We start from the raw sequence: 54,836 nt of genomic DNA, 5'->3' as shown, positions 1-54,836 counted from the left end.
AGCGGCAGCACATCCATCGCCAGCAGCGTCGCGGGCACCAATCCCAGCACCCCGAAGGCCATGCCCGAGCCGAGCGAGACCAGCAGCGCGCCGCCGACGATCTGCCACAGGATCGCCCATGTTTCGGGCGAAGCCCCAAAGGCGATTGGCGCATCGCCAAGGGTCAGGTGTTCGGCCAGATAGGCGAAACTGCCGACGCGGTAGGAGAGCATTCCAACCACGGTCCAGACCACCCCCAGCGCGCCCCAGAGACCGCCCATCACCCAGATTTCGGCCCAGAGGAATGCGCCCGCCAGCGCGATCAGGCCAAGCCCGACGAACAGATGCTTCATCGCCGGATAAAGCTCTTGCCAGCGCCCACCCTGGTGGAATGCCGCATCTCCATACCAGCTGCGATCCGCCTTGTATTTCTCAAGGTAGAACGTCATCCGCGGCCACAAAAGGCCCAGTGAGGCGAGCGTCAGCGCCCAATGCACCATCGCCCGCCAGACATAACCCCACGCACCCGGCAGCACGCCGAACCGCACGCCGCGCCAGCGGGTGCGCCCCATCTTGTAGCGGCGCGCGCGGTACTGCGCGAAAAACACTAACGGCAGGACCGCCAGCGACGTGATACCCAGTGCGCCGAATTGCAAGAAGGCCTGCGCAGGTGTCTCGGCCGCGCCGAAAAGTGTCAGCCCGAAATAGAACAGGATCATCTGCACCACGCCCAGATAGAGCGCCAGCACGACGATCGCGGCCAGAAAGCCGAGGAATTTTTCCATCCCTGTTCCGGAATATTCGAACATGTCGCCATCGGCCCCGGTCGCGGACCAAATATGCCGCCGGATCCGCGTCTTGGCCCAGAACCGATAGACGCCCAGCGTCAGCGCGGTCAGCATCGCGGTGCGCACTGCCAACCAAAAAAGCGGCCCCGCCGTGCCGAGATACTGGCCTTTCAGCGCCCCGCTCATATGTCCGCCCTTCCGCTGTCGGCCTGCCCCCCGCGCATTATCGCGAGCGCAGAGCACCTGTCCAGTGCGCGCGGTGATACACTTGACCATCCTGCGCAGCTTTGACGAGGCTGGAGCATGAAGCGCAGACTTGGGGGCTTTGACCGGATGACGATCGTCGACCCGTTCAGGAAACTACCTGATTATCTCTGCCGTTAAAGAGGGTTGAGCACCATAGCTCAGGTAAACTTGTTGTCGCGCGGGAATCCGCGGGGTGCCATGCGGCCGCTGCCCGCGCGCTTGCCCGTCCACTCGTCCAGTGCGGTTTCGGTGCGAGTGCGCCCCGCCGGATCGAACCAGCTGAGACCCGCCTCAAGATCGAAGGTGGTGGCATCGCTCAGCCCGCCATCCTTGTACTTTTGCAACCTTACGCCCTTGCCTCTCCCCATTTCGGGCAGTTCGGACAGTGCAAAAACCAACACTTTGCGGTTTTCACCCACGACGGCGACATGGTCGCCCGTCACCGGCTTGCACACCACTGCGCGGGCGGGCGCGCGGACGTTCAGCACCTGTTTGCCGCCGCGCGTCTGGGCCAGAACCTCGTCCTCGGGCACGACGAACCCGTTACCCGCGGAGGAGGCGACAAGCAGCTTGCGGCCCGGCTTATGGATCAGGATGTCGATGATCTCGGCCTCGTTGGGCAGATCGACCATGAGGCGCAACGGCTCACCCATGCCGCGCCCGCCAGGCAGGTTCGCGGCGGGCACCGTGTAAAAGCGCCCGTTGCTGGCAAAGACCAGCAAGCGGTCAGTCGTCTCGGCGTGGAAAAGGAAGCGCGGCCCATCGCCATCCTTGAATTTCAGCTCGCGGGTCAGGTCGATATGGCCCGTCATGGCACGGATCCAGCCCATCTGGCTACAGACCACGGTGATCGGCTCGCGGTCGATCATCGCCTCCAGCGGCACATCCTCGACCTCGCCCGCCACGGCAAACTGGGTGCGGCGCGCGCCGCCCTCATAGCTTTTGCCGAACGCTTTCTTGACCTCGCGCAGCTGATCCGCGATCGCGTCCCATTGCAGCTCGGGATGCTCCAGCAGGTCTTCGAGCTTTGCACGCTCTTCCATCAGCGCGCTTTGCTCTTTCAGCAGCTCGATTTCTTCCAGCCGGCGCAAACTGCGCAGGCGCATGTTGAGGATCGCCTCGGCCTGCAGATCGGTCAGCCCGTCCGCCTCCCCCTCGGCGGGCGCGACGTAATCCGACTCGTCCGTCGCGCGGGTGAACTCCCTGCCCCAATCCTCGCGCATCAGCGCAGCCTTGGGCGCCTCGTCATAGCGGATGATGTCGATCACACGGTCAAGGTTCAGGAAGGCGACGATCAGGCCCTCCAGCACCTCCAGACGGTGGTCGATCTTCTCCATCCGGTGCAGCGAGCGACGCTGAAGCACCTCGCGGCGGAAGTCGAGGAAGGCACGCAGCACCTCCTTCATTGAGCAGACTTTTGGTGTAACTCCGTCGATCAAGACGTTCATGTTCAACGAAAAACGCACTTCGAGATCCGAGTTGCGATACATCATGCCCATGAGTACCTCGGGCGCGACATTCTTGCTGCGCGGCTCAAGGATCAGGCGCACGTCATCCGCGCTCTCGTCCCGCACATCGGCGAGGATCGGGATCTTCTTGAGCTGGATGACCTCGGCGATCTTCTCGATCAGTTTGGATTTCTGCACCTGATACGGGATCTCGGTGACGACGATCTGCCACTGCCCGCGGCCCAGATCCTCGACCTCCCATTTGCAGCGCAGACGGAAAGCGCCGCGTCCGGTGCGATATGCCTGCGCGATATTCTCGGGCGGCTCGACGATCACGCCGCCGGTCGGAAAATCAGGGCCCGGCACGTAATTCAGCAGCGTATCGTCGCGCGCATCGGGGACCTTGATCAGATGCAGGCAGGCGTCAATCAGCTCGGCAATGTTATGGGGCGGGATGTTGGTGGCCATGCCCACTGCGATGCCCGACGAGCCGTTGGCCAGAAGGTTCGGAAAGCTGGCAGGCAGCACGACCGGCTCGGTCAGGGTGCCGTCGTAATTGTCCCGGAAATCAACGGCATTTTCGCTGAGACCCTCCAGCAGCGCCTCGGCCACGGCTGTCATGCGCGCCTCGGTATAGCGCGAGGCGGCGGGGTTATCGCCGTCGATATTGCCGAAATTGCCCTGCCCGTCGACCAGCGGATAGCGTACCGCGAAATCCTGCGCGAGGCGCGCCATCGCGTCGTAGATCGCCGCGTCGCCGTGCGGGTGGTAGTTACCCATCACATCGCCCGAGATCTTGGCCGACTTTCTGAAGCCCCCGGTGGAACTAAGCCGCAGCTCGCGCATTGCATAAAGAATGCGGCGATGGACGGGCTTCAGCCCGTCGCGCGCATCGGGAAGCGCGCGGTGCATGATCGTGCTTAGCGCATAGGTGAGGTAACGCTCGCCAATCGCGCGGCGCAGCGGCTCGGACAGCTGGGGAGGCACGTCGCCACCCGGCGCATCGGGGTCTTTGATGTCATCGCTCATACGCGCGGTGATAGCCGTGGCGTCTTTGCACGTAAAGCGCCTCTCGCGAGCGATTCGATACTTTTGCCGTTCTGGCAGGTGGCGAATCGTGTAAAGTGAATAATTAGAGATCGGCGGCTGCCTGCCGATCTGCAAGGGCCGGATGTTCAGGCCCGTCAGGTGCGCGGCAAGGCGCACAGAGGTGCAATGGGGGTTGCAGAGTTATGTGGCGTTTTATCCTGGTCAGTTTCGCGTTCCTTGGCCTCGCATTCTACGAGGCGAGCGGCGGCGCGGATTACACGCCTGCGCCCACCTCCTTGCAGGTCGCTATGAAGGGGAAACCTCTCTTTGCCACCCCTGTAGATTCCCCCGTGGCAATCGCCGATGCGGAGACGGTGCCCGAACCCAAGCTGGCCGAGGCGAGCGCGCCCAAGCCCGCCCCGTCCAAGCCGAAACGGGCGGAAGAGCCCGCGCCGCGGACATTCGCGGGCCTCTCCGGCATCCCGGAGAATGAGCGCGGAGGCTTCGAGATCACGCTTGCCTCCGCATCGCAGCCCCTCAGTGGCGGTGACGCAATGGAGCCTCGCGCCATCGACGCGGTCGGCACCTTTAACGCCGACAGCCTGGTGGCCGATGTGCGCTCCACCCCGATTGAGCAGGCGGTCGTCTCGACCAGTGGGCGCGCGGATATCCGCAGCATCGCAGGCGACATTGCCAACATGCGCAGTGGGCCTGGCACGAATTTCGACAAGGTCGATCAACTGACCCGCGGCACCGATGTCGAAGTGCTGGGACGGCGCGGCGCATGGGTCGAGCTGCGCGATCTGGATACCGGCCAGACCGGCTGGATGGCCGATTGGCTGGTTACGGCGGCTAATTGATTTGACCTCTGGCACGGCTGGCGCGGCGCGCACGATCCTCATCACCGGATGTTCCTCCGGCATCGGCTATGACGCGGCCCACGGGCTCAAAGCGCGTGGCTGGACGGTTTTCGCGGCCTGCCGCAAGGCCGAAGATTGCGCGCGGCTTCAAAGCGAGGGTTTCAACAGCCCTCTGATCGACTACGCGGATGAAAACACCATCGCGGCCGGTCTGGCCGAGGTTCTGGACGCATCGCACGGGCGGCTCGATGCGCTCTTCAACAATGGCGCCTTCGCCTGCCCCGGCCTTGTCGAGGATCTGCCCACCGGCGCGCTGCGCGAGATATTCGAGACCAACCTCTTTGGCTGGCACGACCTGACGCGCCGCGTAATCCCGGTGATGCGCGCCCAGGGCGCAGGGCGGATCGTGCAATGCTCCTCTGTGCTGGGCCTAGTCACGCTGCCTTGGCGGGGCGCTTATAATGCCACGAAATTTGCGGTGGAGGGCCTGACCGATACGATGCGAATTGAATTGCGCGGCACGGGCATCAGCGTCAGCCTGATCGAGCCAGGACCGGTCACCTCGCTCATTCGCCAGAACTCGATCCCGCATTTCGAGCGTTGGATCGATTGGGAAAATTCCGCGCGCGAGGCCGATTATCGCGCAGGTCTGCAAAAGCGGCTCTACACGTCTAACGGCCCGGACACGTTCGAATTGCCGCCCTCTGCGGTGACGAAAAAACTGGTGCACGCGGTCGAGGCGCGCCGTCCCCGCGCGCGTTATCCCGTCACCGTGCCGACCCATGCGATGGGCGTGGCCCGCCGCATCCTGCCCACCCGCGCGCTCGACTGGATTTTGTCGCGCGCCTGACAGAGCATTGCGCGCGCATGGCCCCCACGCCTGAATTTCCCCTTCGCCTTTGGGCTCATAAGGTCTACATCCGGGCCAGACCCATCTTCGGAGGCTCCCATGCTCAAAGATCCGCTCTTCCTGCTTGTCGCTGCTGCCTGCATTGGTGTTGCGATCATCCTCGCAATGGGGATCAGCACGTTCGGCAAGGAGGGTGCGGATAATGGCAAGCGGGCGAACAAGCTCATGCGCTGGCGCATCATCGCGCAATTCGTGGCTGTGCTGGTGATTCTCGCCTTCGTGACCCTTCACAAGCAATTCGGAGGCCAGTGATTATGGTCGTTCTCAACAAGATCTACACCCGCACCGGCGACAAGGGCGACACCGCCCTCGGCGATGGCAGCCGGGTGGCCAAACATTCGGCGCGACCCGCCGCCTACGGCACGGTCGACGAGGTCAACGCGACGCTTGGCATGGCGCGCCTGCATGCCACCGGCGAGACGGATGACGCATTGGCGCGCATTCAGAACGATCTTTTCGATCTGGGCGCGGATCTGTGCCGCCCCGGCATGGAGAAGGACGAAGAGGCCGAGTATCCGCCCCTGCGCGTCTCCGAAAGCCAAGTGGACCGCCTCGAAGCGGAAATCGACGTGATGAACGAAGTTCTCGAGCCGCTGCGCAGCTTCATCCTTCCGGGCGGGTCCAACCTTGCGGCCTATCTGCACCTTTGCCGCACCGTCTGCCGCCGCGCCGAGCGTCTGGCGACCGAGCTTGCCGAGGTCGAGACGGTGAACCCGGCGGCAGTGAAATATCTCAATCGCCTCAGTGATTGGTTCTTTGTCGCCGGCCGCATGGCCAATGACGGCGGCAAGAGCGACGTGCTCTGGGTTCCGGGCGCGAACCGCTGAAAGCGGCTGGCGGGGTCGCCGATGATATGGCAGGCTCGCACCGCTCCGGCGTGCCGGATGACGTGACCAGAACGGAGCCCCGCCCATGACTCTTCCCACCATCGCCATGTTCTGGGAGGGCCCGCCCCCCGGCTTTGTCGAGCGGCTGTGCATGACATCCTTCAGGGATGCCGGGCACCGCGTGGTGGTCTTTTCCTACGGGGGTCTCGAAGGTCTGCCGCAGGGCGTGGAGCAGGCATCGGCCAGTGATGTGCTGCCCCTTCCAGACACCATCGTGCGCCACGAACGCACCGGCAGCCCCGCCGTTCACTCGGACAAGTTCCGCTATCACCTGCTGGCCGGGAATGATGGCATCATATGGTCCGATACCGATGCCTACTGCCTGCGTCCGTTCGAGCCGACGCAGGGCTATTTCTTTGGCCGCGAGACCGACAAGATCGTGGCGAGCGGCGTGATGGCGCTTCCGGCCGGGTCGCCCACACTGCGGTCCCTCATCGAGTTTTGCGAGGATGAGTATGCCATTCCGCCCTGGATGATGCCGCGTCATCGCCGCGTGATGAAGGAACGCGCCGCAAACGGCGATCCGATGCATGTCTCCGAGATGCCTTGGGGCGCATGGGGGCCAAAGGCGCTGTCCCATTTCCTGCGGGCGCATGACGAGTTTCGCTTCGCGCTGGAGCCGCATGTTCTCTATCCCGTCCCGTTCGAGGACCGGCGGGATTATTTCCGTGATGCCGCCAAGACGTGGAAGCGCGTGCGCGATGACACCGTATCGATCCATTTCTATGGACGGCGCGTGCGCGCACGCCTGCACAATCGGTTCGCGGGTACCCCGCCCGAGGGATCGATCCTGGCTGAATTGGCTCTAAAACACGGCGTCAGCCCCTGACGCCGCCGCCACGACACTGCGCAAAACCGCCGACTGCCCCAAAAAGAAGGCGCGCCCGACCCCGCGTGTGACGCTTTTTCCCTGTTTTCCGTATTGCCGTTTCTATATCAACGCCGAGGAGAGCGTTTCTGGAGAGTCGCCGCGCGGCTCTTCGCCAATCTGAGGAGATTATGCCAATGAAGGTGATCGTGCCTGTCAAACGCGTGATTGACTACAACGTGAAGGTCCGCGTCAAGGCGGACGGGAGCGGTGTCGATCTTGCCAACGTCAAAATGTCGATGAACCCGTTCGACGAAATCGCCGTCGAGCAGGCCATCCGCCTCAAGGAGGCCGGCAAGGCAGAGGAAGTCATCGCCGTCTCCATCGGTGTGAAACAGGCGCAGGAAACGCTGCGCACGGCACTGGCGATGGGCGCGGATCGCGCCATCCTCGTCGTCGCCTCCGACGACGTGAACACCGATATCGAGCCGCTGGCCGTCGCCAAGATCCTCAAGGCGATCATCGACGAAGAGCAGCCCGGCCTTGTCATCGCGGGCAAGCAGGCGATCGACAACGACATGAATGCCACCGGCCAGATGCTGTCGGCGCTTCTGGGCTGGAGCCAGGGCACCTTTGCCAGCGGCCTTGACATCGAAGGCGATCACGCGCTGGTCACCCGCGAGGTAGATGGCGGCCTGCAGACGATCAAGGTCACGATGCCCTCGATCATCACGGTCGATCTGCGCCTGAACGAGCCGCGCTACGCGTCGCTGCCGAACATCATGAAGGCCAAGAAAAAGCCGCTGGATGAAAAAACGGCGGATGATTACGGCGTCGACGTCACGCCCCGCCTGCAGGTCACCGGCACCGCCGAGCCTGAGGCGCGCAAGGCTGGCGAAATGGTCGGCTCGGTGGACGAGCTGGTAGCGAAACTCAAAGAAGCGGGGGCTGTGTAATGGCTGTTCTTCTCCTTGCCGAAGTGACCGATGGCGAACTGGCGATGGATGCCACCGCCAAGGCCGTGACCGCGGCGACCAAGCTGGGTGACGTAACCGCGCTCTGCTGCGGCGCCTCTGCCGCCGCCGCCGGTGAAGCGGCCTCCAAGATCAAGGGCATCTCCAAGGTGCTCGTGGCCGAGGACGCCTCGCTGGGTCACCGCCTGGCCGAGCCGACTGCGGCGCTGATCGTCAGCCTCGCCGGTGATTACGAGCATATCGTCGCCCCGGCCACCACCGATGCCAAGAACGTCCTGCCCCGCGTTGCGGCGCTTCTGGACGTGATGGTCATCTCGGACGTGTCCGGCATCGTCTCGGGCGATACGTTCGAGCGTCCGATCTATGCGGGCAACGCCATCCAGACCGTCAAATCATCGGATGGCAAGAAAGTCATCAGCATCCGCACCTCCACCTTCGACGCTGCCGAAGACGGTGGCTCGGCATCGGTCGAGACGATCTCGGCGACCGACAATCCCGGCCTTTCGGAATGGGTCGAGGACAAGGTTGCCGCATCTGACCGCCCCGAGCTGACCTCGGCGGGCGTTGTCGTCTCTGGCGGCCGCGGTGTCGGCAGCAAGGACGATTTCGCCATGATCGAGAAGCTGGCCGATGCCCTTGGCGCCGCCGTTGGCGCCAGCCGCGCGGCTGTCGATTCGGGCTACGCACCCAATGACTGGCAGGTCGGGCAGACCGGCAAGGTCGTGGCGCCGGATCTCTATGTCGCGGTCGGCATTTCAGGCGCGATTCAGCACCTTGCCGGCATGAAGGATTCGAAGATCATCGTCGCGATCAACAAGGACGAAGAGGCGCCGATCTTTCAGGTCGCCGATTACGGCCTTGTCGCGGATCTCTTCGACGCCGTGCCCGAGCTGACCTCAAAACTGAGCTAAGCCGCCTGCTGCGCTAACATTTCTGAGAGGCCCGCCTGCCGCGATGCAGGCGGGCCTTTTTCGTCAACAGAGATGGGCCCGCAGCGCAGGCAGGATGGCCCCGACCACATCCCGATGCGCAGTCGGTCCGGGCAATTCAGCCGCGGCGCTCGCCTCGAATTGCGAGAAGGCCATGCCGCGCGTGCCCTCTGCGCGCGCCACCGCGCTATAGGGGGCTTCGACCATCTCTACCTTCGGCCCCTGAACTGCCGCCAGCATCGCGCAGGTGACGAAGGCGGGATCATCTGCCAGATCGGGATCGTCCGCGCGGGCCTGCGGTGGGTGCGCCGACATCCACAGCAGGATAATCGGTCCATCGATTCGGCTCAGCAGCAACTTCATCCGGGCGACCCACGCATCCTGCAGCTCTCGCCGCACCGCCGCGAACCTCTCCGGGGCGATATGCGCCAGGCAGCCCAGCATGTGCCGCGTGAAATGAAACTCGGTAAAATCGACCTCGGGAAAAATCGCCCGCAAGAGCGGTGAGGCCTGTACGAACCGATCATTGCGGCGCGGATGCACAGTGTAATATCGGTTCGACATGTTTTGCGCGCCCAGAACCTGAAGCACCGTCACCTCGGCCCGCGAGGCGGCGCCGATGACATCCCCATCATGCAAAAGAACGTCCAGCCCCGCATTCGGCCAGCCGAAATTGACGCAAGGCACGCCCATCTTTGCCTCGACCAGCGCGGGATAGGGCCGCGGCACAAATTTGCCATAGGTCTCGGTACCCCCCAGAAAGGCGACATAGCGCCCCGTCAGGTCCCGCTTGGGTCCGCGAAACAGAAGTTTCGATGTGCCATAGCGGCACGGCATGTAATCCAGAGGCGTTGCCCCGAGCTTTTCATAAGCCATTTTTCCCACCAATAAAGTTCACCCAAGGATGAGAATCGCCCTAATCCCTTTAGAAATGGCTAAAGCGTTAATTCGTCTAAAGATGTGAGGGAATGTCAGCGCAGCGCAGCCCTTGCGGCGCCCCTGCCCGAGGGCCTATTGTGCGACAAACGGCAAGCGGGGCAGCATTATGGACATCCAGACTATCGGCGTGGTCGGCGCGGGGCAGATGGGCAACGGCATCGCGCATGTCATGGCCTTGGCAGGCTATGAGGTGCTGATGACGGATATCAGCCAGGACATGCTGGAGTCCGCGATGGAAACCATGCGCCGTAACCTCGAAAGACAGGTCAGCCGCGAAAAGATCGCGCAGGCAGACATGGACGGCGCATTGGCCCGCATCAGCACCACGCTGACATTGACCGACCTTGGCAAGACCGATCTGATCATCGAAGCCGCGACCGAGCGCGAGACGGTGAAGCAGGCGATCTTCGAGGATCTCGTTCCGCACCTGAAACCCGATACGATTCTGACCTCCAACACCTCCTCCATCTCGATCACGCGCCTTGCCAGCCGCACGGACCGGCCCGAGAAATTCATGGGCTTTCACTTCATGAATCCGGTCCCGGTGATGAGCCTGGTCGAGCTGATCCGCGGCATCGCCACAGATAGCGAAACCTATGACGCCTGCCTCAAGGTGGTCCAGAACCTCGGCAAAACCGCCGCCTCCGCCGAGGACTTCCCGGGCTTCATCGTCAACCGCATCCTCATGCCGATGATCAATGAGGCGGTCTACACCCTCTACGAAGGGGTCGGGAACGTGCGCTCGATCGACCAGTCGATGAAGCTGGGCGCAAACCATCCGATGGGCCCGCTGGAGCTCGCGGACTTTATTGGCCTCGATACCTGTCTTGCCATCATGAACGTGCTGCATGACGGGCTGGCCGATACGAAATACCGCCCCTGCCCGCTATTGACTAAGTATGTCGAGGCGGGATGGCTGGGCCGAAAGGCCGGGCGCGGCTTTTACGACTATCGCGGGGAAGAGCCTGTGCCCACCCGCTAAGGCTGCGCGTTTTTCGAGTATTTTTGACCAGATGAAGTCGGCTTTTAACTAGGCATTAACGTTAATGCGTGCCTGATGGCTCTGCGGTACAGGTTGGAGAGCCGATGACCGACCAAGGTGAAGCCCCGCCGTCCTTTCCGCCAAGCGAGTGTCGGGCGGCGGGGTGACTTCCACCCATTCATCTTGGCAAAAATACTCAAATCCTGCCCGCGATTGCAGGTGCCGCGCTTTTGGCCGGTGCCTGTCAGTCTTTCTCTTCCATGCCAAAGCCCAGATGCTTGGCCACGGTAAAGATATCTTTGTCGCCGCGCCCGCACATATTCATGATGATCACGTGATCCTTGGGCAGGTCGGGCGCGATCTTCATCACATGGGCCAAGGCGTGGCTCGGCTCGAGCGCGGGAATGATTCCTTCCATGGCGCAGCTCAGCTGGAACGCTTCCAGCGCCTCCTTGTCGGTGATCGAGACGTATTTGGCACGGCCGATATCGTGCAGCCAGCTATGCTCGGGCCCGATACCGGGATAGTCGAGCCCCGCAGAGATCGAGTAGCCTTCGAGGATCTGGCCATCGTCATCCTGCAACAGATACGTGCGATTGCCATGGAGCACGCCGGGGCGCCCCCCCGTCAACGAGGCGCAATGTTCCATCTTGGCATTGACGCCCTTACCGCCAGCCTCGACGCCGATGATGTTCACCTCCTTGTCGTCGAGGAAAGGGTAAAACAGGCCCATCGCATTCGAGCCGCCGCCGATCGCGGCGATGAGCGTATCCGGCAGGCGCCCTTCGGCGGCCTGCATCTGCTCCTTGGCTTCCTTGCCGATGATGCTCTGGAAATCGCGGACCATGGCCGGATAGGGATGTGGGCCGGCAACGGTGCCGATGCAGTAGAACGTGTCGCGCACATTGGTCACCCAATCGCGCAGCGCATCGTTCATCGCGTCCTTCAGCGTGCCGCGGCCGGAGGTCACCGGGATCACTTCGGCCCCAAGAAGGCGCATGCGGAAGACGTTGGGCTTTTGCCGCTCGACATCATGCGCGCCCATGTAGACCACACATTTCAGGCCGAACTTGGCGCAAACGGTTGCGGTCGCGACGCCGTGCTGGCCCGCGCCTGTCTCGGCGATGATGCGGCTCTTGCCCATGCGGCGCGCGAGGATGATCTGGCCCAGCACATTGTTGATCTTGTGCGCGCCAGTATGGTTCAGCTCGTCCCGCTTGAGATAGATCTTGGCACCGCCCAGATGCTGCGTCAGACGTTCGGCATAGTAGAGCGGGCTGGGGCGGCCGACATAATGCGTCCAGAGGTCATTCATCTCAGCCCAGAAGCTGTCATCCGTCTTGGCATGCTCGTACTGCTCTTCAAGCTCCAGGATCAGCGGCATCAGCGTCTCGCTGACAAAACGTCCACCGAAATCGCCAAACCGGCCTTTTTCATCGGGGCCGGTCATGAAGCTGTTGAAGAGGTCGTTCATTTGGCAAGCCTTTCCTGACACGTTTGCAGATGGATATGGGACGCTGCCGGAATTTTCCAGCGAAAAGGCCGCCGTTAGTCCAGAGCGTATTTGAAGCCGTGATGCGACGCGGTAAAGCCGAGCGATTCGTAGAACCGCTTGGCCTCGTGCCGCTGGGTGTTCATCGTCAACTGCACCAGGGCGCAGCTTTCGGCGCGCGCGCGGGCGAAGGCATCGCGGAACATCTCCCGGCCGATCCCCTGCCCTCGACATGCTGTGGCGACACGGACGCTTTCGATTTGCGCGCGGCGCGCAGCACGCAGGGAAAGTCCGCTGATGAAGGTGATCTGGTAGGTGGCGATCACCTCGCCATCCGGCGCTGTGCCCACGATCAGCAGATTGGCTCCTTCGACGGCCATTCGATCAAAGGCATCATAGTAGCGCGTCAGATCGTCGCCCTCGCGGGCGGCGCCCAGCACGTCATCGGTCAATAGGGCCACGACCGCTGGCACATCTTCGCGGCGGGCGAGGCGAAACGTGGTCATCCGCGCGCGGCTGCGGCAAAGGCGCGCATCAGCCCGGCATCCTTCACGCCCGGCGCGCTCTCGATCCCCGAGCTGACATCAAGCTGCTGCGCACCCGTCCGCTCGACCGCGATGGCGACATTCTCGGGCGTCAGTCCACCGGCCAGCATCCAGGGCAGGGTCCAGCGGCGACCGGCGATCAGCGACCAGTCGAAGGCAAGCGCATTGCCGCCGGGCAGCGCACTGCCCTTGGGCGGCTTGGCGTCGATCAGCAACTGGTCGGCGACCTGGCTGTAGGCGTCGATCTGCGGCAGGTCAGCCGCCTCAGCGATGCCCACTGCCTTCATCACCGGCAGACCGTAACGCGCCTTGATCTCGGCCACCCGCTTGGGCGTCTCGCGGCCATGCAGTTGCAGCATGTCCAGCGGCACAGCGCCCGTCAGTGAATCCAGTTCCGCGTCACTGGCATCAACCACCAGCGCAACCTTGGCGATGCCTTCGGGCGTGGCTATCGCAAGCGCCGTGGCGTCGGCTGCCGTCACGAATCTCGGTGAGCGCTGGAAAAAGACAAAGCCGACATAATGCGCCCCGGCATCGGCGGCCGCAGCGATATCGTCCGGCGTGCGCAGGCCGCACATCTTGATCCGGATGTCGCGCGGCCCTTTGCGCTCAGCGGCCATTGTCCAGAAGGGCCAGAACCTCGTCCTTGCCCTCGTGCTTTTCGGCCTTGAGGCGCTTGATCTCGGCGCGCAGGCGCTGCATTTCCCGCGCTTGCCGCGCCGCGGCGGCCCGCTCGCCCGCCTCACGGATCCACTCCCAAATGAAGCCAAGGATGAGGCCCGCAGCGATACCGCCGAAGATGATGACGTAAAGAGGCACCTCTGTCGCCGGATCGAGGGCGGTCATGCCCGACAGGTTCTCGGGCACCAGACGGATAGGGACCATAACCCGGTTGGCCAAGGCAATGAGGATCAGGGCCAGCGCGAAGATGGCTATCGAAGCGTAGCGAATGTAGCGCATGTATTACTTTCCGTTCAGCCGATCCCGCAAGAGCTTGCCGGTCTTGAAGAAGGGCACATGTTTCTCTTCGACAGGAACGGATTCGCCGGTGCGTGGGTTCCGGCCGATGCGCGCGTCACGCTTCTTGACCGAAAAGGCGCCGAAGCCGCGCAGTTCAACCCGGTTTCCTGCCGCCATGGCATCCGTGATCTCATTGAACACAGTGTTCACGATCCGCTCCACATCCCGTTGGTAAAGATGCGGATTTTCATCGGCGATCTTCTGAATCAGTTCCGATCGGATCATTGGTGCAGTCCCCCCGGTCGTTTGTAATATGCCCTTATCGGCCTTTGGGGCGAGTATAAGTAGAAACCCACAAAACAGAAATAGAAAGCGCCAATTTTCGTCTGAAATCCGCCAAATAGGCCGGGACGTCCCTCTTTCCACTGCCCCAGCGCCGATGGGGCGCCGCAAAATTCCGCCGTGGCGCAGCGCCTGGTGCCAGTCACCGCCGATTCGATTCGCGCTAGAGAGACATCAGCCCGCGCCGCAGCAGGTTCAGCCCGGCGATCAGCAATATCCAGAGGGTCAGCCGCTTGAAAAGCGTCTGGTCGATCCGGTCGTGGATCTGAAAGCCCGTCCAGATCCCGAGCAGAGCTGGCGGCACGAGGGCCAGCGACAGCGGCAGGGTCTGCGCATTCAGAACGCCCGAGCCGATATGCGCACCGGCCAGCGCCAGCGCGCCAAGGCCGTAAATCACACCCTGCACGCGCACCTGCTCGCGCTTTTCGGTCTCCATCGCGGTCAGCATCGCCACCGTGATCGGCCCCCAGACGCCCGAGAGGCCGCCGATAAACCCCGCAGCCCCGCCCATCGATGCCTCGACAGCGCGCCCTGGCCGGGGCGGCAGGCGGAGCGGGCGCCCCGCCAGCGATGTCGCGGCATAGATCACCAGCGGCACCGCAATGATCAGCAGAAGGACCGACGCGGGCAGAACCGGCACCAGTTGCGCACTGACGATCAGCGTCGCACCCCCGACCAGCAGGAAGAGCTGAAACCGCCGGATTGTACCAAGCGCCGCCCGCCAGCCTTGCCGCAGCGCCTGCCAGGCATTGGTCAGAAGCGTCGGCACGATCAGGCAGGCCAGCGCCAGATCCGGCGCGACAAAGCTGCTGAGCCCTGAGAGCAGGATCAGCGGCATCGCAAAGCCGACGACGCCCTTGATCACCCCTGCCCCCAAGGCGATCACATAGGCAAGCAGCCATAATTCAGGCGGACCGAAGGCGGCAAAGATATCCATCCGCATTGCATACGCGCGAAGGCGCGCGGTTGGAATGGGCGGAAACACGGTCCGGCACCAAAAACTGCGCCTAAATGACGCGCAAGATAAGAACAAAAACAATTCTTCATTTGTCTTATAGTTGCGCTGCACCTGCGAAAGGATTAGGAAGACCCCAGATATGAGAGGAACGCGATATGGCGCATGACGGACAAATCGACATGGCGGCTCAGACCGTCCTTCTGGATGACCTCACCGAGCTGACGCGCGCCGCACTGGGGCCCGTGGATGGCGTCGTGGCGGCGGCAAAATCGGCGCTGCGCAGTGAGGTGACCGCCGAAGGCCGCGTCTCTGGCGCGCTGGTCGACCGCAATCAATGCGCCGCGCATGGCCTGGCCTGGCTTGCCACCTATGCCGAGGCCTTGCGCCAGATGCAGGCCTGGGCCGATCGCCTGACAGAGACCGGCACATTCGGCGAGGTCGAGGCGCTGATCCACCAGATCGCCTTTGGCGAGTATCTCAATCAGATCATCGGCGGCATCCCGATGAGCCAGGGCGAAATCCTGCGCCTATGCGATTTGGGTCTCGGCCCGGCTGCAACCGAACCTCTGAGCGCCGAGGCCATCCAGACCCTCACCCGCCACGGTAACAGCCAAGCCGCCCGCACGCGCCTTGTCCAGCTGATGCAGGACCGCTCGGCCGAGATCACTGTCGGCCGCACCGGCCTCGATGACGAGCTCGAGATGATCCGCGAGCAATTTCGCCGCTACGCCGTCGAAAAGGTCGAGCCCTACGCCCATGACTGGCACCTCAAGGACGAGCTGATCCCGATGGAGATCATCGAGGAACTGGCGGAAATGGGCGTCTTCGGCCTGACCATCCCCGAGGAATTCGGCGGCCTCGGCCTCTCGAAGGCGTCGATGGTCGTCGTCTCCGAAGAGCTGAGCCGCGGCTATATCGGCGTCGGCAGCCTCGGCACCCGCAGCGAAATCGCGGCCGAGCTGATCATTTGCGGCGGCACCGACGCGCAGAAGGCGCATTGGCTCCCCAAGCTTGCCAGCGCCGAGATCCTGCCGACAGCCGTCTTTACCGAGCCGAACACCGGCTCGGACCTCGGGAGCCTGCGCACCCGCGCGTCGAAGGACGGCGATGACTACCGCATCACCGGCAACAAGACCTGGATCACCCATGCCGCGCGCACCCATGTGATGACCCTTCTCGCCCGCACCGACCCGGACAGCACCGACCACAAGGGCCTCAGCATGTTCCTGGCCGAGAAGACCCCCGGCACCGACGAGGCGCCCTTCCCGACCGAGGGAATGTCCGGCGGCGAGATCGAGGTGCTGGGCTATCGCGGCATGAAGGAATACGAGCTGGCCTTCGACAGTTTCCACGTCAAGGGGGAGAACCTGCTGGGCGGCGAGGAAGGCAAGGGCTTCAAGCAGCTGATGGAGACGTTCGAGAGCGCGCGTATCCAGACCGCTGCCCGCGCGGTTGGCGTCGCGCAATCGGCGCTAGATGTGTCCATGCAATACGCGCAGGATCGCAAGCAATTCGGCGGCCCGCTGATCGACTTCCCGCGCGTCTCGGGCAAGCTGGCCATGATGGCGGTCGAGATCATGGTCGCCCGACAGCTGACCTATTTCTCGGCTTGGGAAAAAGATCAGGGACGCCGCTGCGATGTCGAGGCCGGCATGGCCAAGCTGCTGGGCGCCCGCGTCGCTTGGGCCGCGGCCGACAATGGCCTGCAGATCCACGGCGGCAACGGATTCGCGCTGGAATACAAGATCAGCCGCATCCTCTGCGACGCGCGCATCCTCAATATCTTCGAGGGCGCCGCCGAAATCCAGGCGCAGGTCATCGCACGCCGCCTGCTCAGCCAAAGCAATTGAACGGAAATCGGCGCCCCTCCTTCGGGGCGCCGTCCTGCACCTTCATCTTGGCAAAAATACTCATACCCGGCCCGCAAACCGGCGCAATTTTCGCCTATTTCGCGATGGTCAGCGTGATCGGCTCCAGCCCGTCGATCGCTCCGCTCAGCGCGCTGCCCGGCACAACAGCGCCAACCCCAGCAGGCGTTCCGGTATAGATCAGATCCCCCGGCGCGAGACGGTAGTAGCGCGACAGATGCGCGATGATCTCGGGCACCGACCAGACCATTTCCGACAGTTTCGCCTCTTGCACGCGCTTGCCATCCAGATCGAGCGTGATGGCCTGATCGCCGGGCACACCGAAATCAGCTGCAGGCGTGATTGTACCCATCAATGCGGATTGCTCGAAATCCTTACCCAGATCCCAGGGCTTGCGCCCGTCCTTCGCCTGCCCCTGCAGATCGCGCCGTGTCAGGTCGATGCCGCAGGCATAGCCATAGACGGCATCCATTGCGTCCGCTTCGCTGACCTCATGGGCTTCAGCGCCGATGGCGATGACGAATTCCATCTCGTAATGGCAGTCGCGCGTGCCGGCCGGATAGGCGATTTCCGACCCGGAGGGAATCACCGCATGGGCGGATTTGGTAAAGTAGAACGGGGCGGCGCGGTCCACCTCGTTGCCCATCTCGGCGGCATGGGCGGCATAGTTGCGGCCCACGCAAAAAACGCGGCGGACGGGGAAGAGGCGATTACTGTCGGCAATGGCGACGGAGGGCGCGGGCGGGACATCAAAAAGGGGGGCGGCGGTCATTTAGGGTCAGTCTCCATTTGGATTACCGCGCCTTTATGCGGCGCGGCGCGGAGGCTGTCAAAGCGTCCCCTGCGCCTTGAACCGCTCGACGAAACGCGCACGCGCCTCGGGCAGCGGTTTGTTCCCTAGCTCGGGCGCCAGCCGATTATGCAGGAAATATCCCGTCAGATCAAAGCCTTGCGTGATCTGGTCATCCGGCGCGCCACCATATCCCAAAAGGCAACTTGGCAGGGGCAAAAGGCGATCGGCCCACTCACCCGCGCCTGCCCGCGACACCGCCCGACCCGTCCGCGGGGAGACATAGCTCAGGTCATTGGCCCGTGCGCCTTTGACCGCGCAGGCCGACAGGTCGAGGCCGAAGCCCATCTCTTCCAGCAGCGCCAATTCCCATTGCAGATAGGCCAGCGGCCAGACCTCGCGCTCGCCCATCAGATCCAGAAGCGCCTCGGTGCGTGCATAGAGCGGCGCATGCGCCTCGCGCTCGGGCAGACAAAAGAGCAGCAGGGACGTGACAGCGTTCAGCCCCGCCAGCGCGAGGCGATCGTTCATCACATGGCTGGCGCGGCTGCGCACAGGCTCGACCGTGAAGGTGCCGATGTGATCTTCGAGCCGCGCGCGCCACGCAAGGTCGAGCTGCGCGCCGGGCTGCAGGATGGGGGCCAGCTTGCGCGAGGCACCGCCGCGGACGACGCCCGCATGGCGCCCGCGCGAAGGCGTCAGCACCTCGATGATCGCGGCGCTTTCGCCATGCCGGCGCACCGACAAGAGTATCCCCTGATCGCGCCACTCCATTACCTTATCCCCTCTGCCTCGCCATCAGGCACGGGCAAGGCAGCTATGGCAAGCGCCTCAATCGGCAAGGCCGGGCTGATCCAGCAGGTGCCGCCCCGCGCGGTCCTCGACCTCGATCACCCAGAGGTCGGGGTCAAAGCCGCGCTGGCGGGCAATGGCGGCATCCACCTCTGCCTCGGGGCCCTGGGTGAGCAGGTCCCATTTGCGCGCGCCGGACATGAGGTCAAAGCTGCGCTGATAGGCGGCGGCATAGCCGTCAAGCGTATTGAGCTTGACCAGAACGGCGCCCGAGGTGTCGTCGCCATGGGCGGTGACGAAGGCGGGAATATCCAGACCGCGCAAACGCGCAAGATAGGCATGCACCCAGAAATCTGCCGTCAGGCGCGTCATGGTAGAGCGGGGATTTGAGTATTTTTGCCAAGATGAAGCAGTGCGGCGCGCATCAATTGCCATCCTTGAAGTCGAGTCCCATCTCGGAGTAGCGCTCGGCCTCTTCCAGCCAGTTGGGCCGCACCTTGATCTGCAGGAAAAGGTGAACACGGCGGCCGAGAAACTCCTCCAGCTCGGCGCGCGAGGCGGCGCCGACCTGCTTGATCGTCTCGCCCTTGCGGCCCAGCACGATGCCCTTGTGCCCGTCGCGCATGACATAGATCAGCTGATCGATCCGGGCCGAGCCGTCATCGCGCTCTTCCCAGTTTTCCGTCTCGACGGTCAGTTGGTAGGGCAGCTCCTGATGCAGGCGCAGTGTCAGCTTCTCACGGGTGATCTCGGCGGCGATCATACGCATGGGCAGATCGGCGATCTGGTCTTCGGGGTAGAGCCAAGGCCCCTCGGGCATCTCGCCTGCCAGCCACTGGCGCAGGGCATCAACCCCGTGACCCTTTTCGGCAGAGATCATGAACGTCTCATCAAAGGCGAACCGCTCATTCATCTCTTTGGTCAAGGCCAGCAGCTTGGGCGATTCGACGCGGTCGATCTTGTTTATGGCCAGCGCGACCTTGCGGCCCTTGGTGACGTTCGGCAGATTTTCTAGGATGCGCTCCACCCCCTCGGTGATGCCGCGATGCGCCTCGATCAGCAGGACGACCACATCGGCATCCGAGGCCCCGCCCCATGCGGCAGCGACCATCGCGCGGTCGAGCCGGCGGCGCGGCTGGAAAAGACCGGGCGTGTCGACAAAGATCAGCTGCGTCTCGCCCTCGATCGCGACGCCGCGGATGCGCGCGCGGGTCGTCTGCACCTTGTGCGTGACGATCGAGACCTTGGCGCCGACCATGCGGTTCAGGAGGGTCGACTTGCCTGCGTTCGGCTCACCGATCAGGGCTACGAATCCGGCGCGTGTGCTCATGGGGGATATATCCATTGGTTGCCAGCCATCCCCCTACCCGATCGGCGCGCGCTTGCCCAGAGGCTGCGCTGCGCCCGGCCGACGGGATGCGGCGCCCGGTCGCATGGGGGGCGGCAAGGCGGCGCCTATTTCAAGCCTACGAAGCAAAAAGGAGGAGTTCAATGTTCAAGGGTCTTGCACTGTCTATCGCACTCATCACGGCGGGTATGCTTGGGTTGCCCGCGATCATGGCCGCCGCGCTTTAGACGCGCATCCAGATGGCCATGCAGCGCCCCCGTGAGGATACCTCCGGGGGCGTTTTCGTGCCGAACTAAGTCTTGGCGCCGGACTCGAGTCGCGCCAGCAGAACCTGCGCCGCCGCCTGCTCGGCCTGACGTTTTGAGCCGGCCGAGGCCGCCTCGGACGCGCCGTTTTCGAGTTGAGCGGTGATGGTGAATTGGGGCGCATGGTCCGGCCCCGAGCGCGACGTCTGCACATAGCGCGGCGGAGCCATGCCGCGGGCCTGGGCCCATTCCTGCAGAGCCGTCTTGGCGTCGCGCGCATCCTCGGCCACGTCATCGATGCGCCCGGCCCAGAGGCGCGTGATCACGTCCCGCGCCGCATCGAAACCGGCGTCCAGATAGACGGCGGCGATCACCGCCTCCATCGCATCGCCCAAGAGCGCCTCCTTGCGGCGTCCGCCTGACAGCATCTCGGAGCGGCCAAGTTTCAGCACCTTGCCAAGGTCGATCTGCCGCGCGACATCGGCGCAGGCTTCCTTGCGCACAAGCGCGTTGAAACGGGGCGCCAACTGGCCCTCGGCGGCGTCGGGATCATGCGCCAGCAGCGCCTCAGCCATGACGAGGCCCAGCACCCGGTCGCCCAGAAATTCCAGCCGCTGATTGTCGGCGCGCGCCGGCGAAGACATCGAGGGATGCGTCACCGCCTCGATCAGCAGCGCGGGCCGGGCAAACTCATGCCCAAGCCGCGCCGCGAAAGCCGTCAATTCCCCCGAGAGTTTCAATCGAGCCTCTTGAAGAAGCGGTCCCCCCGCCATGTCCAGAAATAGAGCATGGAGCTGCCTGCCGAGGAGAAGATGACGCGGCCCGCGCGCCCGATCAGGTTTTCGTAAGGGACGAAGCCGACACCGCCCACGGTCTGGGGATAGCGGCTGTCGGTGGAATTGTCGCGGTTATCGCCGAGAAAGAAGTAATGCCCCTCGGGCACGGTAAAGACGCCGGTGTCGTCCGAGCGCTGGTCGTCGATGTTGAGAACGCCGTAGGAGCGGCCATTCGGCAGCGTCTCGATCTGGCGCGATTTCGAGCAGGTCCCACCCTCGCCCACAACGCCGTTTTCGCAGCGCGGGCGGCTGTTCATCGAGCCTTGGGGCGCATAGATCTCGTTGAACGTGCCGCCATCCTCGCGCGGGACAGCCTCGCCGTTGAGATAGAGCACGCCATCCTTCATCTGCACCGTGTCACCGGGCAGGCCGATCAGGCGCTTGATGAAGTCCTTGTGATTGACCGGATGGCGAAAGACGATGATGTCGCCGCGCTCGGGCTCGTCGCCCCAAAGGCGGGTGTTGTCTCCATCGAGAAAGCCGCAGATATCCTCGGCGTCGATGTCGATGCCCAGCGCGCCGATGCGCACCGATGGGCAGGAGGCATAGGAATAGCCGTAGGCCATCTTGTTGACGAACAGGAAATCGCCGATCAGCAGCGTATCCTTCATCGACCCCGAGGGGATCCAGAAAGGCTGAAAGAACAGCGTGCGAAAGATGCCCGCGATCAGCAGCGCGAAAACCACCGTCTTGATCGTCTCGACGATGGGATTGCCTGTCTTGGCGTCTTTGGCCATGCGCGGTCTCCGCCTGTTCAAATGGATGGGTCCAGTCGAGACGCTTCATGGGCGTGGGGGCGGGGCAAGTCAACCCGCGGCGGCGCGCCGCGGGCCGGTCTCAGTCGAGGGGCCGCGCCTCGATTACGACGAACGCCTGCGCCCAGGGGTGATCGTCCGTCAGGGTGACGTGAATGAGGGCGGTATGGCCCGGCGGCGTTAGCTGGGCCAGCCGGTCCGCAGCCCAGCCGGTGACCTCCATCACCGGCTGGCCGGTATGCAGATTGCTGACGGCCATGTCCTTCCACGCGATGCCCATGCGCAGGCCAGTGCCCAGCGCCTTGGAGCACGCCTCCTTCGCGGCCCAGCGCTTGGCATAGGTGCCGGGGGTGTCGGCGCGGCGTTCGGCCTTTCGCTGCTCGACCTCGGTAAAGACGCGGTTGCGGAACCGGTCGCCAAAGCGGTCGAGCGTGCGGGCGATGCGATCTATATTGGCCAGATCGGTGCCGATGCCGAGGATCATGCGCAGCCGGGCCGCATCACGACGCATCCGACTTGTCGCGGCGCGTCACCTCATTCCGCGCGCCGAGACCAAGGAAGAAGCGGTTTGAAAGCAGGTAGATCACGGCCGAGATGCCCAGCATGATCCAGAAGGGCCGCGTGCCCACGGGCGCGATAGTCTGCGCCGAGCCTGCGGGGATGACATAGGCCGCGCCAAAGCTGAGCACGATGTTCAGCGAGATCGCCAGCGCCGTGGCCAAAAGGGCAAAGTTCCACGCCTCGGACGAGTTGGGCATGCGCCCCTCGTCCCGTACGAAGGAGCGCCCTTCGAGCAGGGCCGCGATCATCGCGGGCGCCAGGAGTTGCCCGGATGAGCCGAGGCCGGCATCCGCCCAGGTATTCAGCGCGAATACGATCAGTGCCGAGAGGATAGCGACGGCGACGAAAATGCCAGCGTAGCGCAGATAGTTCATCGCGCAGCCTCCATCAGGGCGCGCATCCGGGCAATCGCGGCCTCAAGCCCGATGAACACCGCCTCGCCGATCAGGAAATGGCCAATGTTCAGCTCCATCACCTCGGGCAGTGCGGCGATGGGCGCGACGGTATCGAAGGTCAGGCCGTGACCGGCATGCACCTCCAGGCCCAGCGAATGGGCATAGGTCGCCATTTCGCGCAGGTCGGCCAATTCGCGGTCGCGCTCATCAAAACGGCCCTCGGCATGGGCATCGCAATAGGCGCCGGTGTGGAGCTCGATGATATCGGCACCGGTACGGACCGCTGCCTCGATCTGGGCCGCGTCAGCGGCGATGAAGATCGACACCCGGCTGCCTGCATCCCGCAGCGCGCCAACGAAATGGGCCAAGTGGTTTTCGTCGCGCGCCACATTGAGGCCGCCCTCAGTCGTGCGCTCTTCACGCTTTTCGGGGACGAGGCAGACGGCGTGCGGTTTATGGCGCAGGGCGATCTGCGCCATCTCTTCCGTCGCGGCCATCTCAAAGTTCAGCGGCACGCTCAGTTGCGCCATCAAGGCGTCGATATCGCTGTCTATGATATGCCGACGGTCCTCGCGCAGATGCGCGGTGATGCCGTCGGCCCCCGCAGTTTCGGCCAGCAGCGCGGCGCGCACTGGATCGGGCACTGCGCCGCCGCGCGCGTTGCGCAAGGTTGCGACATGGTCAATGTTCACGCCGAGGCGTAGCTTGGATGTATCAGGCATGGTCCCCCCAAGGGCCAAGGGACCGGCAACGCGCCCGACCCCGAACTCTTACACAAGAAAGGCCGCAGCGCCGCCCCGTCAAGCCGTCTAGCGCGGCGGGGTGCCGTGGTGTGACGCTTTCGCATCGTCCACCGCCGCCTTTTGCTTGAGCGTGATCCATTTCTCCTTCAGCTTGGCCTGCCGCCGCTTCTGATAGACCATGATGATAGGCAAAGAGGTATAATAGGCCGCCAGCCCCGCGATCAGCCCGGTGACGATGCCGCCGACCATATAGGGCAGAAAGACATCGTGATAAAACACGATCAGCTTGCTCCAATGCGCCTGCTCGGGGGTGAAGATGGCCAGGATGTTATGCTTCAGGTCCGCCGCCGCGCCGCCGAATTTTTCGGCCAGGGTGCGGTCGCCTGCCGGATGTTGCCCGGCATTTCCCAAAAGGAAATGCCCGGTCTGAAGCGAGCTGGCCGCGATGGCCAGAAAGGTCAGCGGGTTGCCAACGAACGTGGCCAGAAGCGAGGCAACGATATTGCCGCGCAGGATCTTGGCAATCAGCGCCGCAAGCACGAAATGCAGACCGAAGAACGGGGAGAACGTCACCAGCACGCCCGCGAAGATCCCCCGCGCGATCCGGTGGGGCGGATCGGGCAAACGGGTGACGCGGTGCTGCACATACTTGGCCGCGCGCGTCCATCCGCCCTTGGGCCAGAAGAAACCTGCGGTGGCCCTCCAGACGGATCTTCTGTCTCGTCGCTTGAAGACCAAGAGAAGCCCTCTTCCTAGTTCAGGTTGCGCCCTTGCCGGAGGCATGGGCGATGTCGCGGCGACGCTCGATCTGGGCGACGTCGCTGTCGGCGTCCAGAACGCTCATGAGGCTGTGCAACTGCTCGGCGTCGCGTAGCTCGACCTCGACCAGGATGCGAAAGTAATCGGGCTTGCGGTCGAGGAACGTCAGGTCGGAGATATTGGCGTTGCACTCGCCGATCAAGGTGCAAATGCGGCCCAGCACGCCGGCATCGTTGCTCATGGTGATTTCAAGCGACACGCTATAGGCCGCCGCATGTGTTCCCGAATGCCAGGCAAGGTCGATCCAGCGATCGGGCTGGTCCTCGTAATTCTGCAGCATGTCGCAATCGATGGCATGAACCGTGACACCCTGCCCGCGAAAGGTGATGCCCACGATCCGCTCGCCCGGAAGCGGCTCGCAGCATTTCGCCCGCTCAAAGCGCTGGCCGGGCTCGAGACCGATCACGGCGCGGTCGCGGCCCACCTCCTCGCCGCCCTGCGGCGCAAGATCGGGGTAGACGGCGCTGACCACGTCCCGCGCGGTCAGCTCGGCACTGCCAAGGCGCGCCAGCAGGGCGCCGGTGTCGGGCAGGCGCAGGTTGCGCGCCGCCGCCGTCAGCGCCTTGTCGGTCGCGCGCTTGCCCACATGCTCGAACGCGGCGCGGGCCAGCTCCCGGCCCAGCTTGATGTAGCGGCCCCGATCCTGTTCGCGCAGGGCGCGGCGGATGGCGGATTTGGCCTTGCCGGTGGTGGCGATGTCCAGCCAGCTGGATTGCGGCGTCTGGCCGTCAGCGATGATCACCTCGACCGACTGGCCGTTCTTGATGCGGGTCCAGAGGGGCACCCGCATCCCGTCAATCTTGGCGCCGACGACGGCGTTGCCGATGCGGGTATGGATCGCATAGGCAAAATCGATCGGCGTCGCGCCGCGGGGCAGCTTTATGACGTCCCCCTTGGGCGTAAAGCAGAAGACCTGGTCGGAATACATCTCCAGCTTGACCGCCTCGAGGAAATCCTCGTGATCCTCGTCACCGTCCAGCTGATCGGTCAGGGTGCTGATCCACTTGGCCGGATCGACGGCAAAAGGGTTCTCGCTGCGCACGCCGTCGCGGTAGGACCAATGGGCCGCCACGCCCGATTCGGCCACGTCATGCATCTGGCGGGTGCGGATCTGCACCTCGACCCGCTTGCCGTCGCGGCCTGACACGGTGGTATGGATCGAGCGGTAGCCGTTCGATTTGGGCTGGCTGATGTAATCCTTGAACCGGCCCGGCACGGCGCGCCAGCGCTGGTGGATCGCGCCCAGGATCGAATAGCAATCTCCCTCGGACGCGCAGATGATGCGAAAGCCGTAGATGTCCGACAGGCGCGAGAAGGCCAGGTCCTTTTCCTGCATCTTGCGCCAGATCGAATAGGGTTTCTTGGCCCGCCCCAGCACCTCTGCCTCGATGCCGACCTTGGCCAGCTCCTTGCGGATGTCACCGGTGATCCGCGTGATCACGTCACCCGATTCGCGCTGCAGCATGATGAAGCGGCGCATGATCGAGGCCCGCGCCTCGGGGTTGATCACGCGAAAGGCCAGATCCTCCAGCTCTTCGCGCATCCATTGCATACCCATGCGGCCCGCGAGGGGCGCATAGATATCCATCGTCTCGCGCGCCTTTTGAACCTGCTTGTCCGGGCGCATCGCCTTGATGGTGCGCATGTTGTGCAGACGGTCGGCCAGCTTGACCAGAATCACGCGCAGGTCCTTGGACATGGCGATCAGCAGCTTGCGGAAATTCTCGGCCTGCTTGGTTTCGGACGAGCTGAGCTGGAGATTGGTCAGCTTGGTCACGCCATCGACCAGATCGGCGATCTCGGTGCCGAACATCTCAGCCACGGCGGCGTAAGAGGCACGTGTGTCCTCGATTGTGTCGTGCAGAAGGGCCGTCACCAGCGTCGCATCGCCCAGCCGCTGCTGGGCGAGGATGGCGGCGACGGCGATAGGATGCGAGAAATAGGGCTCGCCCGAGTGGCGGGTCTGCCCCTCATGCATGCGCAGGCCGTAATCATAGGCCCGCCGCAAAAGGGCCTCGTCGCAGCGTGGATTATAGGTGCGGACCAGCGCGATGAGGTCGTCGGCGGTAATCATCACATTCACCAACCGCGCGGCGCGGCATACTCACAAGGCGTGCAGGGCGTCAGCCCTGCCCTTGCGCCCTCATCAATTCGCGCAGCAGGCGCTCTTCTGACATGTCGTCTTCGGCGGGCTTGTCGGCTTCGCCGCCCATCAGAAGGGCCATCTGGTCCTCTTCGGGCTCGTCGACTTCGATCTCGGTCTGGTTGGACTCGATCATGCGCTCGCGCAGGTCGGCGGCGCTCTGCGTCTCGTCTGCGATCTCGCGCAGGGCGACAACGGGGTTCTTGTCATTGTCACGGTCGACGGTCAGCGGCGCCCCGGCCGATATTTCGCGGGCGCGGTGTGCGGCAAGCAGCACCAGATCGAAACGGTTGGGAACCTTGTCGACGCAGTCTTCGGTCGTTACGCGGGCCATGAGACCTCCGGAATAAGTAGGATCGGGGTGTAAACCTGCTCTCTACGCGGCAGCGCGGAAAGGTGCAAGCGCGTTATGGCAGGCGCACAACCTCACGAATGCGCTCGGGCGGCAGCTCGGCCAGCATCTGCGCCACCGTCCGGCCCGTCACCGGGTGCCGCCAGTCGGGCGCCACATCCGCCAGCGGAACCAGCACGAAGGGACGCTCGTGCATCCGGGGATGCGGCAGGATCAGCCGGTCCGGAGCGCGCTGCATCTGCGCCTCGAGATCAAGTGCCACCCAGTCATCATATGTCTGCCGGTCCGGCAGCACCCGCGCACCATGAGCGATCAGGTCCAGATCCAGCGTGCGCTGCCCCCAGCGCTGCACCCGGCTGCGGCCAAACCGGGCCTCGATGCCGTGGAGCAGCGCCAGAACCTCGCCCGGCTCCGCGTCCATGGCCAGCCTGGCCGCAGCGTTCACATATTCCGGCCCTGCCCCCGCCGGAAAACAGGGCGTCGCGTAGAATGGGCTGACCGCCACCACCGACGCGCCGACCTCTTGCAGGGCGTCCAGCGCCGCGCGCAGCGTCTCGCGCGGTTCGCTTGCCTCGGACGGCATGTTTCCGCCCAAAGCGATCAAAATATCGCCAGAAACCTCGTCAGGTGTCGTCGCGTCACCCATGTAAGACTGGACCTTTCCGCACTTGTTGAGCGTTGTCTAGGCGATTAAGTCCTACGCCTTAGCACACGGGGCACAACCCCCATCCGCCCGATGCGGACCATTTTTACGTTCCTTTCCGGGCCGCCGGGGCAGCAGCCGGAGGGAGAGAGGACCAAGCCATGTTTTATAAAGACGAGCGCCTGGCGCTGTTCATCGACGGATCGAATCTCTACGCCGCAGGCAAGGCGCTGGGGTTCGATATCGACTACAAGCTGCTGCGCACCGAGTTCATGCGCCGCGGCAAGCTGCTGCGCGCGTTCTATTACACCGCGCTGCTGGAAAATGAAGAGTATTCGCCCATCCGCCCGCTGGTCGACTGGCTGAACTACAATGGCTTTTCGATGGTGACCAAACCGGCTAAGGAATATACCGACAGCCAGGGCCGCCGGAAGGTCAAGGGCAACATGGATATCGAGCTGGCCGTCGACGCGATGGAGCTGGCGCCACGCGTCGACCATATCGTGCTTTTCTCCGGCGACGGCGATTTCCGCCCACTCGTCGAGTCGCTGCAGCGCCAAGGCGTGCGCGTCTCGGTTGTTTCGACCATTCGCAGCCAGCCGCCCATGATTTCGGACGAATTGCGCCGCCAAGCCGACAATTTCATCGAGCTTGACGATCTCAAGGAAGTGATCGGCCGCCCGCCGCGCGAGTCCCAGAATGAGCGCGCCGGCAACGACAGCTTCGAGACGACAGATTGAGGATGGCGGCCTGACCGGCTGCGCACAAATCGGCCTGCCGGGTCAGGCCGTGATTTCGGCGATGGTTTCGGCGGCGACGGTAAATCCATGCGTCATCCCCTGACCGTTCGTATTGGTCACGGCCGTAACGCCCGCAGACGGCGCGACCCTGAGCAGGGATTGCCCCGGCAAATAGGCATAATTACCCACCCACCGCGCGGCGATGCGCCGCTCGGGCAATCTCATCAGAGCGTCGGTCTCGGCAAGGATCAGGTCATCGACGCGGGCGGGATCGTCCGGGGCGGCGCCTGCGCCGTAGTGGTGCGAATCCCCCAAGGTGACGCTGCCATCATCCTCCTGCACGATGATGACATGCACGCCGTGCTTCGCCGCCTCGGCCATCTGCGCCTGCTGCAGCGCGCGCAGCGCGGCCAGGGCGCCGCATTGCTCAAACGCGCTGTAGCGCGTCATGCTGAGCCCGCCCATCACGAAGGGCGCCAGCCGCCAGCCCTCGGGCTGCGGCATGGTGCGCAGCATCTGCAAGCGGCAATTGGACACGCCGCTTTGCGCCCAGACCTCGGGGCAGAGCCGGTCAAATTCGTTGCCGCCGCAAATGACGATATGGTCCGCCGTGTGACGTCCCTCTGCGGTTTCGATGCGGCCATCCGCGACATCGGTCACCTCGGTGCCAAAGTGAAAGGTCACGCCATGCGCCCGCGCCAGCCACGCGGCAATGGCAGCGGGCGCGCCGCGTTGGTCGACCTTCCACGCCTCGGGGCTATAGAGGGCGCCCAGCGCATCCTCGCGCAGACCCGGCGCATAGCGAGCCAGATCCTCTGCTCCGATCAGCGCGAAATCCTGCACACCGGGGCCGCGGGCCGCCGCCCGCTCGGCCAGCAGGTCCATCTCTTCGGGGCGGCGCGCAACGAAGAGGCATCCGGCCTGGCGCAGCAAAATGCCGGCGCCCGCCGCGACCTCCTGCCAGGCGGCAAGCCCGGCGCGCGCACTTTCCAGCTCCGGCCCCGGCTGCTGTGCCGCGATAGCCAGCATGCCGAAATTACGCACCGACGCACCGTCGGCATAGGCGCTGCGCTCGAACACGGCGGTGCGCATGCCCGCCCGCACGCCCTGCCACGCATGCGCGAGGCCCAGAATCCCACCGCCAATCACCGCCAGATCATATGTCATCGCCTGCCCCCATGTTGCGCGCAGGTTGTCCACGGGCGCCCGCCCGCGTCAAGCGCGGCAATTCGGCCTGCCCCTCTGGACGCAGCGGCGCCAGTCCCTTACCTGTGCAGTCAAGGAGCACTGCCATGACAAATTCCCCCCTCACCCTCTATCTTGCGGCGCCGCGCGGTTTTTGCGCGGGCGTCGACCGCGCGATCAAGATCGTCGAGATGGCGCTGAGCAAGTGGGGCGCACCCGTCTATGTGCGGCACGAGATCGTGCATAATAAATACGTGGTAGATGACCTGCGCGCCAAGGGGGCCGTATTCGTTGAAGAGCTGGACGAATGCCCCGATGATCGCCCGGTGATCTTTTCCGCCCATGGCGTGCCCAAATCGGTGCCCGCCGAGGCCGACAAGCGGCAGATGATCTATGTCGATGCCACCTGTCCGCTGGTTTCCAAGGTGCATATCGAGGCCGAGCGCCATCATGAGGCGGGCCTGCAGATCATCATGATCGGCCACGAGGGCCACCCCGAGACCATCGGCACGATGGGCCAATTGCCCCCCGGCGCGGTCCTTCTGGTCGAGACCGAAGAGGATGTCGCCAACCTGGACGTGCGCGACGAAAATGCGCTGGCCTATGTCACGCAAACCACGCTCAGCGTCGATGACACGATTGGCATCGTCGCCGCGCTGAATGCCCGCTTCCCGGCCATTCAGGGGCCGCACAAGGAAGACATCTGCTACGCCACCACCAACCGGCAGGCGGCGGTCAAGGCGATGGCCGCCGAATGCGAGGCGATGCTGGTCGTCGGCGCGCCCAACTCCTCCAATTCCCGCCGTCTTGTCGAGGTCGGCGCGCGTGCGGGTTGCGGCTATGCCCAGCTGGTCCAGCGGGCCGCCGATATCGACTGGCGCAGCCTCGAGGGCATCCGCACCATCGGCGTCACCGCCGGCGCCTCGGCCCCCGAAGTGCTAGTCAACGAGGTGATCGAGGCGCTTCAGGCGCGTTATGACGTCACCATCAAGCAGGTCGAGACAGCCGTTGAAAACGTGGAATTCAAAGTGCCCCGCGTGCTGAGGACACCCGCGTGACGTCCATCCCGCGCTCTGCCCTGATGCTCGGCCTCGCCGGGCTGATCCCGTTCGTCTGGGGCGCGGTGACGGTCCTTAACCCGACCCTTGCCGAATGGACGATCCGCAGTATCGGCCCGCGCTTTGCCGGCCCTTACGTGATGCTCTTCTACGGCGCGATCATCCTTGCCTTCATGTCCGGCGTCCTCTGGGGCTTTGCCACCAAACTGGACGGCGCACAGGCGGCAACCGGGTATGGCCTCTCGGTGATCCCCGCGCTCTGGGCCTTTTTCACCACGGGCGGCGGGCCGTCGAGTGCAGGCATTTCGCTGATGGCAGGGTTCACCGGCCTCCTGGCGCTCGACTGGCTCTTCTGGCGCTACGGCGTCGCGCCTGCATGGTGGATGCAGCTGCGCGTCCTTCTGACCGTCATCGTGCTGGTCTGCCTTGCCATCGGGGCCTTCGCATGAGCGTCGATCCCGAAACGCTGGCCGTCTACAGCGCTCAGGCGCAGGCCTATGACGACATGACGGCGGATCTGGAGGGTGACAAGCATCTTGCCACCTTCCTCGCGGCCATGCCGCCGAACGCCCGCGTTTTGGATCTCGGTTGCGGACCGGGGCGGGCCGCCGCGCAAATGGCCAAGGCCGGCTTGCGGGTGGATGCGACCGACGCGGTGCCAGAGATGGTCGACATGGCCGCCGCGCGCCCCGGCGTGACCGCTTTGCAGGCCGACTTCGACGATATCTCCGGCAATGATCTCTATGACGGGATCTGGGCCAATTTCAGCCTCCTGCACGCTTCGCGCGCCGATCTGCCGCGCCACCTTGCGGCCCTGAAAACGGCGCTGAAACCCGGCGGCCTCTTTCATATCGGTATGAAAACGGGTGCGGGCGAGGAGCGTGACACGATCGGACGCCTCTATACCTACTACACCGAGGACGAGCTGCGCGCGCTGCTGCAACATGCCGGCTTCACCCCCGAGGCCAGCTGGACCGGCCGCGACAAGGGGTTGTCGGGCCAGATGTCCGACTGGGTTGTGGTCCACGCCCATGGCTAAGCTTTTCGCCTATACCGACGGGGCTTGTTCCGGCAATCCCGGCCCGGGCGGCTGGGGCGCTCTCCTGCGCGCGATGGATGGCGAAAGGATCGTCAAGGAGCGATGCCTCAGTGGGGGTGAAGCCAGCACAACCAACAACCGGATGGAACTTTTGGCGGCGATCAACGCACTGGAAACGCTTGCCAAACCGTCGAAACTGACCATCGTGACCGACAGCCAATACGTCAAGAACGGCGTCACCGGCTGGATCCACGGCTGGAAGCGCAATGGCTGGAAGACCGCCGCGAAAAAGCCGGTCAAGAATGCCGAACTGTGGCAGCGCCTTGACCAGGCGCAGGCCCGCCATGACGTGACCTGGGAATGGGTCAAGGGCCATGCCGGCCACCCCGAGAACGAGCGCGCGGACGAGCTTGCCCGCGAGGGCATGGCCCCCTTCAAGAAGTCCGCCAAATGAGCGCGCCGGTCCTGCTGGACTATGCCTCGGTCCTCATCTTCGCGCTCACCGGCGCGCTGGTGGCCAGCCGCGCGCAGCTCGATATCGTCGGATTTGCTTTCATCGCCTGCCTGACGGCTGTGGGCGGCGGCACGCTGCGCGACGTGATGCTGGACCGCAACCCGATCTTCTGGATGGGCGATCCAACCTATATCCTCATCGCTTCCTCCGCCGCCGCACTCATTTTCTTCACCGCGCACTTGGTGGAGAGCCGCTATCGCTGGCTCCTGTGGCTCGATGCCTTCGCGCTGGCCGTCGCGGTGCCAGCGGGCGTCTCGGTCGCGATGCTGATGGCGCAGCCTGCGCCGATCATCGTGCTGATGGGCATGGTCACCGGCTGCATGGGCGGCCTAATGCGCGACGTCGTCATCGGCGAAGTGCCCCTGGTGCTGAAACAGGGCGAGCTTTATGTCACCGCCGCCTTCTCCGGCGCACTCACCGCCGTCATTCTCAGCCAGTTCACCGGCGATCCGCTCATCGTCCTTGGCGGCTGCGCCGCGGCCACCTGGGCACTGCGCGCGGGCTCGCTCGCCTTCGGCTGGTCCCTGCCCGTCTACAAGGCGCGCCCTCCGCGGCAGTAACGCGGCCCTGCTTCACTAGGAAAAATCCCGACTGGCTATGTTCGTTCGCCCGTCTAGCGCCGCCCGCGCCAATGCGTCGGCACGATGATCAGCGCGCCCACCGAGGAAGCGATGGCATTCAGCCCCGGCGAGCCAAAGCCGATGCCGAACATGAGCCGCAGGAAATAGGCCAGAAATGCGCCACCGATGCATATGATGATCGACTGAAGAATGCCGTTGCGCGTGAAGCCCGATTTTTCGGAAAGGTAGCCGACGATCCCTGCGATCACGACCGTGCCCATGATGGTTGGAAACATATGCCTGTCCTATAGCCTCGTGCCCGGCGGCATGGCCATGCCGCGCAGGAAATCGCCGGCATCCTGCGTGCCGCGCCCGGCCCTCTGCAAGCGCAAAAGCCGCACGGCCCCTTGCCCGCAGGCCACGATAACGCCGCCCTCTCCGGCCTCCAGCACCTCGCCCGGCGCGCCTGCGCCACTCGCCTCGGTCGAGGCCAGCAGCTTGACCCGCACGCCGTCCACCTCGCACCACGCGCCCGGAAAGGGCGATAGGCCCCGGATCTGGCAATCGATCTGCGCGGCATCACGGCTCCAGTCGATGCGCGCCTCGGCCTTGTCGATCTTGGCCGCATAGCTCACGCCGTTCTCCGGCTGCACCTCGGGTGTCAATTCATCCAGCTTCTGCAGCGCCTCGATGATCAGCGCAGCACCCATCGCGCTCAGCCGGTCATGCAGCGCGCCCGTTGTCTCGAAGGGGCCGATCTGCGTCGCCTGCCGCATCAGCACAGGCCCGGTATCAAGGCCCGCCTCCATCTGCATGACGCAGATACCCGTCTCGGCGTCGCCCGCCATGATCGCGCGGTGAATCGGCGCCGCCCCGCGCCAGCGCGGCAAAAGCGAGGCGTGGATATTAAGGCATCCCCACTCTGGCGCATCCAGTACCGCCTGCGGCAAGATCAGCCCATAGGCCACGACCACGGCCACATCTGCGCCCAGCGCGGCAAACTCAGCCTGCTCGGCTTCGCCCTTCAATGACACCGGATGGCGCACCTCCAGCCCAAGCTCGGCTGCGCGCGCATGGACGGGCGTCGGGCGATCCTTCTTGCCGCGTCCCGCAGGGCGCGGCGGCTGGCAATAAACGACCGCGATATCGTGCCCCGCCTCCACCAGCGCCTCAAGCACCGGAACGGAAAAATCTGGGGTTCCCATGAAGATAACGCGCACAGCTAACCCATCACTTTACGTGCGCGGCGCAGGAACATGTCGCGGCGCAGCTTAGTCAGACGGTCGTAATACATCCGCCCGTTCAAATGGTCGATCTGGTGCTGCACCGACGTTGCCCAGAGATGGACAAAGTCACGCTCTTCCATCTCGCCCGCCTCATTGAGAAAGCGCACCGTCACCGCGCGGGGCCGCGCGACCAGCGCCGAGAGACCGGGCAGGTTGGGGCTCGCCTCCTCATGCGGGCGCATCTGCGCGCTGGCATGCAACACCTCGGGATTGGCCATGCGGACCCCTTGCCCGCGCCCGTCGCTGGCATCGACGACCGCAAGGCGCAGCATCACGCCGATCTGCGGCGCGGCAAGGCCAACGCCCGGCATCGCCTCCATCGTGTCGATCATGTCGTCCCAATGCGACCGGACCTCATCCGTGATCGCCTCGACCGGCGTGGCGGGCGTGCGCAGCCGCTTGTCCGGCCAGGGAATGCAGCGGCGCACAGTCACCCTAGCCCCGCGCCTGTTCGCGTTTCAGCTTCTGCATCCGGCGCGTGATCAGCTGACGCTTCATCGGGCCAATATAGTCGATGAACAGCTTGCCGTTCAGATGGTCGATCTCGTGCTGCACGCAGGTGGCCCAGAGGCCGTCCATCCCGGAGGTCTGCTCCTTGCCATTCATGTCGATCCAGCGGACCTCCACCTCGGCGGGGCGCGTCACGTCGGCGAATTGATCGGGGATCGACAGGCACCCCTCCTCGTAGGTATTCAGCGCCTCTGAACTGGCTGTCACCTCGGGGTTGAACATCACCACCGGCTGGGCCGGCTCTCCCTCTTCCTTGATGCAATCCATCACGATCAGGCGGCTGAGGATGCCCACCTGCGGCGCGGCAAGGCCGATGCCCGGCGCGTGATACATGGTTTCCAGCATGTCCTCGGCCAGCGTGCGCAACTCGCCCGTGACGTCGTCGACGGGCGCGCAGACCTTCTTGAGGCGGGGATCGGGGTGGATCAGGATCGGCATTTTCATGCAGGGCATGTAGGACAAGCACCGCGCCAGTGCAACGGCCCTTGCGCCTGCCGCCCTACCCGTTAGCGTGCCTGCCAGCCTGAAATCGCGCGGCAACAAGGAGATCCGCATGAACTTCGACGAAATCATCGACCGGGTCGGCACCCATTCCAGCAAGTGGGACATGATGGAGCCGCTCTACGGCGTCAGCCCCAAGGACGGGATCGCCATGTGGGTCGCCGACATGGATTTCCGCCCGCCCTCCTGCGTGTCGGATGCGGTCGCGGCGATGCATGACCATGGCATCTACGGCTATTACGGTGACGAGGGCACGTACCGCGCCGCCATCCAGTGGTGGATGAAAGAGCGGCACGGCTGGAGCGTCGACAAGGATGCAATTTTCACCACACATGGCCTCGTCAACGGAACGGCGATGTGCGTCGATGCTTTTACCGCGCCGGGGGATGGCGTGGTTCTCTTCACGCCCGTCTACCATGCCTTTGCGCGTGTCATCAAAGCGGCGGGCCGCGAGGTGGTGGAATGCCCCCTGGCGCTGGAGGACGGCAAATATGTCATGGATTTCGAGCGTTACGATGCCCAGATGACAGGCCGCGAGACGATGCTGATCCTCTGCTCGCCGCACAATCCCGGCGGGCGCGTCTGGACCGAGGCCGAGCTGGAAGAGGTCGCCGATTTTGCCCGGCGCCACGACCTGATCCTCGTCTCTGATGAAATTCACCATGATCTTGTCATGCCGGGGCATCGGCACATCCCGATGGCGCGGATTGACGGGGTGGAGGATCGGCTGGTCATGATGTCGGCGACGACCAAGACCTTCAACATCGCAGGCTCGCATACGGGGAATGTCATCGTTCACGACCCGGCGTTGCGCAAGCGGTTTGCGGCGCGGATGGCAGCCATGGGGATTTCGGCCAACTCCTTCGGCCTCTACATGACCGAGGCGGCCTATTCCCCTGAAGGCGCGGCCTGGCTGGACGCGCTATGCGCCTATATAGACGGCAATCGCAAGCTATTCGACGAGGGCATCAGCACCGTACCCGGCGCGCGCTCCATGCCGCTAGAGGCAACCTATCTGGCTTGGGTCGATTTCTCGGGCACCGGGATGAGCCCGGCGGAAGTCACCGACCGCGTCGAGAAGACGGCCCGGATCGCGGCCAGCCATGGCGCAACTTTCGGCAGCGGCGGCGAAGATTTCCTGCGCTTCAACCTCGCCACCCCGCGCGCCCGCATCGCCGAGGCGGTCAAGCGGTTGCAGGAGGCTTTCGCTGACCTGCAATAATCTCGCTTCGAACTCGGCCGAGGGTCGTGCCCGGCGTTGATCTAGGCGCGGCTACGCGGCGCAGGCCCCTCCAGCAGGCCCGCCGGGGCGTCCGCGTCGCGCACGAAATCGGCCGGCTGCTCGCCGCTGGCTTCCGTCATCAGTTTGTAGTCGAAAATGCGCTCGCCGCCCTCTTCCGAGGCGGCGACGATCAAGCAATGGGACAGGTGCCGACTGCCGTCATAGAGATCGACAAGACCGCGCAAATGCGGCGCATCCGCCGCGTCCACCGCGAATCCGCCCGGCCACGCGCGCAGCACGCGGTAGGAGACATCGCCGACCTCGACCCTCAGCCGATGGCTCTTCAACTGCGCGGCACGGCGGGCGGCCTCCAGCCCGTCCTGCACGTCGCGCGGCAAATGCATGTCCATTTCGTTCCCCCTCCTTGGCAGTCCCCTGGCAACAACGATGCCCCGAATCCTGTTTCAATCAAGTTAAGAATTTACGAAACTTCTGTGCGTCACCGATTTGCCAAGCCCGCGCGCGGCGCCCCTTGCACCGTTCGGCCATATCCGCTCAAACGCATGAGGCCCCGCGCCACCGCCCTTCAAGGACATGCCGATGACCATCGCCGCGATACTTGCACTTGCCATGCTGCTTGACGCCGCGATGGGCGAACCGCGCTGGATCTGGTCGCGGTTACCCCACCCCGCCGTGCTGATGGGCCGCGCAATAGATGCACTGGAGCGGCGCTTGAACCGCGGTCGCGCGCGCCGGGCCAAAGGGATGGCGGCGCTTCTGCTTCTCTGTCTTGGGACATGGGCCGCTGCGCTTGTCATCACGCAGTTGGGTGAGGTCGCAACCGTTATCACTGCGGCCATTCTGCTCGCGCAGCGATCCCTTGTCGATCACGTCACTGCCGTCGCCACCGCCCTGCGCCAAACGACCGAGGCGGGGCGCAAATCCGTCGCGATGATCGTCGGCCGCGACACCATCGCGATGGAGCCCGCGGACATCACCCGCGCAGCCATCGAATCGGCGGCCGAGAATTTCAGCGACGGGGTGATCGCCCCGCTTTTCTGGCTCGCGCTGGGGGGCTTGCCGGGCCTCGCCGTCTACAAGGCGGCCAACACGGCGGACAGCATGATCGGCCACCGCACGCCCCGATTCAAAGCCTTCGGATGGGCCGCAGCGCGCCTTGACGACCTGCTGAACTTCATCCCGGCGCGGCTGAGCGCCGCCCTGATCGTCCTGCTGACGCAACCGCGCCCCTCCTGGGAGGATATCACGCGCGAGGCGCGCCAGCACCGCTCGCCCAATGGCGGCTGGCCCGAGGCCGCGCTGGCGCGCAGCATCGGTGTGGCCCTGTCGGGGCCACGCGCCTATGGCGGGCAGTTGCAGGACTATCCGTTCGTCAATCCGGATGGCCTGCGAAATGGCGGCCCCGCGCAGATAGAGGCGGCGGTCCGTATGCTCTGGCGCGCCTGGGGCGCCGTGTTGGTCTGTGCATGTCTGGTCGCCCTCCTCGCGTGATCCCCTGCATTATGCGGGCGCAATCCTTAACTTGCGGTTTCGGCCTGCCCGGAAATGCGTCAAGCTGCGCTCAAACACGTCCAAACATGAGGTTTTTTCATGCGCATCCTGCCCGCCCTGTCCGCTTTCGCCCTCTGCGCGGCGCCTGCCCTTGCCGCGCCTTGCGGCGGCGATTTCGGCGGATTTGTCGCCAATCTGCGGCAGGAGGCAGTCAGCCGCGGCCAGGACACGGCGACCGCGCAACGCTTTTTCGATAAGGTCACGCAGGACCCCGCCGTCCTAAAGGCCGATCGCGCGCAGGGTGTGTTTCAAAAACCGTTTACGAAATTCGCAAACCATCTCATCTCGTCCAACCGCCTGAACACCGGCAAGTCCCAGGGCAAGTCGCTGGATTCTGTGTTCGACCAGGTCGAGGAGACTTATGGCGTCAGTCGCGGGATCCTGCTGGCCTTCTGGGCGTTCGAAACGGATTTCGGCGGCTTCCAAGGCGATTTCAACACGTTGAATGCGCTTGTCACCCTCGCGCATGACTGCCGCAGACCCGCGCTTTTCCGCCCGCAGATCTTTGCCGCGCTCACTCTCTTCGAGCAAGGCGAATTCGACCCGGCGCGCACCACCGGCGCTTGGGCGGGCGAGATCGGGATGGTGCAGATGCTGCCGCAGGACATTCTGGACAACGGAGTCTACGGTGATGGCGACGGGCATGTCACGCTGAAAACCTCCGCGCCCGATGCGCTGATGTCGGGCGCGCAGATGCTGCGCCATCTGGGCTGGCGCGCGAATGAGCCGTGGCTGCAGGAGGTGGTTCTGCCAAAGGATCTCGACTGGTCCCAAACCGGGCTGCGCACCACCAAGACCGGCGCGGAATGGGCCGATCTGGGCGTTTCGGCGCGGGAGCGCACGCTGGCCGCGGACCTGCCCGCCAACATTCTTGTCCCCGAGGGGCGCGGCGGCCCGGCCTTTATCGCCTATCCGAATTTCCACGTTCTTTTCGAATGGAATCAAAGCTATACCTACGTGCTGACCGCCGCCTATTTTGCCACGCGGCTGGAAGGCGCGCCTGTCATGGACAAGGGCAATCCCGATCCGGGCCTTTCCTCCGCGCAGATGAAACGCCTGCAGGAAAAACTGGCCGCGCGCGGGTATGACGTGGGCGGGATCGACGGCATCCTGGGCGCCGGAACACGCGCGGCGGTTCAGGATGAGCAAGGAAAACTGGGCCTGCCCGCCGATGCGTGGCCGACGCGCGACCTGCTGGACCGCCTCTGATCAGGCGACCATCGCCTCGGCCTTTTTCAGATCGACCGAGACCAGTTGCGACACGCCCTGCTCGGCCATGGTCACCCCAAAAAGGCGGTCCATCCGGCTCATCGTCACCGCGTTATGGGTGATGATCAGGAACCGCGTCTCGGTGCGCCGGCACATCTCGTCCAGCAGATCACAGAAGCGCGCGACATTGGCGTCGTCCAGCGGTGCATCCACCTCGTCCAGCACACAGATCGGCGCGGGATTGGCCAAAAAGACGCCGAAGATCAGCGCCAGCGCGGTCAGCGTCTGCTCACCGCCCGATAGCAGGCTGAGAACGCTCAGTTTCTTGCCCGGCGGCTGACACATGATCTCAAGGCCAGCCTCCAGCGGGTCGTCGCTTTCGACCAGCACCAGATTGGCCTCGCCGCCGCCAAAGAGGTGCTTGAACAGCATGGCGAAGTTGGAATTCACCTGCTCGAAGGCGGTCAGCAGCCGCTCGCGTCCCTCGCGGTTAAGGCTGGCGATCCCGCTGCGCAGCGCCTTGATCGCCTCTTCGAGGTCGGTCTTTTCCGTGATCAGCGTGCCGTGCTCTTGCTCGATCTCCTTCGCGTCCTCCTCGGCGCGCAGGTTGACGGCGCCCAGCGCGTCGCGCTGACGTTTCAGGCGGTTGACCTCGGCTTCGATCGCCTCCGAGCCGGGCATCTTGTCGACATCGGCCTCCAGCGATTCCAGCAACGCTTCGGGCGATGTTTCGAGCTCGTCAGCAATGCGCTGATGCGCGGCGCGGCGGGCCTCGGCGGCGGCATCGGTGCGCGCCTCGCTGCGGGCGCGGGCCTCCCGGGCCTCGCCGGCGGCGCGCTCGGCCGCGCGTTCTGCCTCGGTGGCTTGGCGCAGCGCGCCCTCGCCCGTGCTGAGCGCATCGCGGGCGGCGGCCTGCCGCGTCTCGGCCTCGGTCGTCTTGCCCGCCAGCGCGGCGCGCTCGGCGGCGAGCGTCTCAGGCTGCGATGCCGCCTCGGCCAGCTCGGCCTCGGAGGCCTCCTTGCGCTCCTGCAGCTCGGCGCTGCGCTTTTCGGCGGTCTCCAGCCGGTGGCGCCAACCGCTGATTTCCTTGGTCACTTCCTGACTGCGGCGCAGGCGCGCGTCGCCCTCGCGGCGCAACTCGTCATGGGAGGACCGGCGCGTCATCATGGTGATGCGCGCGGCCTCGACCGTCATCTTGATATCCTCGGCGCGGGCGCGCTCGGCCTCGAGATCGCCCAGATCGGCCACGCCCTTCTCGGCCTCGGCCAGCTGGGTGCGTGCGGCCATCGCCTCGTCGCGGTGGCGCGTCACGGCAAGGCCCAGCGATTCGAGCTTGGAGGCTGCAAGGTTGCGATCCGCCTCGGCGCGGCTGAGCGCGCGGGAGGCGTCGTTGACCGCAGCGTCGGCGGCGCGGCGGGCGGCGCGCGCGGCCTTATCGGCCTCGGTCCGCTCGGCCAACTGGCGGCCCAGCGCCTCATGCGCGCCCTTGGCGCCATCGGCGCGCGCGGTGGCATGGGCCATCTGTTGCTTCAATGTTTCCAGCCGGTTGAGCTGCTCCAGCCGCAGTGCGGCGGCCGAGGGCGCATCCTCGGCCCAGGCGCGGTAGCCGTCCCAGCGCCAGAGATCGCCTTCCAGGCTGACCAGCCGCTGGCCCGGCTTCAGCTGCGGTTGCAGGCGGAGCCCGTCATCCGAATCGACCAGTCCGATCTGCCCCATCCGGCGGGCCAGCACGTCGGGCACGGAGACATTCTGTGTTAGCGCCGGCACGCCTTCGGGAAGGCTCTGGGGCACCTCATAAGGGGGCAGTTCGGCCCAGCCCGAGGGACCATCCGGGCCCACCTGCGGCGCGCGCAAATCATCGGCCAGCGCCGCGCCCAGCGCCTTTTCATAACCCTGCTGCACCTGTAGCCGGTCCAGAATCTGGCCGCCCTCGGCCGTGTCCCGCTCCAGAAGGCGCGCAAGCGCCGAGACCTCGGCGCTGATTGCGCTCAGCTCGCCCTCCGCCTCGCTGCGCTCTGCCCGGGCGGCGGCCTCGCGCGTCTGGGTATCGCTGCGCGCGGCGTCGGCGGCACTCAGCGTGGCCTCAGCGGCCTCGGCAGCGGCCTGCGCCTGCGTCTCGGCCTGGGTGGCCGCGTCGAACTCGGCCCCGGCCTTGTCCATCGCGGCGCGGCTCTCCTCTACCGCGGCCCGCGCGCGCGCTTCCTCGGCCTCGCTCCGCTCCAGCGTCTTGCGGCTATCCGCCAGAAAGCGCTGCGCCGATTGGTGCCGCGCCGATAGCCGCGCGACATCCTCGGTCAGGGTCGAGAGGTCCGCCTCGCGTGCCTGCAAGGTCTGGCTGGCCTCGCGCGCTGCCTCGGCGGCTGCCTCCAGCCGGGCGTCGTGCCCCTCGGACGCCTTGGCCAGCTCGGCCTGCTCCCATTCCAGCCGCTTGATCGTGTCGCCCGCGTCGGAATTGAGGCCCGCCTCGCGGTCGATATCGCGGATAAGCTGCGCGATGCGGCCCTCCAGCGTCTCGATCCGGGTGCGCGCGGCGGTTTCCTGATCAGCAAGGCTGCCCTGCTGGACCGTCAGCCGCTGCAACACGGCGGCGGCAATCGCCTCTTCCTCGCGCAGCTTGGGCAGGGCATCGTCGGCAGCGGCGCGGGCCTTGGCCGCCTCACGCGCTGCCCCTTCTGCCTGCGCCGTGGCGGCGGTGCGCTCGCGCAGCTCGGCGCGCGCGACGTTCAACGCCTCATCCGCCTCGCGCCAGCGCCGGTAGAGAAGCAGCCCCTCAGCGGTGCGCAGTTCGTCTCCGATGGCGCGATAGCGCGCGGCCTGCCGGGCCTGCCGGGCCAGCGTGGCAAGCTGGCCGGCCAGTTGATCGACCGTATCATCGACGCGGGCAAGGTTCGCCTCTGCGCCCTTCAATTTCAGCTCGGCCTCGTGGCGGCGCTGGTAGAGGCCGGAGATGCCCGCCGCCTCCTCCAGGATGCGGCGGCGCGACTTGGGCTTGGCGTTGATCAGTTCCGAGATCTGGCCCTGACGCACCAGCGCGGGCGAATGCGAGCCGGTCGAGGCATCGGCGAACAGCATCTGCACGTCGCGCGCGCGCACATCCTTGCCATTGACCTGATAGGCGCTGCCCACGTCGCGGGTTATGCGGCGAATGATCTCGATGTGATCGCTGTCGTTGAACCCCGGGGGCGCAAGGCGGTCGGCATTGTCGATATGGATCGTCACCTCGGCAAAGTTGCGCGCGCCCCGCGACGATGCCCCGGCAAAGATCACGTCCTCCATCCCGCCCCCGCGCATTGCGGTCGGGCGGTTTTCGCCCATGACCCAGCGCAGCGCCTCCAGCAGGTTCGACTTGCCGCAGCCATTGGGGCCGACCACGCCGGTGCGCCCGCTGCCGATGATAAGATCGGTCGGGTCGACAAAGCTTTTGAAGCCGTTCAGTCTGAGCTTGGAAAATCGCAAGGGGCGGTCAGTCTCCGAGGTGGCGGCCTATCAGCCTTGGTGGCCGCCAATTTGCGGCGCACAGCACCCTTCTGTCAACGATATTACCCCGCATCTGGCGATCTGGTGCAACTTATCCACAAGATATTGACGCAGCGGCAGAGACTCAGTCTGTGCAAAGGCTTGACACCAGGCAAGGAGCTGCGCCTGATCCGGCCCATGCTGATCATCGAACCCGCCAACCCTCTCGATCCCGGCCCGCACGCCCTGCTGACGCAGAGCCACGCGATGATGCAGGATCTGTTCGACCCCGAGGAGAATTACGTCCTCGGCTTCGACGCGCTCTGTGCGCCCGAGGTCCTTTTCATAGTCGCCCGTGAAGGGACGAAAGTGCTTGGGACCGGCGCGTTGGTCCGCATGGAGGGCTATGGCGAGATCAAGTCCATGTTCACTACAGCCGAGACGCGCGGACGCGGAGTCGGAGCCGCCATCCTGCGCGCGCTCGAGGACCGCGCCCGAGAAGAGGGCATTCCCATGTTGCGACTGGAGACGGCTGACATCCTAGCCGGGGCCGTGCGCCTCTATGAGCGGCACGGGTTCACGCGCTGCGGGCGGTTTGGCGCCTATGAGGCGAACGACGCCAGCGTTTACATGGAAAAGGCGCTTCAGCCCTTGGGCGAATCGGCGGACTGATCCGCATCCTTTGCCTGCGCCGTCTTCATCCGCTCCAGCAATTCCGCCTTGCCGGGGCGACCGCCGCCGCGCTTGCCGAACGGGTCCTTGTCAGATCCGGGTGCGTTATGCTCGGAATGACGCGGTGCGTTGCGGCCCATCTTGGGCGCGCCTTGTGCCTTGTAGTTCATGGATATCATCCTTGGTGGGCGATGCTGCCCCTGCGAGTGCTCTTGCCGCAAATGCGTTTCGAACTCAAGGAAAACCGCTCAGACCGGGCGTGGACGGCAGGTCAATTCGGCCAGCCCGTCGAATATCTTGTAGACGTCGCAATCATAGCTGAAACCGCGAGGCAACGGCTCCAGCTTCTGGCCGCAGTCCAGCCGGGCCGTCATCAGCGCCGCATCCCCGTCCAGCTTGCGCACCCGGCAGCCTGACACCTCTTCGATCGCGGCAACGGCATTGGGCGCGACGCTATTCAGATTGGGCGCCCAGCGCTGATTCACCCGCATCGCCTCGGCCCGCACACCATCCACGCGCACATCAAAGACGTCGCCGCGCAGGCTGATGCGCACAGGCTCGACCCCTCGGAACCCGGGGCCGGGCGTGTTGCAAGCAGCAAGGGCCAGCGCGGCGACGATGAGGACCATGACACTTCTCATGCCACCACTATGGCGCATCAATGGTTAACAGGCCGTTACCGCCGGACCCGCGCAGCAAGACTTCACTGCGCGCGCACGAGGCGCAAGAAAATGTCGCTCATATAAATTTTACCAGTTGATAAAATTTCCAGTCGTGCTTTACTCCAAGTCAGCCACCCCTTGCTCAAGGAGGACGCCATGACCCAAGGCGCACTGACCCCCGGTATCGTTGCAGGCAGATTGCCCGCCGCCGACTACGCCGACAACTTCTCGGACCTTCATCCCAGGCTTGACCGACACGAGGCGCTTGTCGCCGCGGATCGCTGTTATTTCTGCCATGATGCGCCCTGCATCACGGCCTGCCCAACGGATATCGACATCCCCCTCTTCATCCGGCAGATCGCCACCGGCACACCCGAGGCGGCAGCCAAAACGATCCTCAGCCAGAACATCATGGGCGGCATGTGCGCCCGCGTCTGCCCGACCGAGACGCTCTGCGAGGAGGTCTGCGTGCGCGAGGTCGCAGAGGGCAAGCCGGTGCTGATCGGGCAGCTGCAACGCTATGCCACCGACACGCTGATGGAGGCGGGCGTGCACCCCTTCACCCGCGCACCCGATACGGGCAAGCGTGTGGCAGTTGTAGGCGCCGGGCCGGCGGGTCTCAGCTGCGCGCATCGCCTTGCCATGCTGGGCCACGGCGTCATCGTTTATGACGCACGCCCCAAGCCGGGCGGTCTGAACGAGTATGGCATCGCCAGCTACAAGACGCCCGATGATTTCGCCGCGCGCGAGGTCGACTGGCTGCTCAAGATCGGCGGCATCACCATCGAGACCGGCAAGGCACTGGGACGCGAGGTCACTCTGGACGAGATGGCATCTGATTTCGACGCGGTGTTCCTCGCCATCGGTCTTGGCGGCGTGAACGCGCTGAACCTTGAAGGCGAGGATAAGGAGGGGCTGCGCGACGCGGTCGATTTCATCGCGGATCTGCGGCAGGCAGATGATCTGGCGCAGCTGCCCATCGGGCGCGACGTGGTCGTGATCGGCGGCGGCATGACCGCCGTGGACGCAGCCGTACAGGCCAAGCGCCTTGGGGCGCTGAATGTCACGCTGGTCTATCGCCGGGGCCGCGAGCACATGAATGCGAGCGAATTCGAGCAGGATCTGGCCGCCTCTTCGGGCGTGCGGATCCTCACCAATGCCAGCCCGGTCTCCGTGATCGGCAATGGCGCGGTGCGCGAGATCGAGTTTGAATATACCGACGACGCGCTGAAACCCACGGGCCAGACCTTCCGCCTCGCCGCCGATCAGGTGTTCCGCGCCATCGGACAGACACTCGAAGGCGCCGCCCTGCCCGATCTCGACGGGCGCAAGATCGCCGTCACCGGCGCGGGCCGCACCAGCACCGACTTGGTCTGGGCGGGCGGCGATTGCGCCGCGGGCGGCGACGATCTGACCGTGACGGCGGTGGCCGAGGGCCGCGATGCCGCGATGGATATTCACGCAACACTGATGGCGGAGGGCTAAGCCATGGCCGACCTCACAACCGACTTCATCGGGATCAAATCCCCCAACCCGTTCTGGCTGGCCTCGGCGCCGCCCACGGACAAGGAATACAACGTGCGCCGCGCCTTCGACGCCGGCTGGGGCGGCGTGGTGTGGAAGACGTTGGGCGAGGCCGGACCGCCCGTCGTCAACGTCAATGGCCCGCGCTATGGCGCGATCTACGGCGCCGACCGCCGCCTGCTGGGCCTCAACAATATCGAGCTGATTACCGACCGGCCCTTGGAAGTGAATCTTGAGGAAATGACGCGCGTCAAACGGGATTACCCGGACCGTGCGCTGATCGCCTCGCTGATGGTGCCCATGAACGAGGATGCGTGGCGCGAGATCCTGCGCCGCGTCGAGGATACCGGCTGTGACGGGGTCGAGCTGAATTTCGGCTGCCCCCACGGGATGAGCGAGCGCGGCATGGGCAGCGCGATGGGCCAGGTACCCGAATATGTCGGCCAGGTCGCGCATTGGTGCAAGAAGCACAGCGACCTGCCGGTGATCGTGAAGCTCACGCCCAACATCACCGATATCCGGAAACCCGCGTTGGCGGCTATGGAGGGTGGCGCGGACGCGGTCAGCCTCATCAACACAATCAATTCGATCACATCGGTCGATCTCGATCTCTTCGCGCCGCAGCCCACCATTGACGGGCAAGGCGCGCATGGCGGCTATTGCGGCCCGGCGGTCAAACCCATCGCGCTCAACATGGTGGCCGAGATCGCCCGCGATTCCGCGACGCGCGGCCTGCCTATCAGCGGGATCGGCGGCATCACCACATGGCGCGATGCGGCCGAGTTCATGGCGCTTGGCGCGGGCAATGTGCAGGTCTGCACGGCGGCGATGACCTATGGCTTCAAGATCGTCGAAGAGATGATCTCGGGCCTGTCGCAATGGATGGATGAAAAGGGCTATCAGAGCACGTCCGAGATCGTAGGGCGCGCGGTGCCCAACACGGTCAACTGGCAGGATCTGAACCTCAATTATGTCGCCAAGGCGGTGATCGATCAGGACCTATGCATTAAGTGCGGGCGCTGCTATGCGGCCTGCGAGGATACCTCGCACCAGGCGATTTCCATGTCCGAAGGCCGCGTCTTCGAGGTGATCGACGAGGAATGCGTGGCCTGCAACCTCTGCGTCAATGTCTGCCCGGTCGAGGGCTGCATCACGATGGACGAAATGACGGCGGGCGAGGTGGATCCGCGCACCGGCAAGGTGGTCGAGGCGGAGTATGCCAACTGGACGACCCACCCGAACAATCCGGGCGCCTGCGCCGCTGAATAGGCGACGCGGCCCACCCTGTCAGGAACCACGAAAAGGCCGCGCACCGCGCCGGAAACGCCCGGCCCGCGGCACCTCTGAGGCGGCATCATCGCCATCCGTGTCGATCACGCGCGCCGTCTCGCCGCCCGCGTCATCATCCTCCAGAACCTGTCCCGACACGGCCGGCGCGGCGACGCGCACGGCCTCAAGCGGGGCGCGCAGCCCCGACGCCTCTTGCAGCGCGCGGCGCAATTGCTCGGTGCGCAGGCGCGCCTCGATGTCACCCTCCGGCCCGGCCTGCGCAGTGCCGAAATCACGATAGAAAAATCCCGCCATAAGGCCCTCACCAAAGGCCGCCACCCGCGAGCAGAATATGCCGCCCCGCGCCTTGCAGCCAGTGCATTCGCCGCAGATGGCTAATGCCGGGCTAACCCTGATCCGGCGTCAGAGACTTGCGGTAGAGCTCGGACAGATACGCCCACGCTCCGTCCGTTGCCGGGGCGCCGCCCATCAGCACGCTGATCTGCGCCTCGAAGTCCGCGTAATGCTGCGTCGTCGCCCAGATCGAAAAAATCAGGTGACGCGCGTCGATCGGCGCGATGGCGCCTGCCCGGCTCCAGCCGTCGACCAGCGCCACGGCCCCGTCAAACAGCGGCCTGAGCTCGACCTCGAGCAGTGGCGCGATCCGCGGTGCGCCCTGCAGGATCTCATTGGCGAAAAGCCGGCTTTCGCGGGGATAGGCCTGGCTCATCTCCAGCTTGCGGCGCAGATAGGTCAATATCTCGTCCAGCGGCACCCCTTCGGGGTCGAGCTGGCGCAACGGCTCCAGCCAGGTGTCCATCAGCTGGTGAAGGAGGGTGCCGTGGATTTCTTCCTTGCCGGCGAAATAATAAAGGATATTTGGCTTACTCAGCCCCGCATTTGCCGCGATCTGGTCCAGCGTCGCGCCGCGATACCCATGCTGCGAGAAGACGTCGAGCGCCGCCTCCAAGATGCGGCTGCGATTGCGCTGCTGAATGCGGCTGGGCGCCGGATCCCGCAAATTCGCCGTCTCGCCCATATCGCCCCTTTCACATCCCTCCGCCATCGCCCAATCTGTAGGCAACCAGCGGGTGTCTTACATATCTCTCAACACTATTCTTGACAGGTCACGCCCGCTCCGCAATCGTTTAGTTGACCAAACGGTAAAAAGACCGCCCGCATCCCGCGCAAGAAAGGACACCCCATGGCAGCCTCGAAGACCTCACCGGGACAGAACCTGAAAATCGACGGCCAGCGCCTGTGGGACAGCCTAATGGAGATGGCCAAAATCGGCCCCGGCGTGGCGGGCGGCAACAACCGCCAGACGCTGACCGATGCGGATGCCGAAGGGCGCGCGCTCTTTCAAAAATGGTGCGAGGAGGCGGGCGCCACCATGGGCCTCGACACGATGGGCAACATGTTTGCGCGCCGCGAGGGCACCGATACGGACGCCCTGCCCGTCTATGTCGGCTCGCATCTGGACACCCAGCCGACAGGCGGCAAATATGACGGTGTATTGGGCGTATTGGCAGGGCTCGAACTGATCCGCACGCTCAATGACCTCGATATCAAGACCAAGCATCCCATCGTCGTCACCAACTGGACCAACGAGGAAGGCACGCGCTTTGCCCCTGCCATGCTGTCCTCCGGCGTTTTCGCGGGCATCCACGAGGAAGACTGGGCCAAGGACCGCACCGACAAGGACGGCAAGCGCTTTGGCGACGAGTTGAAGCGCATCGGCTGGCAGGGCGAGGAGCCCGTGGGCGCGCGCAAGATGAAGGCGTTTTTCGAACTGCATATCGAGCAGGGCCCGATTCTTGAGGCCGAGGGCAAGGATATCGGCGTTGTCACGCACGGCCAGGGCCTTGACTGGACCGAGATCACGATCACCGGCAAGGACGCGCATACCGGATCGACCCCGATGCCGATGCGGCGCAACGCCGGCCTCGGCATGGCGCGGGTGCTGGAGAAAGTGAACGAGATCGCCCTCGCCCACGGCCCCAGCGCGGTCGGCGCGGTCGGTGCGCTCGAGGTCTATCCCAATTCGCGCAACGTGATTCCCGGCAAGGCGGTCTTCACCGTCGATTTTCGGTCGCCCGATATCGATGTGCTAACCGAGATGGTGAGCGAGATGAAGGAGGCGGCCAAGGCGATCTGCGACGAGATGGAACTGGAGGTCAGCTTCGAGAAGGTCGGTGGGTTCGATCCGGTGGAGTTCGATCCGGATTGCGTCACCGCCATCCGCTCCGCCGCCGAGCGTCTGGGCTATTCGCATAAGGACGTGATTTCTGGCGCCGGGCACGATGCCTGCTGGATCAACCGCGTTGCACCCACCGCCATGGTCATGTGCCCTTGCGTCGATGGCCTGTCGCATAACGAGGCCGAGGAAATCACGATGGAATGGGCGCGTGCCGGGGCGGACGTGCTGCTGCATGCCGTGGTCGAGACAGCGGGGGTCGAGGGGTGATATGGCGGCATGTTCAATGGTCGATAGCTATGTCGACGGTGGTTGTGACAGCGGCGTCAGGCGAGGAAACACGTATGTTCGATGATTTTCCGGCTATGAACTGCACAAAGCTTTACGAGAGTTTTGACAATGACCGCGAGCTCGTCGGGCTTTGGCTGCATGGGTTCTTGTCAGGCGCAAATTGGGCTGACCCGAAAAATAGTCCTGAAAAGGGGCCAGACCTAGAAATCGTAGAACAAGGCGTCTCGGAGATTTGTGCAGAGGACGAGGGCGCAGCAATTACGGGCGAGATACTCAATTCGATGCTCTCGCACCAATCCAAATGAGAAATCAGGGAAAAACATCATGACCACCAAAGTCATCAAGGGCGGTACCGTCTGCACCGCCGACCGCACGTGGAAAGCGGATGTCCTGATCGAGGGCGAGACGATCAAGCAGATCGGCGAGGACCTGAAGGGCGACGAATATATCGACGCCTCCGGCGCCTATGTCATCCCCGGCGGGATCGACCCGCATACGCATCTGGAAATGCCCTTCATGGGCACCACGGCGGCCGAGACCTTCGAGACCGGCACATGGGCCGCGGCCTGCGGCGGTACGACGATGCTGGTCGATTTCTGCCTGCCGGGCGCCGATGGCAGCATCAAGAACGCGATCAACGAATGGCACCGCAAATCCGCGCCGCAGATCTGCAGTGACATCGGCTATCACATGGCGATCACCGGCTGGGACGAGAACGTCTTTAACGAAATGAAGGACGCCGTCGACATGGGCGTCAATTCCTTCAAGCATTTCATGGCCTACAAGGGCGCGCTGATGATCGAGGATGACGAGATGTTCGCCTCGTTCAAGCGCTGTGCCGAGCTGGGCGCGCTGCCGATGGTCCATGCTGAGAATGGCGATCTGGTGGCCGAGATGCAGCAGAAATACTTCGATCAGGGCATCACCGGCCCCGAGGGCCACGCCTATTCCCGCCCGCCCGAGTTCGAGGGTGAGGCGGCGAACCGCGCGATTTGTATTGCGGATGCGGCCGGCGTGCCGCTCTATATCGTCCATGTCAGTTGCGAGCAGGCGCATGAGGCGATCCGCCGCGCGCGCCAGAAGGGCATGCGCGTCTATGGCGAGCCTTTGGTGCAGTTCCTGACGCTGGACGAATCTGAGTATTTCAACACCGATTGGGACCACGCCGCGCGCCGCGTCATGTCGCCGCCCTTCCGCAACAAGGAGCATCAGAATTCGCTCTGGGCAGGGCTGCAATCAGGCTCGCTACAGGTCGTTGCCACCGACCATGCCGCATTCTCGACCGAGCAGAAACGCGCGGGACGTGAAGATTTCCGCATCATACCCAACGGCTCGAACGGGCTGGAGGAGCGGCTACCGGTTCTCTGGACCACCGGCGTCGAGACGGGGCGCCTGACGCCAAACGAATTCGTTGCCGTTACATCAACAAACGTCGCCAAGATATTGAACATATACCCGAAAAAGGGTGCGATCGTCGAAGGTGCAGACGCCGATATTGTTGTGTGGGATCCCAAGATCACCAAGACCATCAGCCCCGCCAACCACCATTCGATCCTCGATTACAACGTCTTCGAGGGCTTCGAAGTGACCGCCAACAGCCGCTATACCCTGTCGCGCGGCGAGGTGATTTGGGCCTGGGGTCAGAACTCGCAACCCCAGCCGGGCCGTGGTCGGTTTGTGCCCCGCCCCGCCTTCCCCTCGGCGCATAGCGCGCTGAGCAAATGGAAGGCGCTGAACGCGCCCAAGATGATCGAGCGCGATCCGCTGAACATTCCGGCGGGGATTTAGGCGCCGCCATGGCCATGCCTCAGCCCCCAAAGGCCGTTCTGGAAACGGCGCTCTACGCCTCGAACCTCGAAGAGACGGCGGAGTTCTATAAGGATGTCATCGGCTTGGAAGAAGAAGTTCGTGTCGATGGTCGCCACATCTTCCTGCGCTGCAAGACGTCCATGATCCTGCTCTTCGATCCGGACGCGACGCAGCAAAGCGGCGGGAAGTTCCCCGTGCCTCCGCATGGCGCCAAGGGCGAAGGCCATGTCTGCTTTCGTGCCGAGCCCGGTGGTCTGGAAGCCTGGGCCGCTCATCTCACGGCCAAGCAGGTGGAAATCGAGGCGGACTTCGAATGGCCGAATGGCGCGCGCTCGATCTACGTGCGCGATCCGGCGCACAATTCGGTCGAATTCGCCGAAGCCAAGCTCTGGGGTTTCGCCGCATGAAGGATACAGCTATCAGGGACACGGTCATATCCGCCCAGAACCTCAGCCTGACATTCGAGACGAGTGACGGGCCTGTCCATGCGCTGAAAGACGTTTCGCTCGATGTAAAGCAGGGCGATTTTGTCAGCTTCATCGGCCCGTCTGGCTGCGGCAAGACTACCTTCCTGCGCGTCATGGCGGATCTCGAACATCAGACGGCAGGGACGATCACCGTCAATGGCGTCACGCCCGAAGAGGCGCGCAGAAGTCGCGCCTATGGATACGTTTTTCAGGCCGCCGGCCTCTACCCTTGGCGCACCATCGGCGGCAATATCCGCTTGCCGCTGGAAATCATGGGCTATTCCAGGGACGAACAGGCGCGGCGCACCGCCGAGGTTCTGGAGCTGGTCGAACTCGCCGGGTTTGAAAAGAAATTCCCTTGGCAGCTTTCCGGTGGCATGCAACAGCGCGCCTCCATCGCGCGCGCTCTGGCCTTCGATGCGGATATCCTCCTGATGGACGAGCCCTTCGGTGCGCTGGACGAGATCGTGCGTGACCATCTAAACGAGCAACTCCTCAAGCTATGGGACCGCACGGAAAAGACGATCTGCTTTGTCACCCATTCCATCCCGGAGGCTGTTTACCTGAGCACAAAGATCGTCGTGATGTCCCCCCGCCCGGGCCGCATTGCCGACGTGATCGACAGCCCCCTTCCCCGGCATCGCCCGCTGGATATCCGCGACAGCCAGGAGTTCATCGATATCGCCCACCGCGTCCGCGAAGGCCTGCGTGCGGGACACGGCGATGAGTGATCGCGGCGCAGCAGGGCCAACAACATGAGAAACGTCTTCCCTGTTCTCACCGTCGTCGCTGCCATTTTTGCGCTCTGGTATATCGCGGCCATCCCGCTCAACGCGCCCTGGGCCTATGACAAGGCGCAGCGCGCCGATATCGAGCTGAGCACGCCCGATCTGGTGGCCGATACCTGGAGTCAGGACAAGCCCAAGCTGCCGGTCCCGCACCAGGTCGCGGCTGAAATCTGGGATACGACCGGCGCGATGGTGCTGAAGGGGCGTGGATTTTCCAAGCGCTCGCTGATCTATCACAGCTGGGTCACGTTCAGCGCCACGATGCTGGGCTTCGTGTTGGGCACCGGGCTTGGCATCTTGCTGGCCGTCGGGATCGTGCATAATCGCACGATGGACAAAAGCGTGATGCCCTGGATCATCGCCAGTCAAACGGTGCCGATCATCGCCATCGCGCCGATGATCATCGTGGTGCTCAACGCCATCGGCATCTCGGGGCTGCTGCCCAAGGCGATGATCTCAATGTATCTGTCCTTCTTTCCGGTGGTCGTCGGAATGGTCAAGGGTCTGCGCAGTCCCGACGCGATGCAGCTGGACCAGATGCGCACCTGGAATGCCAGCCGCGGACAGACTTTCTGGCGGCTGCGCCTGCCGTCGTCGATGCCCTATTTCTTTACCTCGCTCAAGATCGGCATGGCGGCCAGCCTGGTCGGCGCGATTATCGGCGAATTGCCGACGGGCGCGGTTGCGGGCCTCGGGGCGCGCCTGCTTGCGGGCAGCTATTACGGCCAGACCATCCAGATCTGGAGCGCGCTACTCATGGCGGCGCTCTTGGCAGCGATCCTCGTCGGGATCATCGGCGCCATACAGAAGGTCGCACTGGCACGCATGGGGATGGGGCGATGAGTACGCAAGCAAAGACGCCCGGCATGCCGGGCGGGATCTATGCCATCGCGCTGGCGCTGGCCTGCGTGGTTGGCATCGCTATCCTGAGCCCGACGATGGCCCTGCTCCTGACCGTGTGGCTGGTGGCGTGGCGCTTCAATTCCTGGCTGGCACGCTATGAAACGCGCGCAGCCCGGTTTCTGGTTCCGGTGATCTTTGGCCTCTCGGTCCTTGCCCTGTGGGAAATTGCCGTGCGCGGCTTTGGCATCAGCCCGGTCCTCCTGCCAGCGCCCAGCGATATCGCGCAGACCTTCGCGGCCTCGACGGGGCTGCTCTGGCAGGATTTCGTTCAGACCGTAATCAAGGGGGCGCTGAGCGGCTACATCATCGGCTGCGCCGCGGCCTTTGCCATGGCCATCGCGGTCGACAGGTTTCCTTTTCTGCAACGCGGCCTGCTGCCCGTGGGCAATTTCATGGCCGCCCTGCCTATCATCGGCCTCGCCCCCATTCTGGTCATGTGGTTCGGCTTCGACTGGCAATCCAAGGCCGCCGTCGTAGTCGTCATGGTCTTCTTTCCGATGCTGGTGAATACGGTTCAGGGGCTTGCCGATACCGGCGCGATGCAGCGCGACCTGATGCGCACTTATGCCGCCAGCTATTGGCAGACTCTGATCAAGCTGCGCCTGCCTGCCGCCCTGCCCTTCATCTTCAACGGGCTCAAGATCGCGACGACACTGGCGCTGATCGGGGCGATCGTGGCAGAATTCTTTGGCTCGCCCACGCGAGGAATGGGATTTCGAATCTCGATCTCGGTCGGGCAGTTGGCGATGGACCTTGTCTGGGCCGAGATCGTGGTGGCGGCGCTGGCCGGATCGGCCTTTTACGGCGCCATCGCGCTGGCCGAGAAGGCGCTGACTTTCTGGCACCCGTCCCAGCGGGGCCGATGAACGACCAAAAAAAACGCTAAACAACAGGGAGCTATCATCATGAACAAACTCAAGACAACTCTGGGCCTAGCCGCCCTTGCGGTCGCTGGCGCCGGCGCGGCGCAGGCGGCGGATGACGTGACGCTGCAGCTCAAATGGGTGACGCAAGCGCAGTTTGCAGGCTATTACGTGGCGCAGGATCAGGGCTTCTACGATGAAGAAGACCTGAACGTGACGATCAAGCCGGGCGGGCCCGATATCGCGCCTGCTCAGGTTATTGCGGGCGGCGGCGCCGATGTCGTCGTCGACTGGATGCCATCGGCCATGGCCAGCCGCGAAAAGGGGCTGGACCTCGTCAATATCGCGCAGCCCTTCAAATCGTCGGGCATGATGCTGACCTGCCGCAAGGATAGCGGCGTCGAGACGCCCGAGGATTTCCCCGGAAAGACCCTTGGCGTGTGGTTCAGCGGCAACGAGTATCCCTTCCTCAGCTGGATGAGCAAGCTGGGCATACCCACCGACGGCTCGGATGACGGGGTGACCGTGCTCAAGCAGGGCTTTAACGTCGATCCGCTTCTGCAGCGCCAAGCGGCCTGCATCTCGACCATGACCTATAATGAGTACGGTCAGGTGCTGGATGCCGGTCTGACGCCCGAGGAACTGATCGTGTTCAAGTATGAGGATCAGGGCGTCTCGACCCTGGAGGACGGGCTTTATGTGCTGGGCGAAAACCTTGAGGATCCGGCCTTCGTCGACAAGATGGCGCGCTTTGTCCGCGCTTCGATGAAGGGTTGGAAATGGGCCGAGGAAAATCCCGAGGAGGCCGCGATGATCGTGCTCGACAACGACGCGAGCGGCGCCCAGACGGAAGAGCACCAGATCCGCATGATGAAGGAAGTGGCCAAGCTGACCGCAGGCAGCAATGGCGCGCTCGATCCCGCCGATTTCAAACGGACGATCGAGTCGCTCCTGTCGGGCGGCTCGGACCCTGTGATCACCGGCGATCCGGGCGACGCCGCCTGGACGCATGAGGTGACGGACAAGGTGCTGAACTGATTTCAACGCTTGGCTGACCCTAGAAGGCGCGTTCAGAGATGGGCGCGCCTTTTTTTCAGGTCGTGTCGCGAAGGTGGTGGAAATTTGAAGGTGGCGTAATCTCCGGGTGAACTTGAACCCACCCAACCGGCGGCA

General features: G+C 64.3%; 62 protein-coding genes (1 of these 62 running past the window's edge). 29 read left to right on the top strand and 33 right to left on the bottom strand.

What is annotated here, in order from left to right; genetic code table 11:
• Both ACEWPL_RS00310 and parC read right to left on the bottom strand, forming a co-directional pair.
• Nucleotides 1-953 carry the 5' portion of a DUF898 family protein gene (locus tag ACEWPL_RS00310; protein ID WP_393935253.1) on the bottom strand. 223 nt of this gene lie to the left of the window's left edge, so only the first 953 of its 1,176 coding nucleotides appear in the window; its start codon is at nt 951-953; its stop codon lies off the left edge, out of view.
• A gap of 218 nt (nt 954-1,171) precedes the next feature.
• Entirely contained in the window at nt 1,172-3,490 is a 2,319-nt protein-coding gene (parC, locus tag ACEWPL_RS00305) for a DNA topoisomerase IV subunit A (RefSeq protein WP_393935255.1), read from the bottom strand.
• Nucleotides 3,491-3,693: 203 nt separating this feature from the next.
• Here parC and ACEWPL_RS00300 point away from each other — a divergent pair, with 203 nt between their 5' ends.
• From ACEWPL_RS00300 to ACEWPL_RS00270, 7 genes are all read left to right on the top strand, one after another.
• Nucleotides 3,694-4,350, top strand: coding sequence for an SH3 domain-containing protein (locus tag ACEWPL_RS00300; protein WP_393935256.1), 657 nt, complete (start codon nt 3,694-3,696; stop codon nt 4,348-4,350).
• Nucleotide 4,351: 1 nt separating this feature from the next.
• A complete protein-coding gene (locus ACEWPL_RS00295) occupies nt 4,352-5,200 on the top strand; it encodes an SDR family NAD(P)-dependent oxidoreductase (protein ID WP_393935257.1) in 849 nt (282 codons plus the stop codon).
• A 99-nt stretch (nt 5,201-5,299) separates the two neighbouring features.
• Nucleotides 5,300-5,512, top strand: a complete 213-nt coding sequence (locus ACEWPL_RS00290; protein WP_393935258.1) for a twin transmembrane helix small protein — start codon at nt 5,300-5,302, stop codon at nt 5,510-5,512.
• 2 nt (nt 5,513-5,514) lie between these two features.
• On the top strand, nt 5,515-6,087 hold the full coding sequence (locus ACEWPL_RS00285; RefSeq protein WP_393935260.1) for a cob(I)yrinic acid a,c-diamide adenosyltransferase: 573 nt from the start codon (nt 5,515-5,517) through the stop codon (nt 6,085-6,087).
• An 85-nt stretch (nt 6,088-6,172) separates the two neighbouring features.
• Complete coding sequence (locus ACEWPL_RS00280; protein ID WP_393935262.1) at nt 6,173-6,976, top strand: hypothetical protein; 804 nt, start codon at nt 6,173-6,175, stop codon at nt 6,974-6,976.
• Between the two features lie 176 nt (nt 6,977-7,152).
• Nucleotides 7,153-7,911, top strand: a complete 759-nt coding sequence (locus ACEWPL_RS00275; RefSeq protein WP_393935263.1) for an electron transfer flavoprotein subunit beta/FixA family protein — start codon at nt 7,153-7,155, stop codon at nt 7,909-7,911.
• Nucleotides 7,911-8,840, top strand: coding sequence for an electron transfer flavoprotein subunit alpha/FixB family protein (locus ACEWPL_RS00270; RefSeq protein ID WP_393935265.1), 930 nt, complete (start codon nt 7,911-7,913; stop codon nt 8,838-8,840). The genes ACEWPL_RS00275 and ACEWPL_RS00270 overlap by 1 nt, the downstream gene beginning before the upstream one ends.
• A gap of 63 nt (nt 8,841-8,903) precedes the next feature.
• Here the strand turns inward: ACEWPL_RS00270 and ACEWPL_RS00265 are convergent, their stop codons facing one another.
• Nucleotides 8,904-9,734, bottom strand: coding sequence for a DUF6473 family protein (locus tag ACEWPL_RS00265; RefSeq protein ID WP_393935267.1), 831 nt, complete (start codon nt 9,732-9,734; stop codon nt 8,904-8,906).
• A gap of 169 nt (nt 9,735-9,903) precedes the next feature.
• Here ACEWPL_RS00265 and ACEWPL_RS00260 point away from each other — a divergent pair, with 169 nt between their 5' ends.
• Nucleotides 9,904-10,779, top strand: a complete 876-nt coding sequence (locus ACEWPL_RS00260; protein ID WP_393935268.1) for a 3-hydroxybutyryl-CoA dehydrogenase — start codon at nt 9,904-9,906, stop codon at nt 10,777-10,779.
• A gap of 244 nt (nt 10,780-11,023) precedes the next feature.
• On the opposite strand, the gene trpB is transcribed toward ACEWPL_RS00260, so the two are convergent.
• The 6 genes from trpB to ACEWPL_RS00230 form a co-directional block, all read right to left on the bottom strand.
• The gene (gene trpB / locus ACEWPL_RS00255; RefSeq protein ID WP_393935269.1) at nt 11,024-12,253 is read right to left on the bottom strand and encodes a tryptophan synthase subunit beta; all 1,230 of its coding nucleotides are present in this window, start codon (nt 12,251-12,253) and stop codon (nt 11,024-11,026) included.
• 74 nt (nt 12,254-12,327) lie between these two features.
• Nucleotides 12,328-12,777, bottom strand: a complete 450-nt coding sequence (locus ACEWPL_RS00250; RefSeq protein WP_393935271.1) for a GNAT family N-acetyltransferase — start codon at nt 12,775-12,777, stop codon at nt 12,328-12,330.
• Complete coding sequence (locus tag ACEWPL_RS00245) at nt 12,774-13,436, bottom strand: phosphoribosylanthranilate isomerase (protein WP_393935273.1); 663 nt, start codon at nt 13,434-13,436, stop codon at nt 12,774-12,776. The genes ACEWPL_RS00250 and ACEWPL_RS00245 overlap by 4 nt, the downstream gene beginning before the upstream one ends.
• Nucleotides 13,426-13,776 (bottom strand): lipopolysaccharide assembly protein LapA domain-containing protein, encoded by a 351-nt coding sequence (locus ACEWPL_RS00240; protein WP_393935275.1) that lies wholly within the window; start codon nt 13,774-13,776, stop codon nt 13,426-13,428. Before ACEWPL_RS00240 ends, ACEWPL_RS00245 begins: the two co-directional genes overlap by 11 nt.
• A gap of 3 nt (nt 13,777-13,779) precedes the next feature.
• A complete protein-coding gene (gene ihfB / locus ACEWPL_RS00235; protein WP_324751480.1) occupies nt 13,780-14,061 on the bottom strand; it encodes an integration host factor subunit beta in 282 nt (93 codons plus the stop codon).
• A 220-nt stretch (nt 14,062-14,281) separates the two neighbouring features.
• The gene (locus tag ACEWPL_RS00230) at nt 14,282-15,055 is read right to left on the bottom strand and encodes a sulfite exporter TauE/SafE family protein (protein ID WP_393935277.1); all 774 of its coding nucleotides are present in this window, start codon (nt 15,053-15,055) and stop codon (nt 14,282-14,284) included.
• Between the two features lie 176 nt (nt 15,056-15,231).
• Between ACEWPL_RS00230 and ACEWPL_RS00225 the strand changes: the two genes are divergently transcribed.
• A complete protein-coding gene (locus tag ACEWPL_RS00225; RefSeq protein WP_393935279.1) occupies nt 15,232-16,926 on the top strand; it encodes an acyl-CoA dehydrogenase family protein in 1,695 nt (564 codons plus the stop codon).
• 94 nt (nt 16,927-17,020) lie between these two features.
• Here the strand turns inward: ACEWPL_RS00225 and ACEWPL_RS00220 are convergent, their stop codons facing one another.
• The 13 genes from ACEWPL_RS00220 to folK all read right to left on the bottom strand — a co-directional run bounded on the left by ACEWPL_RS00220 (nt 17,021) and on the right by folK (nt 27,369).
• Nucleotides 17,021-17,716, bottom strand: coding sequence for a fumarylacetoacetate hydrolase family protein (locus tag ACEWPL_RS00220; RefSeq protein WP_393935281.1), 696 nt, complete (start codon nt 17,714-17,716; stop codon nt 17,021-17,023).
• Between the two features lie 57 nt (nt 17,717-17,773).
• The gene (gene recO / locus ACEWPL_RS00215) at nt 17,774-18,508 is read right to left on the bottom strand and encodes a DNA repair protein RecO (RefSeq protein ID WP_393935283.1); all 735 of its coding nucleotides are present in this window, start codon (nt 18,506-18,508) and stop codon (nt 17,774-17,776) included.
• Between the two features lie 57 nt (nt 18,509-18,565).
• A complete protein-coding gene (locus ACEWPL_RS00210) occupies nt 18,566-18,898 on the bottom strand; it encodes a DUF1491 family protein (RefSeq protein ID WP_393935285.1) in 333 nt (110 codons plus the stop codon).
• 52 nt (nt 18,899-18,950) lie between these two features.
• Nucleotides 18,951-19,856 (bottom strand): GTPase Era, encoded by a 906-nt coding sequence (gene era / locus ACEWPL_RS00205; RefSeq protein ID WP_393935287.1) that lies wholly within the window; start codon nt 19,854-19,856, stop codon nt 18,951-18,953.
• Between the two features lie 310 nt (nt 19,857-20,166).
• Nucleotides 20,167-20,859 carry a ribonuclease III gene (gene rnc / locus ACEWPL_RS00200; RefSeq protein ID WP_393935289.1) on the bottom strand — a complete coding sequence of 231 codons (693 nt, stop codon included), beginning with the start codon at nt 20,857-20,859 and terminating at the stop codon, nt 20,167-20,169.
• The gene (gene lepB / locus ACEWPL_RS00195) at nt 20,856-21,692 is read right to left on the bottom strand and encodes a signal peptidase I (protein WP_393935291.1); all 837 of its coding nucleotides are present in this window, start codon (nt 21,690-21,692) and stop codon (nt 20,856-20,858) included. Before lepB ends, rnc begins: the two co-directional genes overlap by 4 nt.
• Nucleotides 21,693-21,792: 100 nt before the next feature.
• Nucleotides 21,793-22,194 carry a holo-ACP synthase gene (gene acpS / locus ACEWPL_RS00190; protein ID WP_393935404.1) on the bottom strand — a complete coding sequence of 134 codons (402 nt, stop codon included), beginning with the start codon at nt 22,192-22,194 and terminating at the stop codon, nt 21,793-21,795.
• Between the two features lie 16 nt (nt 22,195-22,210).
• Nucleotides 22,211-22,645: an ABZJ_00895 family protein gene (locus tag ACEWPL_RS00185; RefSeq protein ID WP_393935293.1), complete on the bottom strand. Its 435-nt coding sequence runs from the start codon at nt 22,643-22,645 to the stop codon at nt 22,211-22,213.
• A complete protein-coding gene (locus ACEWPL_RS00180; RefSeq protein WP_393935295.1) occupies nt 22,642-23,388 on the bottom strand; it encodes a pyridoxine 5'-phosphate synthase in 747 nt (248 codons plus the stop codon). Before ACEWPL_RS00180 ends, ACEWPL_RS00185 begins: the two co-directional genes overlap by 4 nt.
• An 87-nt stretch (nt 23,389-23,475) precedes the next feature.
• Nucleotides 23,476-24,147, bottom strand: coding sequence for a DUF2062 domain-containing protein (locus tag ACEWPL_RS00175; protein ID WP_393935297.1), 672 nt, complete (start codon nt 24,145-24,147; stop codon nt 23,476-23,478).
• 19 nt (nt 24,148-24,166) lie between these two features.
• Nucleotides 24,167-26,302 carry a RelA/SpoT family protein gene (locus ACEWPL_RS00170; RefSeq protein WP_393935299.1) on the bottom strand — a complete coding sequence of 712 codons (2,136 nt, stop codon included), beginning with the start codon at nt 26,300-26,302 and terminating at the stop codon, nt 24,167-24,169.
• Nucleotides 26,303-26,351: 49 nt separating this feature from the next.
• Entirely contained in the window at nt 26,352-26,705 is a 354-nt protein-coding gene (rpoZ, locus tag ACEWPL_RS00165) for a DNA-directed RNA polymerase subunit omega (RefSeq protein WP_393935301.1), read from the bottom strand.
• A 73-nt stretch (nt 26,706-26,778) separates the two neighbouring features.
• A complete protein-coding gene (gene folK / locus ACEWPL_RS00160; RefSeq protein ID WP_393935303.1) occupies nt 26,779-27,369 on the bottom strand; it encodes a 2-amino-4-hydroxy-6-hydroxymethyldihydropteridine diphosphokinase in 591 nt (196 codons plus the stop codon).
• A 158-nt stretch (nt 27,370-27,527) separates the two neighbouring features.
• Between folK and ACEWPL_RS00155 the strand changes: the two genes are divergently transcribed.
• On the top strand, nt 27,528-28,106 hold the full coding sequence (locus tag ACEWPL_RS00155) for a LabA-like NYN domain-containing protein (protein ID WP_393935305.1): 579 nt from the start codon (nt 27,528-27,530) through the stop codon (nt 28,104-28,106).
• 42 nt (nt 28,107-28,148) lie between these two features.
• Here the strand turns inward: ACEWPL_RS00155 and ACEWPL_RS00150 are convergent, their stop codons facing one another.
• On the bottom strand, nt 28,149-29,306 hold the full coding sequence (locus ACEWPL_RS00150) for a TIGR03364 family FAD-dependent oxidoreductase (protein WP_393935307.1): 1,158 nt from the start codon (nt 29,304-29,306) through the stop codon (nt 28,149-28,151).
• Between the two features lie 92 nt (nt 29,307-29,398).
• Here ACEWPL_RS00150 and ispH point away from each other — a divergent pair, with 92 nt between their 5' ends.
• Genes ispH through ACEWPL_RS00125 form a run of 5 tightly spaced genes read left to right on the top strand, consistent with a single transcriptional unit; the run spans nt 29,399 to nt 32,462 of the window.
• Nucleotides 29,399-30,349 carry a 4-hydroxy-3-methylbut-2-enyl diphosphate reductase gene (ispH, locus tag ACEWPL_RS00145; protein WP_393935309.1) on the top strand — a complete coding sequence of 317 codons (951 nt, stop codon included), beginning with the start codon at nt 29,399-29,401 and terminating at the stop codon, nt 30,347-30,349.
• Nucleotides 30,346-30,798, top strand: a complete 453-nt coding sequence (locus ACEWPL_RS00140) for a DUF3429 domain-containing protein (RefSeq protein ID WP_393935311.1) — start codon at nt 30,346-30,348, stop codon at nt 30,796-30,798. Before ispH ends, ACEWPL_RS00140 begins: the two co-directional genes overlap by 4 nt.
• A complete protein-coding gene (locus ACEWPL_RS00135) occupies nt 30,795-31,388 on the top strand; it encodes a class I SAM-dependent DNA methyltransferase (protein WP_393935313.1) in 594 nt (197 codons plus the stop codon). The genes ACEWPL_RS00140 and ACEWPL_RS00135 overlap by 4 nt, the downstream gene beginning before the upstream one ends.
• On the top strand, nt 31,381-31,842 hold the full coding sequence (gene rnhA, locus ACEWPL_RS00130) for a ribonuclease HI (RefSeq protein ID WP_393935315.1): 462 nt from the start codon (nt 31,381-31,383) through the stop codon (nt 31,840-31,842). The genes ACEWPL_RS00135 and rnhA overlap by 8 nt, the downstream gene beginning before the upstream one ends.
• Nucleotides 31,839-32,462: a trimeric intracellular cation channel family protein gene (locus tag ACEWPL_RS00125; protein ID WP_393935317.1), complete on the top strand. Its 624-nt coding sequence runs from the start codon at nt 31,839-31,841 to the stop codon at nt 32,460-32,462. Before rnhA ends, ACEWPL_RS00125 begins: the two co-directional genes overlap by 4 nt.
• A gap of 53 nt (nt 32,463-32,515) precedes the next feature.
• On the opposite strand, the gene ACEWPL_RS00120 is transcribed toward ACEWPL_RS00125, so the two are convergent.
• From ACEWPL_RS00120 to def (ACEWPL_RS00105), 4 genes are read right to left on the bottom strand one after another with little or no spacing between them, the layout of a single operon-like run.
• On the bottom strand, nt 32,516-32,758 hold the full coding sequence (locus ACEWPL_RS00120; RefSeq protein ID WP_393935319.1) for a hypothetical protein: 243 nt from the start codon (nt 32,756-32,758) through the stop codon (nt 32,516-32,518).
• Between the two features lie 9 nt (nt 32,759-32,767).
• Nucleotides 32,768-33,682: a methionyl-tRNA formyltransferase gene (gene fmt, locus ACEWPL_RS00115; protein WP_393935321.1), complete on the bottom strand. Its 915-nt coding sequence runs from the start codon at nt 33,680-33,682 to the stop codon at nt 32,768-32,770.
• Between the two features lie 2 nt (nt 33,683-33,684).
• On the bottom strand, nt 33,685-34,182 hold the full coding sequence (def, locus tag ACEWPL_RS00110; protein WP_393935323.1) for a peptide deformylase: 498 nt from the start codon (nt 34,180-34,182) through the stop codon (nt 33,685-33,687).
• Nucleotide 34,183: 1 nt separating this feature from the next.
• A complete protein-coding gene (def, locus tag ACEWPL_RS00105) occupies nt 34,184-34,702 on the bottom strand; it encodes a peptide deformylase (RefSeq protein ID WP_393935325.1) in 519 nt (172 codons plus the stop codon).
• A 109-nt stretch (nt 34,703-34,811) separates the two neighbouring features.
• Between def (ACEWPL_RS00105) and ACEWPL_RS00100 the strand changes: the two genes are divergently transcribed.
• Complete coding sequence (locus ACEWPL_RS00100) at nt 34,812-35,981, top strand: MalY/PatB family protein (protein WP_393935327.1); 1,170 nt, start codon at nt 34,812-34,814, stop codon at nt 35,979-35,981.
• Nucleotides 35,982-36,022: 41 nt separating this feature from the next.
• Here ACEWPL_RS00100 and ACEWPL_RS00095 read toward each other — a convergent pair whose 3' ends face one another.
• Nucleotides 36,023-36,391: a hypothetical protein gene (locus tag ACEWPL_RS00095; RefSeq protein WP_393935329.1), complete on the bottom strand. Its 369-nt coding sequence runs from the start codon at nt 36,389-36,391 to the stop codon at nt 36,023-36,025.
• A 190-nt stretch (nt 36,392-36,581) separates the two neighbouring features.
• On the opposite strand from ACEWPL_RS00095, the gene cbiB reads away from it, so the two are divergent.
• Nucleotides 36,582-37,493 (top strand): adenosylcobinamide-phosphate synthase CbiB, encoded by a 912-nt coding sequence (gene cbiB / locus ACEWPL_RS00090; protein ID WP_393935331.1) that lies wholly within the window; start codon nt 36,582-36,584, stop codon nt 37,491-37,493.
• A gap of 99 nt (nt 37,494-37,592) precedes the next feature.
• Nucleotides 37,593-38,762, top strand: a complete 1,170-nt coding sequence (locus tag ACEWPL_RS00085; RefSeq protein ID WP_393935333.1) for a lytic murein transglycosylase — start codon at nt 37,593-37,595, stop codon at nt 38,760-38,762.
• Here the strand turns inward: ACEWPL_RS00085 and ACEWPL_RS00080 are convergent, their stop codons facing one another.
• Nucleotides 38,763-42,218: a chromosome segregation SMC family protein gene (locus tag ACEWPL_RS00080; RefSeq protein ID WP_393935335.1), complete on the bottom strand. Its 3,456-nt coding sequence runs from the start codon at nt 42,216-42,218 to the stop codon at nt 38,763-38,765. It abuts the gene before it with no gap.
• 162 nt (nt 42,219-42,380) lie between these two features.
• Here ACEWPL_RS00080 and ACEWPL_RS00075 point away from each other — a divergent pair, with 162 nt between their 5' ends.
• Entirely contained in the window at nt 42,381-42,890 is a 510-nt protein-coding gene (locus ACEWPL_RS00075) for a GNAT family N-acetyltransferase (protein WP_393935337.1), read from the top strand.
• On the opposite strand, the gene ACEWPL_RS00070 is transcribed toward ACEWPL_RS00075, so the two are convergent.
• Together ACEWPL_RS00070 and ACEWPL_RS00065 are read right to left on the bottom strand one after the other, a co-directional pair.
• Entirely contained in the window at nt 42,863-43,060 is a 198-nt protein-coding gene (locus ACEWPL_RS00070; RefSeq protein ID WP_393935339.1) for a hypothetical protein, read from the bottom strand. The two genes, ACEWPL_RS00075 and ACEWPL_RS00070, sit on opposite strands and share 28 nt — an antisense overlap.
• A 78-nt stretch (nt 43,061-43,138) precedes the next feature.
• Nucleotides 43,139-43,519: a hypothetical protein gene (locus ACEWPL_RS00065; RefSeq protein WP_393935340.1), complete on the bottom strand. Its 381-nt coding sequence runs from the start codon at nt 43,517-43,519 to the stop codon at nt 43,139-43,141.
• Nucleotides 43,520-43,708: 189 nt separating this feature from the next.
• On the opposite strand from ACEWPL_RS00065, the gene ACEWPL_RS00060 reads away from it, so the two are divergent.
• Nucleotides 43,709-45,037, top strand: a complete 1,329-nt coding sequence (locus ACEWPL_RS00060) for an NAD(P)-dependent oxidoreductase (protein WP_393935342.1) — start codon at nt 43,709-43,711, stop codon at nt 45,035-45,037.
• Between the two features lie 3 nt (nt 45,038-45,040).
• Nucleotides 45,041-46,345 (top strand): NAD-dependent dihydropyrimidine dehydrogenase subunit PreA, encoded by a 1,305-nt coding sequence (preA, locus tag ACEWPL_RS00055; protein ID WP_393935344.1) that lies wholly within the window; start codon nt 45,041-45,043, stop codon nt 46,343-46,345.
• An 18-nt stretch (nt 46,346-46,363) separates the two neighbouring features.
• Here the strand turns inward: preA and ACEWPL_RS00050 are convergent, their stop codons facing one another.
• Complete coding sequence (locus ACEWPL_RS00050; protein ID WP_393935346.1) at nt 46,364-46,660, bottom strand: hypothetical protein; 297 nt, start codon at nt 46,658-46,660, stop codon at nt 46,364-46,366.
• A gap of 91 nt (nt 46,661-46,751) precedes the next feature.
• On the bottom strand, nt 46,752-47,411 hold the full coding sequence (locus ACEWPL_RS00045) for a TetR family transcriptional regulator C-terminal domain-containing protein (RefSeq protein ID WP_393935348.1): 660 nt from the start codon (nt 47,409-47,411) through the stop codon (nt 46,752-46,754).
• A 138-nt stretch (nt 47,412-47,549) separates the two neighbouring features.
• Here ACEWPL_RS00045 and ACEWPL_RS00040 point away from each other — a divergent pair, with 138 nt between their 5' ends.
• From ACEWPL_RS00040 to ACEWPL_RS00005, 8 genes are all read left to right on the top strand, one after another.
• A complete protein-coding gene (locus tag ACEWPL_RS00040; protein ID WP_393935349.1) occupies nt 47,550-48,812 on the top strand; it encodes a Zn-dependent hydrolase in 1,263 nt (420 codons plus the stop codon).
• Nucleotides 48,813-48,886: 74 nt separating this feature from the next.
• On the top strand, nt 48,887-49,138 hold the full coding sequence (locus tag ACEWPL_RS00035; protein ID WP_393935350.1) for a hypothetical protein: 252 nt from the start codon (nt 48,887-48,889) through the stop codon (nt 49,136-49,138).
• Between the two features lie 19 nt (nt 49,139-49,157).
• Entirely contained in the window at nt 49,158-50,621 is a 1,464-nt protein-coding gene (gene hydA, locus ACEWPL_RS00030; RefSeq protein WP_393935352.1) for a dihydropyrimidinase, read from the top strand.
• A gap of 8 nt (nt 50,622-50,629) precedes the next feature.
• A complete protein-coding gene (locus ACEWPL_RS00025; RefSeq protein ID WP_393935354.1) occupies nt 50,630-51,049 on the top strand; it encodes a VOC family protein in 420 nt (139 codons plus the stop codon).
• A complete protein-coding gene (locus ACEWPL_RS00020) occupies nt 51,046-51,840 on the top strand; it encodes an ABC transporter ATP-binding protein (protein WP_393935356.1) in 795 nt (264 codons plus the stop codon). The genes ACEWPL_RS00025 and ACEWPL_RS00020 overlap by 4 nt, the downstream gene beginning before the upstream one ends.
• 24 nt (nt 51,841-51,864) lie before the next feature.
• Nucleotides 51,865-52,740: an ABC transporter permease gene (locus tag ACEWPL_RS00015; RefSeq protein WP_393935357.1), complete on the top strand. Its 876-nt coding sequence runs from the start codon at nt 51,865-51,867 to the stop codon at nt 52,738-52,740.
• 95 nt (nt 52,741-52,835) lie between these two features.
• Complete coding sequence (locus ACEWPL_RS00010; RefSeq protein WP_393935405.1) at nt 52,836-53,666, top strand: ABC transporter permease; 831 nt, start codon at nt 52,836-52,838, stop codon at nt 53,664-53,666.
• Nucleotides 53,667-53,705: 39 nt separating this feature from the next.
• Nucleotides 53,706-54,701 (top strand): ABC transporter substrate-binding protein, encoded by a 996-nt coding sequence (locus ACEWPL_RS00005; RefSeq protein WP_393935359.1) that lies wholly within the window; start codon nt 53,706-53,708, stop codon nt 54,699-54,701.
• The last annotated feature ends 135 nt before the right edge of the window (nt 54,702-54,836 follow it).

Origin of the sequence: Roseovarius roseus (genome assembly GCF_043355935.2) — a bacterium.
GTDB lineage: Bacteria > Pseudomonadota > Alphaproteobacteria > Rhodobacterales > Rhodobacteraceae > Roseovarius > Roseovarius roseus.
Note: the sequence above shows the minus strand (reverse complement) of the source record. Positions and strands in the feature narration are given on the sequence as shown.

Coding starts and splice junctions, on each gene's coding strand:
- parC (WP_393935255.1), bottom strand. CDS start 3,490: ATGAGCGATGACATCAAAGACCCCGATGCGCCGGGTGGCGACGTGCCT.
- ACEWPL_RS00300 (WP_393935256.1), top strand. CDS start 3,694: ATGTGGCGTTTTATCCTGGTCAGTTTCGCGTTCCTTGGCCTCGCATTC.
- ACEWPL_RS00290 (WP_393935258.1), top strand. CDS start 5,300: ATGCTCAAAGATCCGCTCTTCCTGCTTGTCGCTGCTGCCTGCATTGGT.
- ACEWPL_RS00285 (WP_393935260.1), top strand. CDS start 5,515: ATGGTCGTTCTCAACAAGATCTACACCCGCACCGGCGACAAGGGCGAC.
- ACEWPL_RS00280 (WP_393935262.1), top strand. CDS start 6,173: ATGACTCTTCCCACCATCGCCATGTTCTGGGAGGGCCCGCCCCCCGGC.
- ACEWPL_RS00275 (WP_393935263.1), top strand. CDS start 7,153: ATGAAGGTGATCGTGCCTGTCAAACGCGTGATTGACTACAACGTGAAG.
- ACEWPL_RS00270 (WP_393935265.1), top strand. CDS start 7,911: ATGGCTGTTCTTCTCCTTGCCGAAGTGACCGATGGCGAACTGGCGATG.
- ACEWPL_RS00265 (WP_393935267.1), bottom strand. CDS start 9,734: ATGGCTTATGAAAAGCTCGGGGCAACGCCTCTGGATTACATGCCGTGC.
- ACEWPL_RS00260 (WP_393935268.1), top strand. CDS start 9,904: ATGGACATCCAGACTATCGGCGTGGTCGGCGCGGGGCAGATGGGCAAC.
- trpB (WP_393935269.1), bottom strand. CDS start 12,253: ATGAACGACCTCTTCAACAGCTTCATGACCGGCCCCGATGAAAAAGGC.
- ACEWPL_RS00250 (WP_393935271.1), bottom strand. CDS start 12,777: ATGACCACGTTTCGCCTCGCCCGCCGCGAAGATGTGCCAGCGGTCGTG.
- ACEWPL_RS00245 (WP_393935273.1), bottom strand. CDS start 13,436: ATGGCCGCTGAGCGCAAAGGGCCGCGCGACATCCGGATCAAGATGTGC.
- ACEWPL_RS00240 (WP_393935275.1), bottom strand. CDS start 13,776: ATGCGCTACATTCGCTACGCTTCGATAGCCATCTTCGCGCTGGCCCTG.
- ihfB (WP_324751480.1), bottom strand. CDS start 14,061: ATGATCCGATCGGAACTGATTCAGAAGATCGCCGATGAAAATCCGCAT.
- ACEWPL_RS00230 (WP_393935277.1), bottom strand. CDS start 15,055: ATGGATATCTTTGCCGCCTTCGGTCCGCCTGAATTATGGCTGCTTGCC.
- ACEWPL_RS00225 (WP_393935279.1), top strand. CDS start 15,232: ATGGCGCATGACGGACAAATCGACATGGCGGCTCAGACCGTCCTTCTG.
- ACEWPL_RS00220 (WP_393935281.1), bottom strand. CDS start 17,716: ATGACCGCCGCCCCCCTTTTTGATGTCCCGCCCGCGCCCTCCGTCGCC.
- recO (WP_393935283.1), bottom strand. CDS start 18,508: ATGGAGTGGCGCGATCAGGGGATACTCTTGTCGGTGCGCCGGCATGGC.
- ACEWPL_RS00210 (WP_393935285.1), bottom strand. CDS start 18,898: ATGACGCGCCTGACGGCAGATTTCTGGGTGCATGCCTATCTTGCGCGT.
- era (WP_393935287.1), bottom strand. CDS start 19,856: ATGAGCACACGCGCCGGATTCGTAGCCCTGATCGGTGAGCCGAACGCA.
- lepB (WP_393935291.1), bottom strand. CDS start 21,692: ATGGCCAAAGACGCCAAGACAGGCAATCCCATCGTCGAGACGATCAAG.
- acpS (WP_393935404.1), bottom strand. CDS start 22,194: ATGATCCTCGGCATCGGCACCGATCTGGCCAATATAGATCGCATCGCC.
- ACEWPL_RS00185 (WP_393935293.1), bottom strand. CDS start 22,645: ATGAACTATCTGCGCTACGCTGGCATTTTCGTCGCCGTCGCTATCCTC.
- ACEWPL_RS00180 (WP_393935295.1), bottom strand. CDS start 23,388: ATGCCTGATACATCCAAGCTACGCCTCGGCGTGAACATTGACCATGTC.
- ACEWPL_RS00170 (WP_393935299.1), bottom strand. CDS start 26,302: ATGATTACCGCCGACGACCTCATCGCGCTGGTCCGCACCTATAATCCA.
- rpoZ (WP_393935301.1), bottom strand. CDS start 26,705: ATGGCCCGCGTAACGACCGAAGACTGCGTCGACAAGGTTCCCAACCGT.
- folK (WP_393935303.1), bottom strand. CDS start 27,369: ATGGGTGACGCGACGACACCTGACGAGGTTTCTGGCGATATTTTGATC.
- ACEWPL_RS00155 (WP_393935305.1), top strand. CDS start 27,528: ATGTTTTATAAAGACGAGCGCCTGGCGCTGTTCATCGACGGATCGAAT.
- ispH (WP_393935309.1), top strand. CDS start 29,399: ATGACAAATTCCCCCCTCACCCTCTATCTTGCGGCGCCGCGCGGTTTT.
- ACEWPL_RS00135 (WP_393935313.1), top strand. CDS start 30,795: ATGAGCGTCGATCCCGAAACGCTGGCCGTCTACAGCGCTCAGGCGCAG.
- rnhA (WP_393935315.1), top strand. CDS start 31,381: ATGGCTAAGCTTTTCGCCTATACCGACGGGGCTTGTTCCGGCAATCCC.
- ACEWPL_RS00125 (WP_393935317.1), top strand. CDS start 31,839: ATGAGCGCGCCGGTCCTGCTGGACTATGCCTCGGTCCTCATCTTCGCG.
- ACEWPL_RS00120 (WP_393935319.1), bottom strand. CDS start 32,758: ATGTTTCCAACCATCATGGGCACGGTCGTGATCGCAGGGATCGTCGGC.
- def (WP_393935325.1), bottom strand. CDS start 34,702: ATGAAAATGCCGATCCTGATCCACCCCGATCCCCGCCTCAAGAAGGTC.
- ACEWPL_RS00100 (WP_393935327.1), top strand. CDS start 34,812: ATGAACTTCGACGAAATCATCGACCGGGTCGGCACCCATTCCAGCAAG.
- ACEWPL_RS00095 (WP_393935329.1), bottom strand. CDS start 36,391: ATGGACATGCATTTGCCGCGCGACGTGCAGGACGGGCTGGAGGCCGCC.
- cbiB (WP_393935331.1), top strand. CDS start 36,582: ATGACCATCGCCGCGATACTTGCACTTGCCATGCTGCTTGACGCCGCG.
- ACEWPL_RS00085 (WP_393935333.1), top strand. CDS start 37,593: ATGCGCATCCTGCCCGCCCTGTCCGCTTTCGCCCTCTGCGCGGCGCCT.
- ACEWPL_RS00070 (WP_393935339.1), bottom strand. CDS start 43,060: ATGAACTACAAGGCACAAGGCGCGCCCAAGATGGGCCGCAACGCACCG.
- ACEWPL_RS00065 (WP_393935340.1), bottom strand. CDS start 43,519: ATGGTCCTCATCGTCGCCGCGCTGGCCCTTGCTGCTTGCAACACGCCC.
- ACEWPL_RS00060 (WP_393935342.1), top strand. CDS start 43,709: ATGACCCAAGGCGCACTGACCCCCGGTATCGTTGCAGGCAGATTGCCC.
- preA (WP_393935344.1), top strand. CDS start 45,041: ATGGCCGACCTCACAACCGACTTCATCGGGATCAAATCCCCCAACCCG.
- ACEWPL_RS00050 (WP_393935346.1), bottom strand. CDS start 46,660: ATGGCGGGATTTTTCTATCGTGATTTCGGCACTGCGCAGGCCGGGCCG.
- ACEWPL_RS00045 (WP_393935348.1), bottom strand. CDS start 47,411: ATGGCGGAGGGATGTGAAAGGGGCGATATGGGCGAGACGGCGAATTTG.
- ACEWPL_RS00040 (WP_393935349.1), top strand. CDS start 47,550: ATGGCAGCCTCGAAGACCTCACCGGGACAGAACCTGAAAATCGACGGC.
- ACEWPL_RS00035 (WP_393935350.1), top strand. CDS start 48,887: ATGTTCGATGATTTTCCGGCTATGAACTGCACAAAGCTTTACGAGAGT.
- hydA (WP_393935352.1), top strand. CDS start 49,158: ATGACCACCAAAGTCATCAAGGGCGGTACCGTCTGCACCGCCGACCGC.
- ACEWPL_RS00025 (WP_393935354.1), top strand. CDS start 50,630: ATGGCCATGCCTCAGCCCCCAAAGGCCGTTCTGGAAACGGCGCTCTAC.
- ACEWPL_RS00020 (WP_393935356.1), top strand. CDS start 51,046: ATGAAGGATACAGCTATCAGGGACACGGTCATATCCGCCCAGAACCTC.
- ACEWPL_RS00015 (WP_393935357.1), top strand. CDS start 51,865: ATGAGAAACGTCTTCCCTGTTCTCACCGTCGTCGCTGCCATTTTTGCG.
- ACEWPL_RS00010 (WP_393935405.1), top strand. CDS start 52,836: ATGGCCCTGCTCCTGACCGTGTGGCTGGTGGCGTGGCGCTTCAATTCC.
- ACEWPL_RS00005 (WP_393935359.1), top strand. CDS start 53,706: ATGAACAAACTCAAGACAACTCTGGGCCTAGCCGCCCTTGCGGTCGCT.